General features: G+C 43.5%; 55 protein-coding genes, 1 tRNA gene, 2 rRNA genes and 1 pseudogene (1 of these 59 running past the window's edge). 10 read left to right on the top strand and 49 right to left on the bottom strand.

The features are described from left to right. The 20 genes and pseudogenes from glyS to K4I03_RS04960 form a co-directional block, all read right to left on the bottom strand. A protein-coding gene (gene glyS, locus K4I03_RS05055; protein ID WP_125357064.1) for a glycine--tRNA ligase subunit beta crosses the window boundary here: on the bottom strand, positions 1-349 show its start. It extends 1,691 nt beyond the left edge of the window; only the first 349 of its 2,040 coding nucleotides appear in the window; its start codon is at positions 347-349; its stop codon lies beyond the left edge, outside the window. A gap of 2 nt (positions 350-351) precedes the next feature. Then, complete coding sequence (glyQ, locus tag K4I03_RS05050) at positions 352-1,269, bottom strand: glycine--tRNA ligase subunit alpha (protein WP_227963927.1); 918 nt, start codon at positions 1,267-1,269, stop codon at positions 352-354. 194 nt (positions 1,270-1,463) lie between these two features. Further along, entirely contained in the window at positions 1,464-2,225 is a 762-nt protein-coding gene (locus K4I03_RS05045) for an elongation factor Tu (protein ID WP_227963926.1), read from the bottom strand. Positions 2,226-2,537: 312 nt separating this feature from the next. Beyond that, positions 2,538-7,058 carry a S8 family serine peptidase gene (locus tag K4I03_RS05040; RefSeq protein WP_227963925.1) on the bottom strand — a complete coding sequence of 1,507 codons (4,521 nt, stop codon included), beginning with the start codon at positions 7,056-7,058 and terminating at the stop codon, positions 2,538-2,540. Positions 7,059-7,362: 304 nt separating this feature from the next. After that, positions 7,363-7,602: a hypothetical protein gene (locus K4I03_RS05035; RefSeq protein ID WP_227963924.1), complete on the bottom strand. Its 240-nt coding sequence runs from the start codon at positions 7,600-7,602 to the stop codon at positions 7,363-7,365. A gap of 568 nt (positions 7,603-8,170) precedes the next feature. Further along, positions 8,171-8,923 (bottom strand): DUF6261 family protein, encoded by a 753-nt coding sequence (locus tag K4I03_RS05030; RefSeq protein ID WP_227963923.1) that lies wholly within the window; start codon positions 8,921-8,923, stop codon positions 8,171-8,173. A 652-nt stretch (positions 8,924-9,575) separates the two neighbouring features. Beyond that, a pseudogene (locus K4I03_RS05025) lies at positions 9,576-10,060 on the bottom strand (GNAT family N-acetyltransferase). Beyond that, complete coding sequence (locus K4I03_RS05020) at positions 10,061-10,906, bottom strand: aldo/keto reductase (protein ID WP_227963922.1); 846 nt, start codon at positions 10,904-10,906, stop codon at positions 10,061-10,063. 76 nt (positions 10,907-10,982) lie between these two features. After that, positions 10,983-11,177 carry a hypothetical protein gene (locus tag K4I03_RS05015; RefSeq protein ID WP_002893553.1) on the bottom strand — a complete coding sequence of 65 codons (195 nt, stop codon included), beginning with the start codon at positions 11,175-11,177 and terminating at the stop codon, positions 10,983-10,985. 157 nt (positions 11,178-11,334) lie between these two features. Further along, complete coding sequence (gene nagA, locus K4I03_RS05010; protein WP_227963921.1) at positions 11,335-12,486, bottom strand: N-acetylglucosamine-6-phosphate deacetylase; 1,152 nt, start codon at positions 12,484-12,486, stop codon at positions 11,335-11,337. Positions 12,487-12,725: 239 nt separating this feature from the next. Beyond that, positions 12,726-13,076 carry a 30S ribosome-binding factor RbfA gene (rbfA, locus tag K4I03_RS05005; RefSeq protein WP_002893555.1) on the bottom strand — a complete coding sequence of 117 codons (351 nt, stop codon included), beginning with the start codon at positions 13,074-13,076 and terminating at the stop codon, positions 12,726-12,728. 175 nt (positions 13,077-13,251) lie between these two features. After that, on the bottom strand, positions 13,252-16,044 hold the full coding sequence (gene infB / locus K4I03_RS05000) for a translation initiation factor IF-2 (RefSeq protein WP_227963920.1): 2,793 nt from the start codon (positions 16,042-16,044) through the stop codon (positions 13,252-13,254). A 19-nt stretch (positions 16,045-16,063) separates the two neighbouring features. Beyond that, complete coding sequence (locus K4I03_RS04995; RefSeq protein ID WP_002893557.1) at positions 16,064-16,360, bottom strand: YlxQ-related RNA-binding protein; 297 nt, start codon at positions 16,358-16,360, stop codon at positions 16,064-16,066. Next, a complete protein-coding gene (gene rnpM / locus K4I03_RS04990; protein WP_002893558.1) occupies positions 16,353-16,649 on the bottom strand; it encodes an RNase P modulator RnpM in 297 nt (98 codons plus the stop codon). Before rnpM ends, K4I03_RS04995 begins: the two co-directional genes overlap by 8 nt. A gap of 10 nt (positions 16,650-16,659) precedes the next feature. Further along, entirely contained in the window at positions 16,660-17,916 is a 1,257-nt protein-coding gene (nusA, locus tag K4I03_RS04985) for a transcription termination factor NusA (RefSeq protein WP_173332619.1), read from the bottom strand. Positions 17,917-17,975: 59 nt separating this feature from the next. After that, positions 17,976-18,464: a ribosome maturation factor RimP gene (rimP, locus tag K4I03_RS04980; RefSeq protein ID WP_321573154.1), complete on the bottom strand. Its 489-nt coding sequence runs from the start codon at positions 18,462-18,464 to the stop codon at positions 17,976-17,978. 199 nt (positions 18,465-18,663) lie between these two features. Next, the gene (gene trmB, locus K4I03_RS04975) at positions 18,664-19,302 is read right to left on the bottom strand and encodes a tRNA (guanosine(46)-N7)-methyltransferase TrmB (protein ID WP_002911262.1); all 639 of its coding nucleotides are present in this window, start codon (positions 19,300-19,302) and stop codon (positions 18,664-18,666) included. Continuing rightward, entirely contained in the window at positions 19,299-20,093 is a 795-nt protein-coding gene (gene ccrZ, locus K4I03_RS04970) for a cell cycle regulator CcrZ (RefSeq protein WP_227963918.1), read from the bottom strand. Before ccrZ ends, trmB begins: the two co-directional genes overlap by 4 nt. A 50-nt stretch (positions 20,094-20,143) precedes the next feature. Next, on the bottom strand, positions 20,144-21,190 hold the full coding sequence (locus tag K4I03_RS04965; RefSeq protein WP_227963917.1) for an ABC transporter permease: 1,047 nt from the start codon (positions 21,188-21,190) through the stop codon (positions 20,144-20,146). Beyond that, positions 21,187-21,918, bottom strand: a complete 732-nt coding sequence (locus tag K4I03_RS04960) for an ABC transporter ATP-binding protein (protein ID WP_227963916.1) — start codon at positions 21,916-21,918, stop codon at positions 21,187-21,189. The genes K4I03_RS04965 and K4I03_RS04960 overlap by 4 nt, the downstream gene beginning before the upstream one ends. A 68-nt stretch (positions 21,919-21,986) precedes the next feature. Here K4I03_RS04960 and K4I03_RS04955 point away from each other — a divergent pair, with 68 nt between their 5' ends. Further along, positions 21,987-22,397, top strand: a complete 411-nt coding sequence (locus K4I03_RS04955; RefSeq protein WP_002905249.1) for an HIT family protein — start codon at positions 21,987-21,989, stop codon at positions 22,395-22,397. A 9-nt stretch (positions 22,398-22,406) separates the two neighbouring features. Beyond that, on the top strand, positions 22,407-22,694 hold the full coding sequence (locus K4I03_RS04950; protein ID WP_002893567.1) for a hypothetical protein: 288 nt from the start codon (positions 22,407-22,409) through the stop codon (positions 22,692-22,694). A gap of 132 nt (positions 22,695-22,826) precedes the next feature. On the opposite strand, the gene K4I03_RS04945 is transcribed toward K4I03_RS04950, so the two are convergent. The 7 genes from K4I03_RS04945 to K4I03_RS04915 all read right to left on the bottom strand — a co-directional run bounded on the left by K4I03_RS04945 (position 22,827) and on the right by K4I03_RS04915 (position 32,128). Continuing rightward, on the bottom strand, positions 22,827-25,487 hold the full coding sequence (locus K4I03_RS04945; protein ID WP_227963915.1) for a J domain-containing protein: 2,661 nt from the start codon (positions 25,485-25,487) through the stop codon (positions 22,827-22,829). Between the two features lie 13 nt (positions 25,488-25,500). Continuing rightward, on the bottom strand, positions 25,501-27,165 hold the full coding sequence (locus K4I03_RS04940; protein WP_227963914.1) for a molecular chaperone HscC: 1,665 nt from the start codon (positions 27,163-27,165) through the stop codon (positions 25,501-25,503). 426 nt (positions 27,166-27,591) lie between these two features. Then, positions 27,592-28,830, bottom strand: coding sequence for a glycopolymer--peptidoglycan transferase LytR (gene lytR, locus K4I03_RS04935; RefSeq protein WP_227963913.1), 1,239 nt, complete (start codon positions 28,828-28,830; stop codon positions 27,592-27,594). 7 nt (positions 28,831-28,837) lie between these two features. Further along, a complete protein-coding gene (locus tag K4I03_RS04930) occupies positions 28,838-29,359 on the bottom strand; it encodes a GNAT family N-acetyltransferase (protein ID WP_002905251.1) in 522 nt (173 codons plus the stop codon). Beyond that, on the bottom strand, positions 29,352-29,792 hold the full coding sequence (gene tsaE / locus K4I03_RS04925; RefSeq protein WP_227963912.1) for a tRNA (adenosine(37)-N6)-threonylcarbamoyltransferase complex ATPase subunit type 1 TsaE: 441 nt from the start codon (positions 29,790-29,792) through the stop codon (positions 29,352-29,354). Before tsaE ends, K4I03_RS04930 begins: the two co-directional genes overlap by 8 nt. Positions 29,793-29,931: 139 nt before the next feature. Further along, the gene (locus K4I03_RS04920) at positions 29,932-31,353 is read right to left on the bottom strand and encodes an NCS2 family permease (protein WP_227963911.1); all 1,422 of its coding nucleotides are present in this window, start codon (positions 31,351-31,353) and stop codon (positions 29,932-29,934) included. Between the two features lie 145 nt (positions 31,354-31,498). After that, positions 31,499-32,128 carry a DUF1361 domain-containing protein gene (locus K4I03_RS04915; RefSeq protein WP_227963910.1) on the bottom strand — a complete coding sequence of 210 codons (630 nt, stop codon included), beginning with the start codon at positions 32,126-32,128 and terminating at the stop codon, positions 31,499-31,501. Between the two features lie 96 nt (positions 32,129-32,224). Between K4I03_RS04915 and K4I03_RS04910 the strand changes: the two genes are divergently transcribed. The 6 genes from K4I03_RS04910 to K4I03_RS04885 all read left to right on the top strand — a co-directional run bounded on the left by K4I03_RS04910 (position 32,225) and on the right by K4I03_RS04885 (position 37,982). Next, positions 32,225-33,037 (top strand): Cof-type HAD-IIB family hydrolase, encoded by an 813-nt coding sequence (locus K4I03_RS04910; protein ID WP_227963909.1) that lies wholly within the window; start codon positions 32,225-32,227, stop codon positions 33,035-33,037. A gap of 217 nt (positions 33,038-33,254) precedes the next feature. Then, entirely contained in the window at positions 33,255-34,274 is a 1,020-nt protein-coding gene (adhP, locus tag K4I03_RS04905; protein ID WP_049547928.1) for an alcohol dehydrogenase AdhP, read from the top strand. A 462-nt stretch (positions 34,275-34,736) separates the two neighbouring features. Then, positions 34,737-35,738, top strand: a complete 1,002-nt coding sequence (locus K4I03_RS04900; RefSeq protein WP_227963908.1) for a PTS sugar transporter subunit IIB — start codon at positions 34,737-34,739, stop codon at positions 35,736-35,738. Positions 35,739-35,782: 44 nt separating this feature from the next. Beyond that, positions 35,783-36,589 (top strand): PTS mannose/fructose/sorbose transporter subunit IIC, encoded by an 807-nt coding sequence (locus tag K4I03_RS04895; RefSeq protein ID WP_002893578.1) that lies wholly within the window; start codon positions 35,783-35,785, stop codon positions 36,587-36,589. Positions 36,590-36,607: 18 nt separating this feature from the next. Beyond that, entirely contained in the window at positions 36,608-37,549 is a 942-nt protein-coding gene (locus K4I03_RS04890; protein WP_002893579.1) for a PTS system mannose/fructose/sorbose family transporter subunit IID, read from the top strand. A 70-nt stretch (positions 37,550-37,619) separates the two neighbouring features. After that, positions 37,620-37,982, top strand: coding sequence for a DUF956 family protein (locus K4I03_RS04885; RefSeq protein ID WP_111675359.1), 363 nt, complete (start codon positions 37,620-37,622; stop codon positions 37,980-37,982). Between the two features lie 187 nt (positions 37,983-38,169). Here the strand turns inward: K4I03_RS04885 and K4I03_RS04880 are convergent, their stop codons facing one another. The 3 genes from K4I03_RS04880 to K4I03_RS04870 are packed head-to-tail and all read right to left on the bottom strand — an operon-like array spanning position 38,170 to position 39,944. Next, entirely contained in the window at positions 38,170-38,802 is a 633-nt protein-coding gene (locus K4I03_RS04880) for a GNAT family N-acetyltransferase (RefSeq protein WP_227963907.1), read from the bottom strand. A 13-nt stretch (positions 38,803-38,815) separates the two neighbouring features. Beyond that, positions 38,816-39,394 (bottom strand): NAD(P)H-dependent oxidoreductase, encoded by a 579-nt coding sequence (locus K4I03_RS04875; protein WP_227963906.1) that lies wholly within the window; start codon positions 39,392-39,394, stop codon positions 38,816-38,818. Beyond that, positions 39,387-39,944 (bottom strand): TetR/AcrR family transcriptional regulator, encoded by a 558-nt coding sequence (locus tag K4I03_RS04870; protein WP_223313480.1) that lies wholly within the window; start codon positions 39,942-39,944, stop codon positions 39,387-39,389. The genes K4I03_RS04875 and K4I03_RS04870 overlap by 8 nt, the downstream gene beginning before the upstream one ends. 309 nt (positions 39,945-40,253) lie before the next feature. Here K4I03_RS04870 and serS point away from each other — a divergent pair, with 309 nt between their 5' ends. Then, a complete protein-coding gene (gene serS / locus K4I03_RS04865; protein ID WP_227963905.1) occupies positions 40,254-41,531 on the top strand; it encodes a serine--tRNA ligase in 1,278 nt (425 codons plus the stop codon). Positions 41,532-41,651: 120 nt separating this feature from the next. On the opposite strand, the gene K4I03_RS04860 is transcribed toward serS, so the two are convergent. The 16 genes from K4I03_RS04860 to K4I03_RS04785 all read right to left on the bottom strand — a co-directional run bounded on the left by K4I03_RS04860 (position 41,652) and on the right by K4I03_RS04785 (position 55,193). Continuing rightward, complete coding sequence (locus K4I03_RS04860; protein WP_227963904.1) at positions 41,652-42,569, bottom strand: TDT family transporter; 918 nt, start codon at positions 42,567-42,569, stop codon at positions 41,652-41,654. 73 nt (positions 42,570-42,642) lie between these two features. Next, positions 42,643-43,707: an acyl-CoA dehydrogenase family protein gene (locus tag K4I03_RS04855; protein WP_227963903.1), complete on the bottom strand. Its 1,065-nt coding sequence runs from the start codon at positions 43,705-43,707 to the stop codon at positions 42,643-42,645. 18 nt (positions 43,708-43,725) lie between these two features. Further along, positions 43,726-44,274 carry a carboxymuconolactone decarboxylase family protein gene (locus tag K4I03_RS04850; protein WP_227963902.1) on the bottom strand — a complete coding sequence of 183 codons (549 nt, stop codon included), beginning with the start codon at positions 44,272-44,274 and terminating at the stop codon, positions 43,726-43,728. A gap of 199 nt (positions 44,275-44,473) precedes the next feature. Beyond that, the gene (locus K4I03_RS04845) at positions 44,474-45,244 is read right to left on the bottom strand and encodes an acetyl-CoA carboxylase carboxyl transferase subunit alpha (protein ID WP_227963901.1); all 771 of its coding nucleotides are present in this window, start codon (positions 45,242-45,244) and stop codon (positions 44,474-44,476) included. Continuing rightward, on the bottom strand, positions 45,241-46,104 hold the full coding sequence (gene accD, locus K4I03_RS04840) for an acetyl-CoA carboxylase, carboxyltransferase subunit beta (RefSeq protein ID WP_227963900.1): 864 nt from the start codon (positions 46,102-46,104) through the stop codon (positions 45,241-45,243). The genes K4I03_RS04845 and accD overlap by 4 nt, the downstream gene beginning before the upstream one ends. 99 nt (positions 46,105-46,203) lie before the next feature. Then, positions 46,204-47,571 carry an acetyl-CoA carboxylase biotin carboxylase subunit gene (locus K4I03_RS04835; RefSeq protein WP_002893598.1) on the bottom strand — a complete coding sequence of 456 codons (1,368 nt, stop codon included), beginning with the start codon at positions 47,569-47,571 and terminating at the stop codon, positions 46,204-46,206. An 18-nt stretch (positions 47,572-47,589) separates the two neighbouring features. Then, entirely contained in the window at positions 47,590-48,012 is a 423-nt protein-coding gene (gene fabZ, locus K4I03_RS04830; protein WP_002922202.1) for a 3-hydroxyacyl-ACP dehydratase FabZ, read from the bottom strand. Continuing rightward, entirely contained in the window at positions 48,009-48,497 is a 489-nt protein-coding gene (accB, locus tag K4I03_RS04825; RefSeq protein ID WP_227963899.1) for an acetyl-CoA carboxylase biotin carboxyl carrier protein, read from the bottom strand. The genes fabZ and accB overlap by 4 nt, the downstream gene beginning before the upstream one ends. Positions 48,498-48,503: 6 nt before the next feature. Continuing rightward, entirely contained in the window at positions 48,504-49,736 is a 1,233-nt protein-coding gene (gene fabF, locus K4I03_RS04820; protein ID WP_002922205.1) for a beta-ketoacyl-ACP synthase II, read from the bottom strand. A gap of 64 nt (positions 49,737-49,800) precedes the next feature. Further along, a complete protein-coding gene (gene fabG, locus K4I03_RS04815; protein ID WP_002893608.1) occupies positions 49,801-50,535 on the bottom strand; it encodes a 3-oxoacyl-[acyl-carrier-protein] reductase in 735 nt (244 codons plus the stop codon). A gap of 12 nt (positions 50,536-50,547) precedes the next feature. Beyond that, positions 50,548-51,468 carry an ACP S-malonyltransferase gene (fabD, locus tag K4I03_RS04810; protein WP_002908091.1) on the bottom strand — a complete coding sequence of 307 codons (921 nt, stop codon included), beginning with the start codon at positions 51,466-51,468 and terminating at the stop codon, positions 50,548-50,550. Continuing rightward, complete coding sequence (gene fabK, locus K4I03_RS04805) at positions 51,461-52,435, bottom strand: enoyl-[acyl-carrier-protein] reductase FabK (RefSeq protein WP_002902460.1); 975 nt, start codon at positions 52,433-52,435, stop codon at positions 51,461-51,463. The genes fabD and fabK overlap by 8 nt, the downstream gene beginning before the upstream one ends. A 136-nt stretch (positions 52,436-52,571) precedes the next feature. Next, positions 52,572-52,796, bottom strand: a complete 225-nt coding sequence (locus tag K4I03_RS04800) for an acyl carrier protein (protein WP_002893611.1) — start codon at positions 52,794-52,796, stop codon at positions 52,572-52,574. Positions 52,797-52,851: 55 nt separating this feature from the next. Next, entirely contained in the window at positions 52,852-53,826 is a 975-nt protein-coding gene (locus K4I03_RS04795) for a beta-ketoacyl-ACP synthase III (RefSeq protein ID WP_227963898.1), read from the bottom strand. Then, positions 53,826-54,260, bottom strand: a complete 435-nt coding sequence (gene fabT / locus K4I03_RS04790; RefSeq protein WP_002901186.1) for a fatty acid biosynthesis transcriptional regulator FabT — start codon at positions 54,258-54,260, stop codon at positions 53,826-53,828. The genes K4I03_RS04795 and fabT overlap by 1 nt, the downstream gene beginning before the upstream one ends. Before the next feature lie 141 nt (positions 54,261-54,401). Continuing rightward, complete coding sequence (locus tag K4I03_RS04785; RefSeq protein ID WP_002893616.1) at positions 54,402-55,193, bottom strand: enoyl-CoA hydratase; 792 nt, start codon at positions 55,191-55,193, stop codon at positions 54,402-54,404. A 250-nt stretch (positions 55,194-55,443) separates the two neighbouring features. On the opposite strand from K4I03_RS04785, the gene K4I03_RS04780 reads away from it, so the two are divergent. Beyond that, positions 55,444-56,808 carry an aspartate kinase gene (locus K4I03_RS04780; RefSeq protein ID WP_227963897.1) on the top strand — a complete coding sequence of 455 codons (1,365 nt, stop codon included), beginning with the start codon at positions 55,444-55,446 and terminating at the stop codon, positions 56,806-56,808. 229 nt (positions 56,809-57,037) lie between these two features. Here the strand turns inward: K4I03_RS04780 and K4I03_RS04775 are convergent. The 3 genes from K4I03_RS04775 to K4I03_RS04765 all read right to left on the bottom strand — a co-directional run. Further along, positions 57,038-57,111 (bottom strand) — tRNA-Asn (locus K4I03_RS04775). 5 nt (positions 57,112-57,116) lie between these two features. Beyond that, positions 57,117-57,232 (bottom strand): 5S ribosomal RNA (gene rrf, locus K4I03_RS04770). A gap of 116 nt (positions 57,233-57,348) precedes the next feature. Beyond that, positions 57,349-57,671 (bottom strand): 23S ribosomal RNA (locus tag K4I03_RS04765); the annotation flags it as partial.

Raw genomic sequence — 57,671 nt, 5'->3', positions numbered from 1 at the left:
CATAGACGTATTCCTCACCCTTGATTTCACGGAAAGTAATGTCCTCAACCGTCAAGCCCTTGCCACGGACAAAGCCTTCGGCAGCCTTGGTAAAGTTGCCATCTGCGTCCAGAGCAATTTTCTTAGAAGGACCTTTGAAATCTTCTGTCAGATCAGACTGCTTGTCCGCCAAGCCAACCACGCGCACCGCCAGACGACGAGGCGTGGAGAACATTTCAATTTTCTCAAAGGTCAGACGATGGTCTGTCAGAAAGGCTCCCATCTTGTCGCGCAGCTGCTTCATGCTCGGAGTTACGACATAGGCTGGCATTTCCTCCAAGCCTAATTCAACTAATAAATTTTTTACCATGATTATTCTCCCTCCTCTGCCAAGAGTTTCTCGCGAGTCTCAGCATCCAAAAGTGGGTAGCCCAGACGCTTGCGCTCAGCCACAAAGGTCTTAGCCACAACACGAGCCAGGTTACGAATACGGGCGATATAACCAGCCCGTTCTGTCACAGATACGGCTCCACGCGCATCCAAGAGGTTAAAGGTATGCGAGCATTTGAGAACATAGTCATAGGCCGGGTGCACCAGATGCTCGTCCAGACAGCGCTTGGCTTCTGCTTCAAACTTTTCAAAATTCCCCAGGAGCAAGTCTTGGTCGCTGACCTCAAAGCTGTACTTGGAATGTTCATACTCAGGATGCGTGAAAATTTCGCCGTACTTAACGCCATCAGCCCACTCAATATCATAGACAGAGTCCACTTCTTGGATATAAGAAGCCAAACGCTCCAGGCCATAAGTCACCTCAGCAGTCACCGGCTTAGTTGGTAGACCTCCGACCTGCTGGAAGTAAGTGAATTGAGTGATTTCCATACCATCCAGCCAGACTTCCCAGCCTAGACCAGCCGAGCCAGTTGACGGATTTTCCCAATTATCCTCAACAAAGCGGATGTCGTGCTCCAGCGGATTGATCCCCAAGAGCTCCAAAGACTGCAAGTAAAGTTCTTGGATATTACTTGGTGATGGCTTCATAACCACCTGAAATTGATGGTGCTGATAAAGGCGGTTAGGATTTTCCCCATAACGACCATCTGCCGGTCGGCGAGACGGCTCTACATAGGCCGCATTCCACGGCTCTGGCCCAATTGCCCGCAGGAAAGTATAGGGACTCATCGTTCCCGCCCCCTTCTCATTATCATAAGCCTGCATGAGCATACAACCCTGGTCATTCCAGAACTGCTGTAAAGTCAAAATAATTTCTTGAAAGGTAAGTTTCTTAGACATTAGTTACTCCTTTAGTTTCTTGAGATTCTTGCGAAGCGTTCAAAAGGGAACGATTATTTCCCTTTTGAAAAGCTAGTATATCGCCTAGACAAACCGCCCGTAGCGTTTGTCGTTAGTCAATCGAACCCTTAGGTTCGCAATTGACTTTGGCGAGGTGAAATGTTAACTTCTTAGACATTTTTAACTCCTTTTGTTTATATCTCTTTGTCTATTATTTTCTGCTGTATGAACCAATCCAACAAGGGAAGTGTTTTATCTGTGTTTGCCCACCGATGATAAGAATCAAAGACCGCTTGCACACTGCCTAGATTTTCTACTAGCTTGTCGACGGTCAAAAAACTGCGCCAGTATTCGTAAAAAATACTAGCATAATTCCCTTGATAAGTCGAAGTACCGAAATCATTCAATGAGTGCCAACCGTGCTTTTTCTGAAAGAGCTCAACAAGAGACTGATTACAAGCTTTTTCCACTCGAAATTCCTCATCTGTAAAGAAATACTTGCGACTAATATACTCAACCATCCCTTCTTCAAACCAGATATAGGCACCGTATCCATCAAAGTCATCTAAAAAATGCTCCGACCAATGAGCCAACTCATGGCCCACAATCTGCAAGAGGGATTTTTCAGACAAAGACTGATAGTGGTTGGCTATTGCTTGAGTTTGGTGAGAGGTCTCGTAATTCTCCAACTGAAGAAGATATAAATCTTTCCAAACCGTCAATTCGGGAGTCATAACCATCCGCCTATCATTTGTATAGGCTGGTACAGGAATTTCCCGAATGATCTGCGTAGCAGAATCAAAATCGGACCAAATGATGGCTTGCGGCAAGTCATAAACCGCAAACTCGTCTTTTAAAAATGTTAGATAAGCCTGCAACTTTGCGGAATTCTTTGCGACGAAATCTCGAAAAGCTGCTAATTGGTTCTCGTCTTTTACAAGATAAAGGTTCTCCACGAATCTCCTTTCTTTCGAACAATAGACTCAGTACGCAAAAGAACCACATCCGACAGTCCTAGGCTATTCACCTAGGGGCGTCAAGACGCGGTTCCACCCTAATTTATTACTTCATTACTTTTAAAATTATAACCGAAAGCGCCATCTGCACTGCTTCCCTATCCGGCTCACACTATCCCGAACTCGCTAAAAAGTAGACAATGAGAATTCTTTCTAAAAAAGATTATAGCAGAAAATAGACCTAATGTAAAATACTTATCGAAAAATCCCTCAAGTTTCAACTTAAGGGATTTTAACTGACTTGAAAACCAATTAGACTTGTTTAGGTTTTTTCGGTTTTACTACTCTTGGCTTTCTGCCATCAAGCTTTCTCTTGGCTGCTCTGAGATTGGCAATGGCTTCTTTGACATCTTCCTGGCTGGCACCTGGATTATCCAAAACTTCCTTAGCCTGTGCATAAGCTTCTAGATAAGCCGCCTTAACCGCGTCAGTCGCATAGATAAACTTATTGCTGATGGCTTGATAATGCACCTCATCATCGACTAGCTTCTTGAGATTGGTAAAGTTAGTCGCCTTACCATCCAGCTTCTTCTCTGCTGTAGTCAGCTGAGCTAGGGCTGTATCTATTTGCTCCTGGGTCACCTTGTCCTGCACCAAGAGCAGAGCAACTGCTTGGAATGCCTTGTCATATGCACGGCGAGTCCTATCCTTAGCATTGGCATAAGCCCCTGTCTTAGTAGTAGCTGCATAAGCCTCTACTGCCGCTTTAACCGCAGCAATATCAGAGTCCTTGCCGTCTAGATCAGCAGATGCTGTTTCTAGTTTTGCTCTTACGTCATCAACTTGCGCTTGGGTCAGTTTGCTTGTCAAAGCTTCCTTGGCTGCTTGATATGCTTGGTCGTAGGCTGTGCGCTTCGCTGCAGAAGCATTGTAATACTGAGCAGTGCCGACTAGACTAGACTGCTGATTGACAGCCGCCAGCAAGCCCGACTTGACAATAACTCCCAGCTTCAGCAGGTTATTCTTGCCTTCTTTGACCTCGACAGTCGGCTCATTTTCCCAGAGCTCATAACCAGTCGGCAGGTTGACAAAGACAGAGTAGAATCCAGCCGCTACGGATCTTCCGAAGGCATGCTTGCCAAACAGTTCTGCTGGAAGCGTATAGGCATCGCCATTATTATTCTTGAGAACCACTTGGGTATTCTTCGGAACAGCTTGATCAAAGGCAACGCTGACCGGTGCAAAAACCAGCTTCTTGACCAGAAACTCAATTGTCTTAAAACTATCCTGGGCTGTCAGCTCAAACTCCTGAGTCAGATCGCTGTAGAAACGAAGCCCATCCTTATCATAAGTAAAGATCTCTGCTGTATAGCGGCCAAATGGCAGAGCGTTGATTTTCTTGCCCTTGTCCAGTTCGACATACTTGCCCTTGCTATCCTTGATTCGATAGACAAAGGTCGACGATACATCTTGATGCGTATTAGCATCTACCAGAGCGACACGGATGCGCCCGTCATTTTCAGCACTGACTAGCTCTGATAGAGCTATGGCATCACGGTTGCCCGCATAGTCCTCTACCACATAGAAAATCTTAGACTTGTCCACTCCTTTTGGCAAGGTGTAGCTGCCATCTGCATTGGCTGAGATGTAAACTCGACGCTCGTAATCACGCTCAATGCCAAAATCATCCACGGCCTTATAGGTCTCTTTCCCTTTTTCATCTGCCTGCAGATAGAAGACCTGTTCTCTCAAAATACCGCCGTTGCCGACATCTTTTGGCTTGCGAGCCGTAAAGGTTTCCGCACCATCCTTGGTACTGATATAGCCTGAACTAATCAAAGGCTTCTGCGTATCAATCTGCAGGTTAAAAGTAATCTGCTGCTCTTTAGCACCTGGTACATCTGGCGTATAGCGAACCACATAGGTATAGAGGCCATCTTCCAGCTTATCACCCTTGCTGTCACGACCATCCCAGTATGTATCTTCTAGTAGGTAGGACTTAGGATTGTCTGACTGTCCACTATAATAGTTCTTGCGGCCTTCTCTAATCGTGCTGCTCTGCCAGATTGGGAAGCGATAGTCCTTATCATCTGCCGTATAGACACTAGCTGTCAGATTATTGATATTGCGATAGAGAACTGTCCGATACTGGATGCTGTCCTGATTACCATCACCATTAGGTGAGAAGGCCAGACGAATCTTACCATCCGCTCCCAGCTGCAGCACATGCTTACCATCCGCATTTTCTGCAGTTCCCAGTACAATTGAGCTGCGAGCAGCTGTTCGACCGGTAGAGTAGAGTGTATCACTTGACTCTGTCACAAGGGAAGAGACATTGTCATCAGATAGGATACTCTTGTCCTCTGGCACTGGGTAATAGAAGCCTGACTTGCCTTCTTGGACTAGATTATAGATTGGTCTTTCTACAGCTGGCAGATCTTGGAATTGCCCACGGAAGCCCATGAATGGCAGACTAACCACATCGCCATCATCTGCTGGATCGACAAAGCGGACAAAGCCTTCTAGGAAATAGCCATTTGGCATCTGCTTGATCAACTCTTCCGCAAACTTAGCAGTATTTACCTTGACCGTCACTTTCTGGCTGCTGTGAGCCTTGACAGTAACTTCTGGCCAGACCGTTTCAGTTAGTTTGCGAGGTGTCAGAGTAAAGTAGCCATCCTTGACCGCATCTGTGTTGGTATTGACAATCATCTTCAGCGTCCGGTCCTTATCCGTGATATTATGAACCGTAACATCAAAAGTGAAGCTGTCTTGAACATTGCCCAAGGAAACGCTAGGATATTGATTATCCCCTGTCACATAGAGGCCGGTAGAAATAGCCGCTGCCGTATCCACAATACCAGCACCCTGCTGACGTGGAGAGGTGTAGACGCCAGTTTCCTTGTTGACATGCAGCTTGGCTGTTGACATGATGAGGGCTTTGACTAAGTCTGCATTCTGGGCAGGTGTTAAGTCTGGATAGTGCTGAAGGAGATATTCCTTGACCAGAGCCGCCACACCAGCCACATGAGGCGTAGCCATACTGGTTCCCTTCATAGAGCCATAGGTATTATCATTAAGTGAAGAGTAGATATCGCCACCTGGTGCGGTCACATCTGGCTTGAGCAAACCATCTGTCGTCACACCCCAACTAGAGAAGTCAGACAGACTACCAGCTCCTGGATGCGGCCGATTGACCTTAAGACCATTAAAGACTACCTTGTAATTACCAGCTGCCAAAGCCTCTCCATATTCCTTACTAATAAAGGCTGACGGAACCTTTTTAGATTCACTGTCTAGGCTCATCGTTAGGTTAGCTCCGTCGACATTATTGTAGATCAGAGCACCAACAGCACCATGGCTGATAGCATTTCTAACCTTTTCAGCAAAGGTAAAGGAACCACGCTGGATAAGAGCCAGCTTCCCTGTCAGATCCTTACCAGCAAAGTCCTCTTCACGGCCAAGACCAACATGGACATACTCATATTCCTTGCCCTTTTCAAAGGTTGCATTTGTCTCACCCATGGAGTAGCTGAAATGACCGTTCAAAAGCTTATCGTTCTTTTCCAGACCACGCACTTCCATGACTTCCTCTGTCAGAACAGTGTTATTGACAGAAGCGACTGAGATAGAGCTTTCTACTGTTGAAGGACTGCCAACTAGACCATAGTCTGGATTTTCAACCAGAGGTTTAGAGTATTCACTTCCGAAGGTGTTGTCATTACCCGCTGCAATGATCACGCTCACCCCCTTGGCCCGAGCGCGCTCAATAGCGGCCTGCAGACTAGGGCTGACATCAACCGTTGAACCTGTTGCTGAACCTAGACTCATATTGATGGTATCAGCTCCCAAAGCTACTGCATCATCAATGGCTTTGATATAGATAGCGTCGCTAGTTGTGCGTTGACGGTCTGAGAAGACCCGCATAAACATAACTTGTGCTTCTGGCGCAACACCATAGACATACTCATCATTAGGAGCTTTCTTGTTGGGATTTCCCGCTGTAATCCCTGTTACGTGCATACCATGCGAGTAACTGTTCTTTTCCTTGATATTGTCATCACCATCGATATAGTTATAGGCATAGACAACCTTGCTGTTGTACCACTTCCCGTAGTCAATACCGGCCTTTTTCTTAGCCTCTTCCAGAGCTGCCTCTGTCTGATACTTGGCCTTTGACGGGTCAGAGATCTTCAGAACCTCATGGTGGACATCCAGACCTGAGTCGATAATGGCTACCACACGGCCTTGACCTTTATAACCTTGAGACCAGGTCTGAGGAACCTTGATAATCTCATTGGTACTGATGCTGCTTGGTTTAGCATCCCGAGAAGTTGGTGACTCTGCTACTGCATCAGGATTAGCAGCAGACTTGTCTGAGTTTGCGGCTTCCGGAGACTCTACATTCGGACTAGCTGGAGCTGTCGGCTTGGTCTCTGTAGTAGATGGTTGAGTTACCTTCTCAGCACTTGAAGAAGCCTCTTCCGATGAAGAAGTCGCTCCTTTCTCTACAGGAGTTGCAGATGCTTCCTTAGCCTCTGCCGTAGAAGGCTGGCTAGCATGCTCTGTACTTGAAGCAGCCGATTCAGAAGAAGCTGGCGTTGCTTTCTCCACAGTAGCTGAACTTGCTGGCTGACTCTCAGGTGTTGCTGCTTGAGAAGCAGACTCAGTCGCTGATACCACAGCAGCAGTCGGCTGACCTTGCCCTGACGAACTAGCTGTCGTCTGCTCATCCGCCTGAGCCTGTCCCGCACCAAAAACCAGAGCAGTTCCCAACAGAACAGAAGCCAAACCGAACTTGTATTTACGGAGTGAAAAACGTTGTCTTTGCATAGAAGTCTCCTTACTTTATTTATAAACCATATTATAATAAAAATTTTCTGACAATTCATACACTCCTAACAAATGTAACAAAAACGTAATAATGACGAACGTTATAGTCAAGAAAAGCTATATGATAAAGTTTCAATCATCTATTTATTTGAAATACAGAACAAATACATCTTAAAATCCGGAAATAAGAAAAACCAATCAAGACCCATTCTGAAAGAAGGGCTTGATTGGTTGACAACAGTAGAGTAACTCACAATGGTGTAGACACTCATAATTAAATTTACAGCGTTTCTATTCAAATAGACTATTGATATTCAATTTGGCCACTTCTAAATCCATACAAAACAATGCCTTTTAAATCAGGACGAGATTTTTTGGATATCAAATCTCTTTTCATTAAATAGTCTAATAACTCGATATTGAATTCACAACTAGATACCGTTGCTGACTGATTCCCATTGTGGCCAACATCTTCATTTTGATTCAATTTATTAAAGGCTTCAATCCACTCTGCATGTATATCAGAATCGCTCAATAAGTTCATTATCTCCCACAGTTCAAATAAATCTAAGTTATCCCCTAATAAATATAACCTATATTTTGACATTTCAGGATTCGATAATAAGTTATTTTTAAGTAAATTTTTACGTTCCGAATCATCAATATCGTCCAGACCTAATAACCATTCGCATAGGCTGATACTAATTTCACTATTATCTAGATTAATAAGTTTGTCCCAATGCTCTTTAGTTAGTTCTCTTATCTTATTTTTGATGGATTCATCAGCATTGTCATAATAATCAGAAGGCTTGTGATATGACTGGTTGTATTTCTACATCTTTATTCGATGTAAGTGAACGAAACTCATACTTTTTTTCCTTTTCCGTACTTTCGTCAATCATTTAAAAAATACCTCTCTAACAAGTTACTAAATACTTAAACATTACATCCTTTATCAATATACCCATACTATTATATCAACTATTCCTCATTCTATAAAGTATTTATGTAAAAATCCAATGTTTTTTATCGACTACCCTCCTCACATTTCCTGCCCAATGTCCATCAAACACCAAAAACCCCCTAGAATTTACAATTCTGAGGGATTTTTCTTATCCTGTTACTTCCGGAGGCTGTTCCGGTTTGTTTTTCTTATTTGGACTAGCCAGGCGGCGCTTGCTGTCTCGGATAGTGTTGAGATCCTTGAGGAGTTTGGCAAAGTGAGCTTTCTCTGGATAGGCTTCTGCGGAGGCTGCGGTATAGCGCATAAAGAGGTCATAAGTGCGGGAGATTTCTGTGCGCAGCTGTTTGGTCTTACCGACTTCCTTGCTGGACTTGGCTGCACGCGCTAAGGCTTCGGCCTTATCATAGTCTTCCTGAGCAGTCGTCACTGCGCTAATCACAGGTGAGAGTCCCAACGTAGTTACTGCCGCATTGTAGGGCTCTTCCTTGAGGGTTTTGAGAAGGCTCTTGATCTCAGCAGTGGCGACATCGTTATTATGCTTGGTGATGTCCTTGTACTTAGTCAGGACTGGAGCCAACGTCTCATGCGCTTCCTTGAACTTTGCTTCCTTTATCTTGGCAAATCCCCTATGCAGGGTAAAGAGCCCGACCAGAGCACTGTCTCGCTCCTTATCTACCTCTGCTAGACTCGTGGTTTGTTTCTTTTCCACGCTGGCTAGCTGTTTCTGGAACTCTTCTAGCTTGCTCGCAAAGGGCTCCAAGTGCTTGCTATACATATCTTCGTTCTCATTAGCCTTGACAAAGTCCGTGATGATTTGACGAGAATCCGTCATCAAACTTTCAAACTCACGGTGAGTAAAGTTGCTATAGGTCAAGGGGCGGATGGTGTAGTTAGTAGTCATAATAAAACCTCTCCAATAATTTGATGAACTAAGTATAGCACGTGGCAATAAATCTTTTGCAAGGCTGCCCTGAAATGTCATTTTTTATCCCTGTAATAACACTTTTTCAAAATCAAAGACATAAAATATCCCCACCTGATGATTTCTTCAACTTCAGATGGGGATTATTTCTTTTCAAAAATGGATTATCAGAGCATTTCACGCTTAGAATGCTTTAAAATTTTAACAAACACTAGTATTCGAACTTTAGAATGATTTAATATTTTGACAAACCACATCAAGTGATACTTAGAAAGCATGAATTTTTTTTACAAACAGGACTAATCGAAAACTTAATTGCTTAAAAACTTTAGTAAACACTCGTGTTCAGCTTTTAGACTGATTGGATATTTGGCCATAGATGACTCTTCGAGTTTTTAATGATTACCTTTCTCTCCTATCTCACCACTCTCAAGGGCTCGATACCTTTTTCAATCAGTTGGGTGTAACTTCCAATTCTTGGGTCTTCTTCATCTAACTCCCCTATCTTAGTGTTTCGTTGGATATCAGTCGTATTTTACACCTTTCATTATTGCACTGAAACATCTTCTTTTATAGTTTCTTCCAATGTTAGAGATAAAAATCCCCAGCTCTTTTCAAACTGGGGATACTTTTATATTTTTAATTCATACACTTCCTGCCAGCCGGCTGGTCCCTAATATGCGCTGGGGCTGTTTGCTAAAACCAGTCTCTCGGTAGAGGTAGGAAGCGACTTGATTTCTCTCATTGACGCCTAGGATAATACTTTTATACATGAGCAAATGCTCTCTTACAAAATCAGGCAAGAGCTTCAGCGTCTGACTACCGTACCCTCACATCCGAAAGTCTTCATCCGTTGAAAAGCTACGAAGTAACAGGCTATCTGGCTGACCTCCATAAGCAAACTTCTTTTCTCCAGCATCCAAGATAAGTAAACTTCTTTTCTCCAGCATCCAAGATCAGAAAGGTTACGATTTGATGTTCTACAAGGCCCAAGATAGCATAGCGATTTTCTAAGTCAGCAACAGCCTGACTAGGATGATTGGTAAATCTCAAGTCAGTTAAATGGTATGACTGCAAGGCTTCTCTATCTGAACTTCGATAGAATCTGATTTTCACCTAAAAATCCATCCCATCCGGATTTGGTGCGCCACCGGCCAAACCGCTGACATTTTTGAGCACTTCCAAGTCCGCAGCATCTAGCTCAATGTCAAAGCAGTCCAGATTGCTGGCAATCCGGCTCGGAGTGACCGACTTAGGCAGGGGCAGAAAGCCTTCCTGCAAGCTCCAAACTAGAGCGACTTGGGCAATAGTCTTGCCATACTTATCTGCCACAGCCTGTACGGCTGGATTTTGGAAGAGCTCACCTTGACCAAATGGTCCCCAAGCTTCCAGTAAAATCTCATGCTCACGACAGAAGTTCACCGCTTCTGTCTGATAGACACCTGGAGCCAGGCGGATTTGATTGACAGCAGGAGTCATGCGCGCTGTTTCAAGCAAGGCTTCTAAGTGATGAGGCAGGAAATTGCTGACGCCAATCGCTCGAATCTTTCCGAGATTATAAAGATCTTCCATAGCCCGCCAGACTTCGGCATTGCGCTTTTTCCAAGCATCGTTTTCCCTCAGGGGTTTGGGATTAGGCCAGTGGATGAGGTAGAGATCCAGATAGTCCAGTCCCAACCGCTCCATTGAGGCCGCAAAGGCCTCTTGAGTCTCCTCATAAGTATGGTTGTCATTCCAAAGCTTGGTCGTGATGAAGAGCTCCTCCCGAGGGATGCCGCTGTCCTTGATTGCCCTTCCGACACTCTCTTCGTTCTTATAGATGGCTGCCGTATCAATGTGACGATAGCCTGCCTTGAGAGCGGCTAATGTCGCTTGATAGGCTTCTTCACCATCCTGAGCCTTCCAAGTACCGAAGCCCAGTACCGGAATGCCAACACCATTGTTCAAAAGATATTCTCTCATCTCATGTCTCCTTTACAAGTTCCATCTACTGCCTTCAGCAAGGCAGCTGCTACAGTGATTACAAGAGCAGAACTGCTCACTTCTTTTCCTTTTTCTTCAGTATTGGCTTGGGTTTAAAGATATTTTCCTTGGTCGGCTCCATCCCTTTACTGAAAAAGCTATAGATAATGAAAGCTGCTCCTGCGACAAGGATCAAGATTCGTCCAAAGATCAGTCCCGCCAGCAGCAAAACAAGTCCCATTATCAAAAATTTCGCATCAATTCGTTTCATAGCCCACTCCTGATTACATTATAGTCTCATTATAACACGCCTAAGAAAGCAATTCAAATCTAGACGAAGGCTATCAAATAGCTTGACAAGCAAAAAGAACAGGTTGCCCTGCTCTTTCTGAAAAATATAAGGAGACTAATTAAAATACCTGCGGTTCTCATACATGGAAACGTTCTTGACCATCAAGATAAGTAGCTACCAGCTCTAAATCTTTATCTAAAACGATAAAGTCAGCATCGTAGCCTTCCTTGATCTGTCCGCAGACATCATCAATATGGACTGATTTTGCTGGAATCAGGCTAGCCATCATAACCGCCTGATGAGGATTGGCAATGCCCCATTTGACCACATTTTTCAATCCGTCCTTGAGCTTGAGGATAGAGCCAGCTAGATTGCCCGTTGACTTGAGCCGAGCTGTTCCATCCGCCACAACCACTGGAAATTCTCCCAACATGTAGTCACCATCTTCAAGGCCTCCTGCAGTCATACAGTCAGTAATGAGAGCAATATTTTCATGTCCCTTCTGCTTGAGCAAGATGTCACAGGCCTTAGGGTCCACATGGTAGCCGTCACAAATCAGCTCCGCATAGGTGTGGGGCAGCTCATACATGGCACCAACCATGCCTAACTCCCGGTGGGTCAAACCCCGCATACCGTTATAGGCATGCACCCAGACACTGGCACCTGCTTCGACCGCAGTTTTGGCTTCATCATAGGTTGCGTTAGAGTGCCCCAGAGCAACAGTCACGCCTTCATCAGTCAGCGTGCGGACAAATTCCTCTACGCCATCACGTTCTGGCGCGAGAGCAATCTTATTGAGCAAGCCTTTTGCGGCCTTCTGCCAAGCACGAAACTCATCCATGCTAGGATCTTTCATATAGGCAGGATTTTGAGCGCCCTTATACTTCTCGGTGAAGTAAGGCCCTTCAAAATAGAGACCGCGAATCTTGGCCCCACTGGCTTCTTGATAGCGTGCACCGATATTTTCAGTGACTGCTAAGAGCCGCTCATAGGACGAAGTCAGCGTTGTTGGTAAAAAGCTGGTCACACCGGTAGTCAAGAGACCCTCACTCATGGTATGAAGAGTTCCTTCGATGTTATTATCCATCACATCAACACCGCCGAAGCCGTGAATGTGAGTATCCACCAGACCTGGTGCAATCGAGTAGCCACTGTAGTCTATGACTTCTGCATCCTGCGGAACAGACTGCACCAGCTTGCCAAACTTGCCGTCAATCAGCTCTAAATAACCGCCCTGACGGATTCCCTGAGGATAGAAAAATTGATCTGCTTTGATATATGTAGGCATAAGACTGCCTCCCTTGTCTTGACTTCTGTATTCTCTGCCATTCAAAGCGGAATTCTGTGATAGAGCTAACATCTTTCTATAGCCACTTTCTAACTCCCGCTTTTGAATCTCTGAGTTTTCTTGACTATATTATAACTCTTTCTTTTTTATTTGTAAATGGTATATACCTATTTTTGCAAAAAATTGTTATATTAAATTTAAAAATAAGAAAACCCAGCCATGACAGCTGAGTTTCTACTTTATTTTTTCTCTAAATCGCGCAGCATCTGGTCGATTTTATTGCCATACTCAATGGATTCGTCCTTGACAAAGGTCAAATCTGGAATCTTGTACATTTTCAGATTGTGACCCAGCTCACGCTTAATGGTACCAGTCGCTTTTTCAAGACCAGTCTGAGCTTTTTGATTATCAGAGGCCAGATTGCTCATAATCGTGTAGTAGACCTTGGCCATGGATAGGTCGCCCAGCATTTGGACATCGGTAATGGTCACTCCCTGCACCCTCGGGTCACGAACTTTCTTCTGCAAGATTTCATTGACTTCGCGCTTGATTTCCATACCCACACGGTCTGTACGAAAATTATTTGCCATGAGATTTCCTTTCTAATTTTTCTCTTCTGCAATATAAGCTAGGCTAGGCCTAGCTTATATTTTAGTTTTAATGAATGAAATTCGATCTAAACTCTTTGTGAAAAAGATGTGGAACTAGAAGTATCAACTTCCACCAAATATGATTTCACTGCGAGTTTTTAACCTATTTCTTATCTTATTTCTTAATTTCTTCCATGATGTAGGCTTCGATCGTGTCATCTACTTGGATGTCATTATAGCCATCAATCATGAGTCCACCTTCACGGCCGTTAGTAATTTCCTTAACATCATCTTTGAAGTGCTTGAGGCTGGCAAGCTCCCCATCGTAAATCACGACGCCGTCACGGATAACGCGGACCTTGGAATCACGGGTAACTTTACCGTTGATAACCATAAATCCACCGATAGTACCAACCTTGGAAACCTTGAAGGTCTCGCGGATAAGAGCTTCCCCGATGATTTTTTCTTCGTATTCCGGATCCAGCATTCCCTTCATGGCATCTTCCATTTCTTCGATAACCTTGTAGATAATGCTGTGGAGACGGATTTCAACATCGTCAGCCTCTGCCTGCTGGCGAGCTTGAGATGTTGGACGAACGTTAAATCCGATGATGAAGGCATTTGAAGCTTCTGCCAGTGTCACATCAGATTCATTGATAGCACCAACAGCTGAGTGGACGATGGTAATCTTAACGCCTTCCACTTCAATCTTCTGCAGGGAAGCAGACAGGGCTTCTACTGAACCTTGCACATCAGCCTTGATGATAACATTGACAGACTTGACTTCACCAGCTTTGAGGGTATCAAAGAGATTTTCCAGACTGACGCGGTGAGTAGCTTGACGCTGTTTGAGAAGGGCACGTTTGGCACGTTCTTCACCGGCTGCACGCGCAGCTTTTTCATCTTCATAGACCACAAAGTGGTCACCAGCCATCGGAGTTTCATTGAGACCAGTGATAGAAACCGGTGTAGATGGTCCTGCCACCTTCACGCGACGGCCCAAGTCATTGGTCATAGCCCGAACCCGACCGAAGGTATTTCCAACAACGATTGGATCTTGCACATTCAGAGTTCCCTGCTGAACCAGAAGGGTTGCGACAGCACCTTTTCCTTTATCCAGACGGGCTTCAATGACTGTACCAATCGCTCGAACAGTCGGATCTGCCTTTAGCTCTTGGATTTCAGCTACCAAGAGGACTGTTTCCAGCAAGCTGTCGATATTTTGATTGAATTTCGCAGAGATTTCGACAAATTCAGAATCTCCGCCCCAAGCTGTTGACATGACACCGTGCTCAGCCAATTCACCAATCACGCGCTCAGGATTCGCTCCTGGCTTATCGATCTTGTTGATGGCTACGATGATTGGGACATCAGCCGCCTTGGAATGGTTGATAGCTTCGATCGTTTGCGGCATAACACCGTCATCAGCCGCCACCACCAGGATAGTGATATCCGTCACAGAGGCACCACGGGCCCGCATAGAAGTAAAGGCCGCGTGTCCAGGAGTATCCAAGAAAGTAATCTTCTTGCCGCTTTCCTCGATCTGGTAAGCACCGATGTGCTGAGTGATACCACCTGCTTCGCCTGTTGCTACGCGAGAGTTACGCAGGGTATCCAAGAGGGTTGTTTTACCATGGTCAACGTGTCCCATGATAGTGACAACTGGCGGACGCTCTACCAAGGCATCTTGGTTGATATAACCTTCTTCTACGAAGAAGCGCTCAATGTCAGCTGTGTCAACTTCCACCTTCTTCTTAGCTTCGATACCGTAGTCCACCATGAGGAGCTCAATAGTATCGCCGTCAAGAGATTGGTTTTGCGTTGCCATCACGCCCATCATAAAGAGCTTCTTAACAATTTCAGCTGGCTCGCGCTTGATCCGTTTTGCAATTTCTGCAACGGTCATTCCGTCTGTATATTCAAATTCAGTTGGCAACTCATGGAACTTACGTTCTGTAACAGGTTTTGGTGCCTGATTATTGTTGCCCTTTCCTTTTTTATTTTTCTTGTTTTTATTCCAATTACTATTTCTTTGATTTCTCACTTGATTTTGACTGCTTCGATTCTTTTGTTGTTTTCTTGGACCTTCTTCTTCGCGATCAAAATCATCGCGCTTCTTATCTGGTCGAGCTTGCTTCTTACGACGCGTATCCACAGCAGCTGGCGCTGGGCTTGGATTCGCTGCTGGAGCAGATGGAGCCGGTGCAGGCTGAACTGGTGCACTTGCTTCTGCCTTAGGCTGCTCCTTGCGGCGGTTTTGCCGTTCCATAACTTCTTTTGCTTCCTGAGCTTGTTTAAAGCGTTCCTCGCTGGAGCGAGCGTATTCAGCATTCTGCTCTGCTTTCAAAGCTGCTGCCCGGGCCTTAAAGTCAATCTTTGGTCCTTGAGGCTGTTGGCGGTTTTGACCGTTAAATCCTTGATGATTCTGACCATTTCTGCGGCCATCTTGACCACGATTATCGCGACGGTCATTTGGACGATTGCCCCTATCTCGGTCATTGCGGTTTCCACGATTCTTATTTCGATTATCGCGGTCCTCACGCTTGCCTTGCTCTTTATTTTGTGGTTTGCGGTTGCCTTGCTGCTTCCGACGTTCTGCCTCTTCCTTGGCTCTCGCTTCACGCTCTGCCTTAAAGTTCCGGCTTTGCGGGCGCTTGACTGGCGCAGCTGTTTCTACTTTCGCTTCTGGCTTAGCAGCTGCTTTTGCTTCTGTCTGTTCTGCCTTGACTGGTGCCGCCTCTTTGGTAGGAGTTTTTTGCGGTGATGGCTGAGCTGCTGCAGGTTTTTCTGCAGGAGCTTGAGGTGCGGCTGCTTTCGTAAAGCTGGATTTGATTCGTTCACCAGCGTCAGCTTCTACGCTGGATGAATGACTCTTGACATCCAATCCCAGCTCCTTCGCACGAGCCACTACCTCCTTGCTTTCTTTTCCCAGTTCTTTGGCGATTTCATACAATCTTACTTTAGACAAATCTTGTCCTCCTCTTCTATTACATAAGAGACCTCATTTTCTTTGTAAAACCAGCATCTGTCACGGCAAGCACTTTTCTGGCCTTGCCAATGGCAGAGCTTAATTCCAGTGTTGAAAACACGGTTGATACTTCTACTTGGTAGTAACGACTTTTATCAGTGATTTTCTTGCTGAGATTAGGAGCTGCATCCTGGGCCAAAAAGACCAGATGTGCTTTTCCCTCCTGGATAGCTTTGACGGTCAGCTCCTCACCAGAAATGATGCGGCCAGCCCGCTGAGCCAGTCCCAGCAAATTTGCAAGTTTCTCTTTATTCAAGACCTAACTCTCTTCTTTTGACCTTATGATCGACATAAGCGATTAACTCATCATAGAAAGCCTCATCCACTTCCATACTGAAGCTGCGGTTAAAGACCCGCTTCTTCTTAGCTTGAAGAGCTTCTTGATTGTCCAGCTTGATATAGGCTCCACGGCCGTTGGCCTTGCCTGTCGGATCGATAAAGACTTGACCTTCCTTGTTCTTGACAATCCGCAGCAAATCACGCTTGTCAATCACTTCGTTGGACACCACTGATTTTCTTAAAGGGATTTTTCTTGTTTTTGCCATTCCAGCCCCCTTAATCTAGTTCTTCAGCTTCGCTTTCTAAACCAGCTGTTTCTAGTACAGTTTCCTCTGCTACTGCGTCAAAGTCTGTTGCTTCTGCTGCTGAAACTTCTGTCTCTAGAACATCTGCATCCGCAAGAATTTCTTCTGCTTCCTGAGCAAATCCGCCCAGTTCATTGGCTGCTTCCATTTCTTCAAACTCTGTGGCAGACTTGATATCGATTCTAAAGCCTGTCAAATGAGCTGCCAAGCGTACGTTCTGTCCACGACGGCCGATAGCCAGAGAAAGCTTGTTGTCCGGTACGACAACCAAGGCCCGCTTGTTATCTTCTTGGTTAAAGATAACTTGGTCAACCTCTGCAGGAGCAATAGCGTTGTAGATAAATTCAGCTGGATCTGCTACCCACTCGATGACGTCGATATTTTCTTCAGTCGGCACCATACGCCCGCTCTTCGGATCGTATTTGGCAGGATGGAACTTGCTCGTAATTTTCTTGATATTAGCTCCACCGCGTCCAACTATTGTACCGATGGCATCCACATTAGGGTTGTGGCTGCGAACCGCTACCTTGGTCCGATCGCCAGCTTCCCGCGATACGCTCATGATTTCCACAGTTCCGTCATAGACTTCTGGGATTTCTTGCTCCATCAAGCGCTTGATCATTTCTGGATGGCTGCGACTGACAAAGACATTGACTCCGCGAGGATTGTCTTCTACCTTGTAAACAAAGACTTCGATACGGTCGTGAGAGGCAAAGACCTCACCAGGAATCTGGTCTTGCTTCGATAATTGTGCTTCAATGCTGCCAAGATTGACATAGATAAAGCGATTATCAAAGCGCTCCACCGTCCCGCTCATGATTTCATTTTCATGCTCTTTATAGGTATTGTAGGTGATTGCTCGGGTCTGCTTGCGCATCTTTTCCATGATAGTTTGCTTGGCAGACTGAGCAGCGACCCGGCCAAATTCAGCTGGTGCTTCTTCAAACTTGATCTTATCTCCTAATTCATAGGCTGAACTGATAGCCAAGGCATCTTTGAGACTGATTTCCAAACGGCTGTCAAAGACCTCGTCCACGACTTCGCGAACAGTATAGACACGGAAATCTCCTGACTTTTCGTCAAACTCAATAGCTGCGCTGTCTGCCTGACCATAGCGACGACGATAGGCTGAGCGGAGTGACTCAGTCACTGCGTCAATGATATCTTCTTTCTTGATTCCTTTGTCTTCTTCCAAAATGCGGAAGGCCTCTAGCATTTCTTTACTCATTTTCATGTAACTTTTGCCGAAACAAAAGTGTTCCTTTCTTTTCTATATTGCTTCTGCGGCTAAAACTTAACGGCTAATCTGGCTTTGGAAACCAGACTGTAGGGAATTTCGACTTCTTTTCTGCGAGTCTTGTCCAGATATTCCATGTGCAGAACATCCTCTTCAAAGCTCAGCAAGGTGCCTTCAAAGACTTTCTGCTTGTCAACAGCCTTATAGAGACTGACATGGATATAACTGCCGACTGCATCGGATAGCTGTTCCTTGGTCTTGAGCGGACGCTCCAAGCCCGGACTGGTCACTTCCAGAAAATACTGTTCTGGGAAGGGATCTGGCTTGATTTGATCCAAGAGCGGACTGATAATATCCGTCAAATCCGCTGTATCATTGACCGTAATGCCCTCAGGCTTATCTACAAAAACACTGAGAACGTAGTCTCCGCCCATCTTTCCGTACTCAATATCGACTAATTCATAGGGGGGCAAAATGGCTGGTTCAATAACCTCCCTCACCAATTCAACAATCGTTGCGATATGACGACACCTCCTCACAGATAAGAGGCGAAGATACTTCCTCGCCTCTCTTTCCTTATTCATTACTAGTATTATAGCACGACAAGTCCCAGAATGCAAGGGAAATGTGCCATGTAAGCTTGTTAAGACGGAATTTCACTTAAAACGTTCTTATTTTTAAGCAAAATTCTTTCCCAATAATAAAGTCTTCAAGGAGTATTTCCTCGAAGACTCTTTCTTATTCAAACGCTGCTTCCACCCGATAGATGACTTGTCCCTTGTTAGCAAATTTCTGCTCATACTCAGTCAGGACATTATCCTCGAAGTCGCTGGCATGCAAATCTAACCACACACCCTTTAACTTCATACCATACTGTGAAAAGCTTACTAGGCTATACTCAAAAAGACCTCGGTTGTCCGTTTTGAAGTGGATTTCTCCATTTTCCGGCAAAATCTGCTGATAGGTCGCCAGAAAGGACTGATAGGTCAGACGGCGCTTTTCATGGCGTTTCTTGGGCCAAGGATCCGAGAAGTTCAGATAGAGGCGGTCAATCTCGCCATCTTCAAAATAATCAGTCAGATCCGAACCGTCCACCCAGAGAAGCTTGATATTGGGCACATCCGTTGCCAGCACCTTGTCCAAGGCATAGCTGAGGACCGATTTTTGAATATCAATCCCAATATAGTTGATATCCGGATTGGCCTTGGCCATACCGGACACAAAAGCTCCTTTGCCGCTGCCAACCTCTACATGAATGGGGTGATCATTGCCAAAAATCTCCTGCCATCTGCCCTTGGCGTCTGCCGGATTCAAAATAACATACTGGGGATGCGCCTCCAGCAGTTCCGTCGCTCCCTTACGATTCCTTACTCTCATTGTCCTCTTCCGTATTTAGAACGGAAGTTTCGTAATGCGTAAATCTCCCGGTTCACATTTTCTAAATCATTGTTTTCATAGTATTTGGCAATCTGCATCAGATAAGAATACTGACCAAACCAGTATAGCTTATTGAAAACAGTCTGATTATACTTATAGCCATAAGCACTCAGCCACTCTTGCCAGCCTGAATCAGGCACATAATGGCTCAGAATATGAGCTACATCCATCATCCTGTCTGTCAGGCGCACAGAATCCCAATCCACTAAGTAAATAAGCCCACTATCGGTCTCTACCCAGTTGCTGTGGCGCACATCTCCGTGAACAATGGTCGCATAATCCTCACGAAAGGCCGGCACAGTCTGGCGTAGGTTGCGGATAACAGATTGAAGATATTGATTATTTCTCAAAGCAAGCGGCACTTGATTGAGCCAAGCATTCAGCAAATCAGTTGGCGTTTCCAAAGTATAGCCCAGCTTGGTCAGCTGCGTCATCAATGGGCGCGAGCGATGCAGCCGAGTCAAAATATTGATTACTTGCTTTTTGGACATATCATTTGGGGTCAGAATAGTGCCTGAAAGCCATTCCTGCCCGCTCATTACGTTGCCGTCCGGCATCCGGCGGCTCCACAAAAGCTGCGGTGCGATTTGTTCTCGAGCTAAGCCTGCTAAGATAGGGGTTGTATTCATCTTGACGAAAACGCGCCCCCCGTCCGGATAAGTCCCCATATAGGCCTTTCCGCTCTTACCAGCTATCGGTGTCAGGGTCAGCTCGTTATCAACCAAGTCCATATTTCCCCTCCGTAAAAAGTTTCTTTATCATTTTACTAGTTTTACCTCTTTTAGTCAACCAATCTCCGTAACTTAAACGGTAGATAGAACAGATAGAGTAGGGCAGTCGCTCCTAGCATGGCCAGCACTGCTGTCTTGTCTTGGAAAAATAGCAGAGCAGTCAGCACTTCAGTCAAGAGAACACTGCTGCCAATAGATGTGATAATTTGTCTTGCTCCCTTCAGCTTTTCCCCTCTTTCTATCGGAAAAAGCTGGGTCAAAAACTGATAGTCAAAAGCTTCATACAAGGCCGTCAGCTGGAAGAGCAAGAGGTAATTGAACAAGACCGCAAAAGCTGCAGCAATCCAAGCTTGACTGACAAAAATCAAGGCCAAAAGAGCTAGAAAGAGCAGTCTTAAGGTCAGAGCAAAAAAGTCTCCATTTCGCAAGTAAGAGCGCAAAAAGAGATTCTGCCAGGTCTTGCTATGCTGCTTGCCCACAAGTCTCGTCAAACCATCCAGATAGGCCCGGCGCTTGACACTGTTTGAAATGCCTTTAACATTGGTAAAGAGAGCAAAGAAGCGCAGAATCGTCTGCTTTCGAGCTGCTTCATAAGCCACCAGAGCCTGCCAATCTAGGCCATTTTCAGTAAAGAACTTCTTGGCCTTAGCCTGAAACAAAAACCATTTCAAGACTAGCATAAGGAGGCAGTAGAGCCCGAAGCTCCAAACAGGCAATCCCAGAGCCAGAAAAAGCGGAGCTAACAGTAGCAATAGCCCAGTCTGTAAGACTACGTACAAGAGATAGGAACGCCGAATCTGTCCTTTGATGAAAGACTTGACTTCTGCTTCTCTGACCAAGAGAAAAAGAGCATCCGGCTTTTCCAGATAGGTCGCAATCCGTCCAAAAGGCAAGATAAAGACCGATAGAATAACCAGACTGACAATAATAGGTAGGTGATTGGTCGGAAAATGTCGCAAAAGCTGACTGTACTGAACACCTAAAAATCCCATAAAAATCAACAGAAAGAGTACGAAATGATCATTAAAAACATAGCGCAGGTACTTTAAACACTGCTGACGAAAATCCTGTTTTCGTTTGGCAAATAATTCTTTCATAGCGTCGCCTCTTCTGTCAGGGCTAGATAGATGTCATTCAGACTAGCATCCGACATTTGAAATTGGGCACGCAACTCAGTCAAGCTACCCTTGGCCCGCACTTGACCCTTGTGCAAGATTACAAAACTATCGCACATCTTCTCAGCAGAGTCCAGAACATGGGTGCTCATCAGAATGGACTTGCCCTTCTTCTTTTCCTCATCTAAGAGTTGGATAAGGTCTGCAATAGCTACCGGATCCAGACCCAGAAAAGGCTCATCCACAATAAAAAGGCTGGGATCAACTACAAAAGCACAGATAATCATCACTTTTTGCTTCATCCCTTTTGAAAAGTGAACAGGGAACCAATCTAATTTTTCCTTGAGTCGGAACATTTCCAGCAACTTATCCACACGCTCAAAAGCTGTCTCCTGCTCAATGTCGTAAGCCATAGCTACCGTCTCAATGTGCTCGCGCAGGGTCAATTCTTCGTAGAGACTAGGCGTTTCCGGAATAAAACCGATTTTCTTGCGGTAATCGCTGGGATTGGTCCGCAGCTCCAACCCATCAATTTGAATCTGCCCCTTATAAGGCGTCAGAAGACCGATAATCTCACTGATAGTCGTGGACTTACCCGCACCGTTGAGACCAATCAGACCAACCAGCTGGCCATTGCCCACTTCAAAGCTGACATCCTTTAAAACCGGGATATTAACATAGCCGCCCGTAAGCTCTTTGATTTCTAACATATTTTCTCCGAATTCTGGTATAATGGTTCTTATATTATAACAAAATCTAGCGAATAGAGGTACCATTTATGGCTGATTGTATTTTTTGTAAAATTATTGCCGGAGAAATCCCTTCTTCTAAAGTCTACGAAGACGAGAAAGTCCTTGCTTTTCTAGATATTTCCCAGGTAACACCAGGTCATACCTTGGTTGTCCCTAAAGAGCATTTCCGAAATGTGCTGGATATGGATGCCGACAGCACCAGTCAGCTCTTTGCTCGCGTACCTGACATTGCTCGAAAGGTGATGAAAGCCACAGGTGCAGCTGGTATGAATATCATCAACAACAACGAAGAAATTGCTGGACAGACTGTCTTTCATACCCATGTGCATTTGGCACCGCGCTACAGTGATGCAGATGACCTCAAGATTACTTTCGCAGCCCACGAACCAGACTTTCCAGCTCTGGCCGAATTAGCTGAGAAGATTACACAAGCTTAAGGAGGGAATATGAAACTTTCAAATATTTTCCTATTTATCGGTGCCGCAGCAGCCAGCTACAAGCTGGTTGAAAACCGTCAAAAAATTCAAGAAGAAATCATTGAAACAACAGATAGTCTAGACAAAGTAAAGGACAGTCTAGCAAATATTCAACGAAATATTGCCATCATTCAAGAGCAAAGAGAGCAAGTCAAAGACATCGCTCAAGATCTTACTTATAAATATAAAGTCCTTGAAAACCAAGCTCAAGTGCAGATCCAGCAAGTCAAAGACATCTGGGAAAAGTACGAGTCGTGATAGAGAAAAACTCCAGCTAAAAACTGGAGTTTTTCTCTATCAAAAGGTGCTGTTTTTGAAATACGAAGTGGTTCTCTGAAAATTTTTTCTACATCTATTTATCGCAACTTATTATTCCTAATAAAACAGAGATTATTTTCCTTTACGGATATTTCGAAAAAGGAGGATTAGCATAAGGACAAATAGTCCTTCTAGAAAGAAGAAAGCAACCTCACTATTCATTATAAGGGAGTCAACTTCAATACTATATCGGCGTAACCCTGCTATATTGAAAAATAGAATCCTAAGAAATCGTCGAAGAAAGATAAACAGCTGCAAACTATAAATTATGAAGACCTTTTTAACTCCAATTATTAAACGTTGTTCTTTTGTAAAATAAGACATAGCAACAGCATTTAATAGCAGAATGACTGTTAAGCTAAGGGTATCTTGCCGAAGAATCATAGGATCAAAGTAACTAAGTCTAAAGTGAATGAGAGGAGAAAATTGAAAAAGAAGAATCCCTATTAAACTTGGAAAGAAAATTTTCTTAAGCGAAGGCGGAAAGTCTAGACTCAATCTCGTAAAGGACAAAATAATGAGCAGGATAATCAGAATAATGCTATAGAATATGACAACACCTGAAACCAATTGGCTTCTTTTGGCCAAAGCAGAAAGAAAACCAGCAGAAAGAAAAATACCAACAGGAGTAAGCCAATCTAGTGAATAATTCCATTTTGGACCCTTATTAACCTTAAATCCATCAATAAAGCAGAAAAATGTTATAAAAGAGAGTCCAACGATAAGTCCAAGAGGTAAAAACGGAATAGCTAAGAAAAGTAATAAAATTCCCATAACCCACATATTGAGATTGTAGTAAAGTTTGGGCTTCATACCTCGAGCAAAATCCCCTTCTTCCATGGGTGTTTGTCGCATTCTCAATATATAATAGTAAAAAAGAGATACCATTCCTACATAAACCCAAGAATTTAATCCAAGACGTTGCTCTTGGATACTTTGTATGAGGCTAAATACAGTCAAAACAGCAAATACAAACTGCAGAAATTTATTGGTGAATATCTGTCTTTTTTTCCAAGATGAATAGGATAGTTTCGACTTCGGATAACTGAGCTCATAGGCATAGGCTGTCATCTCTTCAAGTTTCTTGTCCGTCTCCTCTGTCATCATATGTGGAGCAATTTTAGAAGTAGTAAATCTTCCAAGAACAAATCTCAAGACTTCTCCATCTGTGAAGCGTCGATACTCCTTGTATATCTGTTCAAACAAGACAGTTAGAATACGAGGCTTTTCTTTAAAATATTGCTTCCACTCATCCCAATCATTGATGAGTTCATCACTTTTCGTTAGTTTTTCAACATAAAGATAGCCTTCGTAATACCAATATTCAAAATTCTCCTTATTATCTAGTTCAAACTCTTTTACAACAGAAGGATAGGACTGAACAATATTCCAGAATTGTAGCTTTTTCAGATAGGGATTTGACTCCTCGTTACTTGAACGCTCTACAAATTGGAGTATCAGGGTTAAAACCTTTTTATTCTTTAAAGGATAGACATCCACTTTTTCTAACAAAGATAGTAAAAGTGATTGATCCTTAACCCTTTCAAAAAGAAATTGCCAATCACGCAATAGACTATAGTCGTCTTCATAATGAGCGTTTAGCAGTTCATAAAAAACTACCTCAACCTCATCAGGGTTATCTAAAGAGTATTGATTAAAGTCAACATTTTCACCAAGTTTTACCTTTAATTTCTTTAAGTACTCAGCTAGGTCATCAAACTGTTCACGATCCTCTTCAAACATTACTTGTCGCACCTTTTCAAGGATATAAGTTAAAGTAGGGACACTCTTAATTATGTGACGCTTCTGACTCACTTGAAACAGCACGACAAAAGCAAGATGCGGGTGCTTAAAAAAATCTATCCAAGATGTTAGTTGATTTGCTTTTTTAGAATCTTTGAGAATTTCTTGGCATAAAAGATATGAAGCGTAAAATTGCTCAGTCTCTTCTTTTGCACTTGCAATAGATTTCTGTTGTTCTACTGCCTCTGCCCTTTTGATTTCCCAATGATTCAGTTTGTAATAGTAACTCCAGTTGCGAAAATCAGGGACATAGTCCTTCAGTAAAGGTATGATGATAGAGAATTGTTCAGACTTGTTAAAAATATAAACATCCATTTCCTCTAGGACAGTTTGAACAGCACTCATGTCATATCTATACTGACTAAAGAACTGGCTCCAAAGATTTTCTTGCTCTTCAAAGCTATAATCAGCATTGCCGATTATGCTTTCAATCGAATTCCGAATTATATACGAAGTTTCATTATAGCCGCTAAAATCCAGGGTAGACTTTGCGGTTTCTTCTTGTAACTGCGCTTCCTCCACCTTCAACGTTTCAAAGTTTAGAGAAGTCTCTGGTTCTTCATAGTTTCCGATTGAAGCAGTTGAGCTTTTATAGTCACTAAAGTCAAGTAGAGACTTTGCACCTTCCTCTTGCGACTGCTCCTCTTCTATATGTAAAGTATCAAAATCAAGGGAACTTGAAGCAGAGTCTTGGGTTTCCTCACCTGTCTGACTTTCTTGCTGATGGGAAATCGGTTTTCTTAGACCAGTCTCTGAGCTAGCATTGATTGATCTTGCATAATCTAAGGCTACTTGATAGGCTTCAACAATTTGCTGATAGATTTCTGGTTGGTCTTCAGGATGATAATGTCGAACCAGCTCAGCATAACGTCTCCGAATTGCTTTGACATCATGAGTTGGCTCAATACCTAAAGTTTCCCATATACTCATATTTTCTCCTCTCTTACAACCCTCGTTCTAGATAATCTAAGTAACGAGAAAATGACTGGTAAACCTTAGGTAATTGATAGACAGACGCCTGTTTGACCTCTTCCTCAAATCTCTTTGTTTCCTCCATCAGATTATCTCTTCTCCTGCCGAGCAGCATACTATAGACGCGATTGGCCTTCTCAATCAAGAAGCGGTAGACCTCTGTCTCCTGTGCATTAATCTTATAGCGAGATAATTCAGATTGTTTGACCTTGATTTCCTTTTCTGTCAGCGTAATACTATCTTGCAAGATGACATGGCTAAAGATTTCTTGAGTCGAGTCAATTTTCACTTCCACATCCAATATTCCATTAAGATCATAGGTGAATCGGACTGTAAAACCTTCATTAGCTCGATAATTTACAGGAACTGGAACTTCCAGTTCTCCTAAGAATAAGTTTTGGGTCGCCTTCATCATCTCGCCTTGGTAGACCTTTATCTTCACCTGGCTCTGTCCCACTTCAGCAGTATAGTAATGCTCCAACCGCGAAGCAGGGAGGGTGGAATTTCGCTCTATTATTGGTGAAAAATGATCACCGACTACCTTAATACCGAGTGTGAACGGGCAGATATCAGAAAGCAACAGGTCTCGTATCTCTCCTTGACGTTGCTTGATTCCTGCAAGGAGCGCACATCCTCTTGCAATCATCAGATCGGGATTATCAGATACTTGCACCTTTTGATCAATACAGTAAGATAGAAAATCCTGAACCAATCTCAATTTTGAAGTTCCCCCAACTAGGACAAAATTATCAGAGCTTACATAGCTAAAACGTGCATCCATCAAAGCGCGGTCTAAAACTGACTTAACACGGGCTAACAGAGGTTGACAAAGCTCATAAAAACGCTGGTAGGTCAAATTTAAAGAATATCTCTGTTCCTGGTCAAGTACTGACATTTTCACTTCTTCTTTGTCATTCAAGTCCAACTTAGTTTTCTCAGCTTGCACCAAAATTTTGCTATAGAATTCGCGCGAAATGGAGTCCTTGGTCAATTGATTGAAGACTAAAAATTCCTCAGCAATAGCTGCAGTGAAATCCTCTCCTCCCAAACGATTGTCACCTGCTATAGACACAATCTCAACAATATTATCAAACAACTCTACAACGGAGATATCCAGAGTACCTCCACCAAAATCGACTACAATGAAAGATTGATCCTCTTGATGACTCACGGATCTTTTAGCAAGGGCAGCTGCAGAAGGTTCATTGATAATACGATCAATCTTAACCCCTGCAAATTTTCCTGCTATTTTTGTCGCATAGCGCTGAGCATCATTGAAATAGGCTGGTACACTAACGATAACTTCATCAACTTTCTCTCCAAGATAAGTTTCTGCATCATCTACCAACTTTCGAATCACAAAAGAGCTTAATTCTTCAGCCTTATAAGTTCTATTTCCTAGTCTTAAGTCGTGCTTAGTTCCCATAAAGCGTTTAAATTGAGAAACAGTCTTGTCAGAATGAGTGACCAAGCGCTCCTTAGCGATTTTCCCAACTATGATTTCGTCATTATCGTCTAAGGCCACAACAGAAGGAGTCAAAAACTCTCCAAAAGCATTTGGGATCAGCTTAACCTGACCGTCTTGATAAACTCCAACCAAAGAATTTGTTGTTCCTAAATCAATACCTACAATCATACTTCTTCTAACTCCAAATTTTTATACATATTCCCATTATACAGGAAATATTCTATTTTTTTAAGAAAAATCTGCTAGTCATACAACACAGGCACGAAAAAATGTATGCAACTTTTTCTAGCTACATACATTTTTCAAGATATTTTTGTTTTTACATTCAAACTTGTTCATTTTTACTATTTCGGTTTGATTATACTATGAAACTTTCGAATAATATTATAGGAAAAAACTACTGTCAGAAAACATTATTTCTTCATATGCTTGTAGTGCATCACTTGCTAGATTCAATTCAATAATAACAAGAGAAGTTTGATATAATTGACAAATGTTTTAAAAAGAGAGAATCAATAACAACTTCACTTGATGTTACTTTTTGTCACCAACTACAATTTACAAAGAGCTGGCCTCTTTTTATATTTAACTTTTTTACTCTGTAGCTGCATTAACTACTGGCTGACTTTGTGGGGTGCTGACACTGACATCTGCAGCTGGGGCAGAGGAAGCCGCTGGAGCAACCGGAGTCGTATTCGTAGTTCCAACTGTTGTATCTGTCGTCGGATAAGAATAATTCTCATAACCATTATTATAAGTAGGCTGACTATAAGAATTCTGGTAACTGCTATAGCTTTCTGTGCTACTAGATGTACTACTGCTATTGCTGCTTCTTAGACTGTTGCCGCCCATAATATCTTCATAGAGAACAGCATTGGTCTTCAGACTCTTAACTGTGTCCAAGCCCAGAGACTTTCGGATTAGATTCTGCATGCTCAGCAAATGCTCTGACGTCACCAGCTGATAGCTTCCACCATCAGGCAAGGTCGCATCTTCTCCACGCAGCTGTTCAGACTTGATGTTTTTAAAGGCATCCTGATAGCCTAGCAGTTGAGGAATGCTTTTTGAATCAAGCGCGATATTGGTCTGCATGTTGCTGCTGACAGCTTTTAAAATAGCCTGATAATGGCTGACACTGTTGAGACTGAGAACTTTTTCAACCACTTTCTTAATTACTTCACGTTGACGCTTTTGGCGGCCATAGTCACCCTCTGGATCCTGATAGCGCATACGAGCATAGACCAGTGCCTGATCACCATTGATGGTTTGCTTGCCTGGCTCAACCTTGGCAGTATACTCAGGCTCATTATCCTCAATAGAAATTGGGAAGTCAAAGGTATTATTGACCTCAATACCACCTACTGCGTCTACTAACTGAACCAAGCCCTGCATATTGATCATCACATAGCGGTCGATGTGGATATTCATCAAGCCCTCAATAGTCGAAATGGCTAACTCTGCTCCGCCATTCGCATAGGCTGCATTCAGCTTGGCTTCAAATGTCTGACCGTTCTCATCAATCTGAGTCAGAATATCTCTCTCCAAACTCATCATGACTGTTTTCTTGGTCTTTGGATTGACACTCAGGAGAATCATGGTATCGCTGTTCCCGACCCAAGTATCCTCGCGGGATCCGCTCCCTGTATCTACACCCATCAGCAAGATAGTCATAGGCTTAGTCGCAGAAATGACATCCGTCTCATTTCCCAAACCCTTATAAGTCTTGGACAGTTCATCTGTTGACTGACCATAGATCGTCCAAGCATAAGTACCGATACCAGCTGTCGTTACGACAAGGAGGCTGAGAAACATCATTATAATCTTTTTAAACATATCTTTTTTAGTCTATCAGTTTACCCATCAGGTAAACATCAAGAAATATCCCTTCTTTTAAATAGGCTCCTCTTTTTTGTAAGCCTTCAATTTCAAATCCTAAATCTTTATAGAGGTGAACCGCTCGTTCATTTCTAACCTGAACGCTCAATTCCAAACGTCTAATATCCTGAGAATCTTCTGCCCAAGCCAGTGCCTCTTCTAGCAATATGCGTCCCAGTCCTTGGTTCCAGAAAGCTTTCTTCACCACGACAAAGACTTGACCAATATGGCGAATTCGCTCATGGAAATCAGCTGTGATGCTGACAAGACCGGCAATCTCACCATTTAAAAGAGCCAACAAGTAAAGCTGATTACTGGAAGCAGCCTGATGCTCAATGAATGAAGCCATCTCCTCTTGATTCATCAAAATTCCAGCTTCATCCAGCGTCATATAATCTGACTCAGACCCGACCTGATTGAGGAAGGCAATCAGCTCAGCAGCATCTGTTTTTTCCGCTTCACGCAAGCACAATTCATATTCAGTCATTCTGCAGTCCCTCAAGTAGCTCTTGGGCTCGCTTTCCTTTGGCTTCAAAAACCAATTCACGACCGTCTTCCTTTTTCAAGAGGTTTAATTTTAAATAGTTATCAGGCAGATTTTCTCCCAGCAGCTCCCCCCATTCAATGACCGTCACACCCTCCCCGAAGAGAAAGTCATCCAAATCAATGGAATCTGGATCGTCTCCGATGCGGTAGACATCCAGATGATAGAGCGGCAAGCGCCCCTCGTATTCCCGAACAATGGTATAGGTTGGACTTTTAATCATCTGACTGATGCCTAAACCTAGAGCCAGACCCTTAGTAAAGGTTGTCTTCCCTGCTCCTAAATCTCCCGTTAAAACCAGTACATCCCCTGCCCGAAGCAATTTGCCCAGACGCTGACCCCACTGGATTAATTCTTCCTCATTATGACTAAACATTCTCTTATTATACCAGAAAAAATTTTTTTCTGCTTAATTTTGCAAAAGAAAAATCAGCCGCAAAAAGCTGATTTTTTATAACAAAAACATAACCTATCCAAACTGTACTAAACTCAGGGAAATCCAGCAATGTTTAGACCTAATTTAAAGCCAGATTTACAAAATTCAAAATAAAGAGAAGATCCAAAATCCAAATCATAGAATGCACATCCTTAGCTTGACCTTTGAAGATTTTGACCAAGGTGTAGGTGATAAATCCAGCTGCTATCCCGTGAGTGATAGAATAGGCAAATCCCATAAAAATAGAAGTAAAGAAAGCTGGAATGGCTTCTGTCATATCATCCCAATGGATATTTTTTAAGCTAGCCAGCATCATAATCCCCACGATAATGAGAATCGGTGCTGTTGCAGCATTAGGAACAATGGCTAAAAGCGGACTAAAGAAGCTTGATACTGCAAAGCAGATGGCTACAACCAAGGCGGTCAGACCTGTTCGGCCTCCAGCTCCGATACCAGCTGCAGACTCCACATAAGTCGTCACGTTAGAGGTTCCAGCAATTGCGCCAATAGAGGTTCCGATGAGGTCCGAGTAAAGCGCCTTATCCAGACCTTCTGATTCATGGTTTTCCCCAGAAGTCGCCACAATCCCGACCTTTTCACCTGTCCCAATCAAGGTACCAATGGTATCAAAAATATCTGTCAAGGAGAAAGCCAGAATAGCCATACATGTCTGGGGCCAGCGAGCTGAATCTGCTAAAAGGGCACCCAGACCTTTCGGACCTACTGCCACCCCAAAAATCTGCCCCAGTTCATTAACAGCAGTACCAATGTTATTCTGCCCAAAGTCAATAGCTGATAAATCAACCAAGCCAACCAGAATAGCCACAACTGTCGTGACTAGGATGGATAGGATAACACCACCCTTGATGCTTTTCACAATAAAGAAAATTGTGATGGCCAATCCGACCAGGGCTACTAGGACCGCTGGATTGTTAAAGTCTACCAGACCAGGTGTCGCTGCTGAATTAGCCGTAATAGCCGCTGCAGCCTTATCTGCTCCCTTGCCAGCTACTGTATAATTGCCCGGATCGATTGAAAACTTGAGCAAGCCAGCATTTTTAATACCTACATAAGCCAGAAAGACTCCGATCCCAGCTGAAATAGCTGCGCGCAAGGAGCCTGGAATTGACTCAATGATCATCTTACGCACCTTGGTCAAAGTGATAATGAGCGAAATAATCCCGCAGATAAAGACCATAGCCAAGGCTTCCTGCCAAGTGTAGCCCAAGGCAAAGACGACCGTAAAAGTGAAAAAGGCATTCAGACCCATGCCTGGTGCCTGCGCATAAGGCAAGTTGGCGAAGAAGGCCATCATTAAGGTGCCCGCAACAGCCCCGATAATCGTAGCTAGGAAAACACCCTGCTTGGGCATACCTGTCTGAGCCAGCATAGCCGGATTGACGAATAAAATGTAGGACATGGCAAAGAAAGTCGTCAGACCTGCCAAAACCTCTGTCCGGACATCTGTCCCTTTTTCGGTCAGTTTGAAAAATTTATCCATTTTTCAATAAATCTCCTTTTGAGTAAAATTTCTAATATCTAGTTCAATAACAAAGAAAAACAGATTGGATTTCGTTTATTTGCGAACGATAATTTAAATTATAATAAAAAACATTCACTTTTTCAAGATGAATGTCTCGCTTTTCTTATTTTTTATTATCTCTCATCAGAAATACTAAACTCATAAACTGCAAAAAAGTAAAACCAAGAATGAAAGGCAGACGATCAGGCTGCAAAGTTTGCAAAAGCTTCTGTAGAACCAGCTGAGGATGAAGCAATAAATCCCAGCTATTGAGACGATCATAACGTCCTATATAGATAGCCAGACTGGACACAACAGACAGAGCTGCCGTTAGCAACAGGTCCAAATACCAGTTAAGCTTCCAACGCTCCTTAATGACATACCAGCTCTCCATACCACAGAAAATCCCGAATAAAATACTGGAAACAAAAGCTAAAAAGAGCAGGAAAACACTTGGCTTACTCAGAACATCTGCCACCCAAGTCATATGAATCAAATCAGTAATCATATAGAAAGTGTTGGGGAAGAAAAGCAACCACAGCAGGAAAAGAAGAGGATATACCCACTTCTGCTTCTTGAATAAAAGCGTCAAGACAGCTGCATCATAGCTGATTAAGGCCAAGGTCATATTCCAGATGAGATAGGTCGGACCGCCATTTAGAGATTGGATATAGATAAAAAAGGCAATCATCAGAAAAAGAGCATGAATCATGATTGGTTTACGCATGCGAAAAGCTCCTCCTTGGTGTGTCATAATTGTGACTGATTAGAGCACCATTATAACATATGTCGTGTTATTTACACTGAATTCTGTTATAATAGTCTGTATTATCACTGAAAAGAGACTCACATGACAAAAAAAGTAATCGCTGTGGACTTGGACGGAACCTTGCTGGATTCGAATAGTAATCTGTCTGACTTCACCAAAGAAACCATCAAAAAAATTTCCCAAAAGGGCCACAAGGTCATTATCACAACAGGCCGGCCCTACCGCATGGCTTTGAAATATTATAAAGAATTAGAGCTCAATACGCCCATGATCAACTTCAATGGCTCTTTGACTCACATTCCAGAAAAGAAATGGGACTTTGAAAAATCGCTGACGCTGGATAAGTCCTTTCTGCTGGATATGGTTAAGCGCAGGGATGAGATTGAAGCAGATTTCATTGCTGGCGAATACCGCAATAAATTCTATATCACCAATCCCAATGAAGAAATTGCTGATCCCAAGCTCTTTGGCATCGATGCTTTCAAGCCAGAAAACCAGTTTCAAGCTAATCTGGTAACGGAGAATCCTAACGCCATTCTCTTGCAGACGCGAGCAGCTGACAAATATGCTCTTGCAGAGGAAATGAATGCTTTTTACCAGCATGAACTTGCCATCAACTCTTGGGGCGGACCGCTCAACATTCTCGAGTGTGCTCCCAAAGGGGTCAACAAAGCCTTCGCCCTTCAGTACCTGCTTAATGTTCTCAATATGGATCGTAAAAATCTGATTGCCTTTGGCGATGAGCAAAATGATACTGAGATGCTGTCCTTTGCTGGCACTGGCTATGCCATGAAAAATGCCAATACTGATCTGCTACCCTACGCCGACCAGCAATTATCTCTGACTAACGACCAAGATGGCGTCGCCCACGAACTCAACAAACTCTTTTTATAAAAGTAGACAATTAAGCAAACTCTGTTCGAGAGTTTGTCTTTTCTTTTTTGTCTCCTCTCGACCTCAATCATGCTCAAAAGCTTTAAAAATAGGAGCTTATCCGCAGTACCATAGTTTTAAAGGTTACTTCTGCTTGAAATTGTAAGCGTTTGCCATTTGTTTGAGTTTGTGATATAATTAACATAATCAAAAACTAAATAACAGGAGGAAACTACTTATGAAAGCAGTTGTTGTAAATCCAGAGGGAACTAATGTCCAACTCGTTGAAAATAAAGAAATGCGTCCTCTTGAAACAGGGGAAGCTCTCGTTGATATCGAATACTGCGGTGTCTGCCATACTGATCTGCACGTCGCGCATGGTGACTTTGGCAAGGTGCCAGGTCGCGTTCTTGGGCATGAAGGTATCGGTATTGTCAAAGAAATCGCTCCAGATGTAAAAAGTCTCAAGGTCGGAGACCGCATCAGTGTCGCTTGGTTCTTTGAAGGCTGCGGCGCTTGTGAATACTGTACAACTGGTCGCGAAACCCTTTGCCGTACAGTAAAAAATGCTGGCTATTCTGTTGACGGTGGGATGGCAGAGCAATGTATCGTAACAGCCGACTATGCTGTCAAAGTCCCTGAAGGACTGGATCCTGCACAAGCTTCTTCTATCACTTGTGCCGGCGTGACTACCTACAAGGCTATCAAAGAAGCTCAGCTCCAACCAGGCCAATGGACAGTTATCTTTGGAGCAGGTGGATTGGGTAACCTAGCGGTTCAATATGCCAAGAAAGTCTTTAATGCCCATGTTGTCGCTGTTGATATCAACAATGACAAGCTCGCTCTGGCCAAAGAAGTTGGTGCTGACATCGTCATCAACGGCCATGAAGTTGAAGATGTCGCTGCTCTTATCCAAGAAAAAACTGGCGGTGCTCATTCTGCCGTAGTAACAGCCGTTTCTAAAGTTGCCTTCAACCAAGCTGTTGACTCTGTTCGTGCTGGCGGTCGTGTAGTTGCCGTTGGATTGCCATCTGAAATGATGGACCTCAGCATTGTCAAAACCGTTTTAGATGGTATCCAAGTCATCGGTTCCCTCGTTGGAACACGCAAGGACTTGGAAGAAGCCTTCCAGTTTGGCGCTGAAGGATTGGTGGTTCCTGTCGTTCAAAAACGCCCTGTTTCAGATGCAGTTGATGTCTTTGACGAAATGGAAGCGGGTACCATTCAGGGACGTATGGTACTTGACTTCACACACTAATACTTTAAAACATGTCAATCCCAACATTTACCAAACTTTTGGAAACTTATGATAGACAGACTTGATACTATTTAGAAACTTTTGCCATTAATAGAGGGAGACTAAAGACATTAGATGCGATTTTTTGTCTTTGGTCCTCCTCTTTCTTTTTTGAAAAATAAACACTTTCTCAAACACGATTCTTTTCTTTCATTTCAAAAGTCTCTTTCATATTATTTCACACTTTTTTCATATGTTAATCTGTTGTATTTTCCGTTTTCCTAATTTATTAAAACATTTCTATAGCTATGGTTTGCTTATACCTATATTTATCAGGCATTCAGTGAATACTGACATTTTTGAAAGAAAAAGTCGTTTTTAGGAACAAACGCTTGCATTTTTCATGAAAACGTTTTATAATAAACTTGCCTTAAAGTTTTCTTAAAACTTAAGTCAAACATTTTATAAGGAGGAATGTCAATAATGAGTATCGGAATCATTATTGCTAGCCACGGTGAATTTGCTGCTGGTATTCATCAATCAGGTTCTATGATTTTCGGTGAGCAGGAAAAAGTACAAGTTGTTACTTTTATGCCCAACGAAGGACCAGATGATCTCTATGCAAAGTTCAATGACGCTGTGGCTTCGTTTGATGCGGACGATGAAGTGTTGGTCTTGGCTGACCTTTGGAGTGGCTCTCCATTCAACCAAGCTAGCCGTGTCATGGGTGAAAATCCAGACCGCAAGTTCGCTATCATTACAGGCTTGAACCTGCCTATGCTGATTCAAGCTTATACAGAAAGGATGATGGATGCCAATGCCGGCGTTGAGGCTGTAGTGGCCAATATCATCAAAGAAGCCAAGGAAGGAGTCAAAGCTCTGCCTGAAGAGCTGAACCCTGCTGTTGAAGAAGCAAATGCTCCTGCTCCTGCTGCAGCTGCTCCAGTTGCCCAAGCAGCGATCCCTGAAGGGACTGTAATCGGTGACGGCAAGCTCAAAATCAACCTTGCCCGGATCGACACACGTTTGCTGCACGGTCAGGTAGCAACAGCTTGGACACCAGATTCAAAAGCAGATCGTATTATCGTTGCCTCTGACTCAGTAGCTCAAGATGAACTTCGTAAAGAGTTGATTAAACAAGCTGCACCAGGTAATGTCAAAGCCAATGTTGTCCCAATCGACAAATTGATTGCTGTTTCAAAAGATCCTCGCTTTGGCAACACACATGCCTTGATTCTGTTTGAAACTCCTCAAGATGCCCTTCGTGCTGTTGAAGGCGGTGTGCCAATCAAGACCCTCAACGTTGGTTCTATGGCTCACTCAACTGGTAAAACGATGGTCAACAACGTACTTTCAATGGACAAGGAAGACGTTGCCACTTATGAAAAGCTGCGTGACCTTGGCGTTGAATTCGACGTACGTAAAGTACCAAATGACTCTAAAAAAGATTTGTTTGATTTGATTAAGAAAGCCAACGTGCAGTAGAATCAAACGTTTTGCTTTTATTAATTTACGAAAGGATTTAGAACATGTCTATTATTTCTATGGTTTTAGTAGTCTTTGTTGCCTTCTTAGCTGGTCTAGAAGGTATCTTGGACCAATTCCAATTCCACCAACCGCTGGTTGCTTGTACCTTGATTGGACTGGTAACTGGTAATTTGGCTGCCGGTGTTATGCTGGGTGGCTCTCTCCAGCTGATCGCTCTTGGCTGGGCTAATATCGGAGCTGCTGTAGCACCTGATGCCGCCCTCGCTTCTGTTGCCGCTGCCATCATCATGGTACTGGGCGGAGACTTCTCAAGCAAAGGAATCGCTGTAGCACAAGGTGTTGCTATTCCACTTGCTGTTGCTGGTCTCTTCTTGACTATGATTGTCCGTACTTTGTCAGTCGGTTTGGTTCACGGTGCAGATGCTGCTGCGAAAAAAGGAGACATTAAAGGAGTTGAACGCGCTCACTTTATCGCTCTTTTCATGCAAGGAGCACGTATTGCTATCCCTGCAGCACTTCTTTTAATGATTCCTGCTGAGTCTGTTAAATCTGCTCTTGAAGCTATGCCAGCTTGGCTATCAGAAGGTATGCAAATCGGTGGTGGTATGGTCGTAGCCGTTGGTTATGCCATGGTTATCAACATGATGGCAACTCGTGAAGTATGGCCATTCTTCGCTATTGGTTTCGCTTTGGCTGCTGTCAGCGAACTCACTCTGATTGCCCTCGGTGCAATTGGTGTCGCTATTGCCCTCATCTATCTTGCCTTGTCTAAAAAAGGCGGAAATGGTGGCGGTGGAGCAACAGCTTCATCTAACGATCCAATCGGCGACATCCTAGAAGACTACTAAGAAAGGGGACACACTATCATGACAGAATTAAATACTGTAAAACCTGATGAGTCAGGAAAATTGACTCTTTCAAAGGCTGACCGTCAAAAAGTTTGGTGGCGTTCTACTTTCTTGCAAGGCTCTTGGAACTACGAACGTATGCAAAACTTGGGCTGGGCTTATTCACTGATCCCAGCTATTAAGAAGCTTTATACTAAAAAAGAAGATCAAGCTGCTGCTCTTGAGCGTCACTTGGAATTCTTCAACACTCACCCATATGTTGCAGCTCCAATCATCGGAGTTACACTTGCGCTTGAAGAAGAAAAAGCAAATGGTGCAGCAATTGATGATGCGGCTATCCAAGGGGTTAAAATCGGTATGATGGGACCTCTGGCTGGTATCGGAGACCCTGTCTTCTGGTTCACAGTTCGTCCTATCCTTGGAGCACTTGGGGCATCTCTTGCTTTGACTGGAAATATCATTGGTCCACTTATCTTCTTTTTAGCTTGGAATGCTATCCGGATGGCTTTCCTCTGGTACACACAAGAATTGGGCTACAAGGCTGGTTCTGAAATCACTAAAGACATGTCTGGTGGTATCCTCCAAGACATTACCAAAGGTGCTTCAATCCTAGGTATGTTTATCTTGGCTGTTCTGGTTGAGCGCTGGGTATCTATTAAGTTTGTCTTTAATGTTTCATCTGTTAAGCTAGATGATAAAGCATATATCCATTGGGACAAATTGTCTAGTGGTTATAAGGGTATCCAAGAAGCCTTTGCCCAAGTAGGTCAAGGACTATCTCAAACCCCTGAAAAAGTTACAACTTTCCAACAAAACTTGGATTCCTTGATTCCTGGTTTGATGGGACTGCTTCTAACTTTCGCTTGTATGTGGTTGCTTAAGAAGAAAGTGTCCCCTATCACGATCATCATCGCCCTCTTCGTAGTTGGTGTACTAGCTCACGTTGCTGGTTTGATGTAATCAAAAAGAAGGTTTCGGCCTTCTTTTTATTGTGGTATAATAGCTATATTATTTAAAAGGGAGTTACTCTATGGCACAGTCACAAAACAAAACAGTTGAGTTTAATACCACTGGCGTATCCTATCTTGGATTAGGCGGAAAGGTTGGGAAATTTCTAATCGGCGAGACAGCTCTGGAGTTTTATGCTGATGCCAATGTAGAAGATTATATTCAGCTGCCTTGGTCTAGCATCACTACTATCGGTGCTAATGTTTCTGGCAAAAAAGTCAGCCGCCATTTTGAAATCTGGACTGACAAGGGAAAGTTTCTCTTTGCCTCCAAAGACTCTGGCAAGATTCTCAAAATTGCGCGAGAGCATATTGGCAACGACAAAGTCGTTAGATTGCCGACTCTGTTACAAAAAATTGCTGGAATCTTTAAGAAGAAAAAATAGGGTTGAAAAAGTTTCAACCTTATTTTTTATATTTTCGACTAAGACAAAAGCTGCTTGTATCAGCAAAATGGAGCTAGCACAAAAAATTGAAAAGTGAAACAGGTTTGAGAATGCACTATTTCAGCCTCTTGAAATGATAGGGTGGGCTAAGCTGACATTATCAATGCAAGACCGCATCATTAGATTTTCAAAAAGGATAAACATCAGCTAAATTTTTCTCGAAAGTCCATGTCTTGACACCTTCAACATCACGGACATCTAGTTGTTTAAATCCGTTCTTTTTGTAAAAACGACAGTTGCTTTCTGTATGAGTAATCAAAGTAAGCCGCTGGCATTTCTCTTCTTTGGCAAGCAACTCAAGTCCTTTTGAGATAAAAAGACCACCAACTCCCTGCCCTTGATAATCAGGCAGCACACCCAGTAGTTCAAGATAAAGAGTTGAAACACTCCTTTTCTTAGCTTCTTTACTGCCCTCCCCAAAGACTTTTTGAAAGGCTAAAAGCTGGGGAATATATTGCCACATCCTCCATGCTCCTGCCCGCAAAAAGGAAAGTATACCGACAGGATGGTTACCGAGCTTATGAATAGTAGCGACCGCCATAAGACGCCCGTCCACTTCAGCAAGCAGACAAATATGATGACGCATCGCCGCCTTAACCATAACTGCATGCAATCTATTTAGAAAATCAATATAAGACTGGCTGCTGCCAAAGAGAGGGCGGAATTTTTCTCTATAGACCTCATGCTCAGCAAAAGCAGCAGTTAAAACTGAGACCGCAGCAGCAAGATCCCTTTCATCTGCTCTTCTAAAACGAATCATGATAGCCACCTCTTCAAATCTTTTCCGATAGTTTTTCTAAAAAAGCCTGCCGTTTTTCAGCTGTAGACTGAGAAATATTCCCGAAATTCAACCAACGGCGCTGTTTAGCACCGATAGACTTAAAGGTATGTCCCAACATGGCTTTCTTGACGACATCACCACAGAAATACTTAAGATAGAAGGTCGGTGCTGCAGAGGTAGTAATAGCCAATACCTCTTTAATATTGGTCAGACGACCAACTAACTGGCGAGTTTTGCTCTCCTCGTAAATCTTATTTTTCAAAAAGACCTTATCTTCAAAGCCCTTGACAATAGCTGGCATATCCGCCCACCAGATAGGAAAAATCATGATAAGGCGGTCACAGGACGCAAGAGCTTCCTGATATTTTAAAACCAGTGGGTCTAGTGCCTGCCCTTTATTAAAAAGCGCTAGTTCTTCCTTGGTATAGACTGGATTAAAACCATCCTCATAGAGATCAATCAGTTCATAGGTCTGATCTTTCTTCTCCAACAAGTCCAGAACCCGCTCTAAAATAGCATGGTTAAAGCTTTTATCATAGGGATGTGCATAAACAATGAGATTTTTACTCATATTTGTAACCTCCTAGTAAATCATTGAACATTGAGCGATAGACTTCCTCATCAAAAGGCTCCAAGCCTTTGGCAATAAAATGGCCATAGCCTGTGATGAAAGTGTCCAGCTTGAGCAAGAGAATCTTTTTTTCTTTCTGACTCTCAATAGGCAGCTGATCCAGATAAACCACTGTCTTGTTCCCGATTTCCAGAAGCTTACCTTTCCGGTAAGCCTCTGTCGCCACAGGGCTGAAAAAGAGAAAATCCATCATCTGACTGTTGGTCTCATATTCCGATAAAAGAAAGAGTCCTATCTGCCAAATGCAATCCAGAGGATCAGAGACTCCATCTAAATACTGTTCCTCTAAACGTTTAATCTGCCTCTGGTTTTCCAAAAGACAGACCTGATAGTAAAGTTCCTCCTTGTTCTCAAAAGCCTTGTAAAAAGCACCAGTCGTAACCCCCAGCAGAGATGCCAGTTTCCTTAGGGGGATATTCTGATAGCCATACTCTCTGATAAGCTGGCTTGCCTTCTCAATCATACGGTCGCGCGTTGTTTGTTTTACCATAAGAACTCCTTTGGATAACTAAGTTACCTTTATTTAAAGATAACATAGTTATCTTTTTCTGTCAAGATTTTTCCTATCCTGGGATTTACATTTTCCGGAAAATCCTGTATAATAGTCGAAACGGATAAGTACTATTGGGCACTTTTCAGAAAGTCTGCGGTGGCTGTGAGCAGATAAGGAGAAAATAGGAAATTCTACCGTTAGTTTAAAAATGAATAATTAAGCAAGTGCACTTTTGTGAAGTTGGATGGAACCGCGGCTCTGCCGCTCCAACAGTTTCATAAAGTGCTTTTATTTTTGGAGGTACCTATGTTAGATTTAAAACGCATCCGTACGGACTTTGATTCTGTCGCTGAAAAATTAGCTACACGAGGTGTTGACGCAGCTACCCTTAACCAAATGAAAACCATCGATAAAGAACGTCGGGATTTATTGGTCAAGGTCGAAGAACTCAAGGCTGAGCGCAATACTGTTTCTGCTGAAATTGCTCAAGCTAAACGCAACAAAGAAAATGCAGATGACAAGATTGCTGCCATGCAAAAACTTTCTGCTGAGGTCAAGAACTTAGACGCAACCTTGGCTGAGCTGGATACTAAGTTGACTGAATTCACTACTACTCTGCCTAATATTCCACATGATAGTGTTCCTGTGGGAGCAGATGAGGACGAAAACATTGAAGTTCGTCGCTGGGGTACACCTCGCCAATTTGACTTTGAAGCTAAGGCTCACTGGGATTTAGGTGAAGAACTGGATATCTTAGACTGGGAACGTGGAGCAAAAGTTACTGGTGCTCGCTTCCTCTTCTATAAGGGCTTGGGAGCTCGATTAGAGCGCGCTATCTACAACTTCATGCTGGACGAGCATGGCAAAGAAGGCTACACCGAAGTCATCACTCCTTACATGGTCAACCACGATTCTATGTTTGGGACTGGGCAATATCCTAAGTTCAAAGAAGATACCTTTGAGCTAAGCGATACCAACTTCGTTCTGATTCCGACTGCTGAAGTTCCACTGACCAACTATTATCGAGATGAAATTTTGGACGGAAAAGAATTGCCAATCTACTTCACAGCTATGAGCCCATCATTCCGCTCTGAAGCGGGCTCTGCTGGCCGTGACACGCGCGGTCTCATCCGTCTGCACCAATTCCACAAGGTTGAAATGGTAAAATTTGCCAAGCCAGAAGAATCATATGAAGAGCTAGAAAAGATGACTGCCAACGCTGAAAACATCCTGCAAAAGCTTAATCTGCCTTACCGAGTTGTAGCACTCTGTACTGGAGATATGGGCTTCTCAGCAGCTAAGACTTACGACTTGGAAGTTTGGATTCCGGCTCAGAACACCTACCGTGAAATCTCTAGTTGCTCTAACACAGAAGATTTCCAAGCTCGTCGAGCTCAAATCCGCTACCGTGACGAAGCAGATGGTAAGGTCAAACTCCTTCATACTCTCAACGGTTCTGGACTGGCCGTCGGACGCACAGTGGCAGCTATCTTAGAAAATTACCAAAACGAAGATGGCTCTGTGACTATTCCAGAGGTTCTTCGTCCGTACATGGGGGGATTAGAAGTTATAGCGCCAAAATAAAAATCAGATCATCCTGATAATTTGCCTGTATCATTAGGTCTAAGTTCAGACTTATTTTGCTAAAATTAAAAAAATCCGAGTTCAACTCAGAGAAAATCAAAAACAGATTTTCAAAAAGTATCATCTCGGATTTTTTGTTATCTTTCTGGCTCGCAATGAGACTGTATAGTAAAAACAAACATAGAGGACAATTACGACGGCTAGCAGAGCTTCTGCATGACTTAGCCAAACAAGCCAAGCCCAACCTAGATAATCAAGTCCCAGTTTCAGGGCAAAAGCTGTATTGACAAGAGGAAAGGTCAAGGCTGACCAGCTAAGCTGAGGTCCCAGTCGGAAAATACGAGGTAAGAGGCATAGGACCAAGAGATAAAAGGCCTGCGATAAGAGGAGCAGCAAGGCAACAAACCAACCTTCAGCATCAGAACCAGCCAGACGGATATAACTTCCCAGTAGGAGCGAAAAAGGTGCACAGTAAATGGCCCACTGCGGCTTTAAAACATCAGGCAGCCTTTGTGACCACCTAGCCCTGTAAAATAAGGGATAGAGAATCAAACTCAGTAGCAGAGCAAAAAACCAAGCTAAATAGCCTAAAAACGGCTGATGAACTACACCCTGAGTCAAGCTTGCCATGGCTAATCCAACATATAGAACCGTCCAGCTCGGGGTCAAAGATAATCCCTCGGCCTTAAATACATACTTCCAAGTAAAGATAGCTATTAGAAAAATATGCAGCAGCAAGGCCAAGTACCAAAGCAACTGGCTCATCCAAAATAAGCCAAGCTTGCTTAGGTAAGAAGCTAAGAGCATACTAGCCATTGGATAAGTCGAAAAACTCGATAAGAAAGGAGCCTTTTGCAAATCCTGCCAATAGTCCGAAAATGACAGTACTAAAGCCAGTGTCAGATAAAGCCAAAGTATCAATGCCAGACCGTTCAAGAAGTGAAAAAAGATAGAATGGTAGTTCAGTAACAGATTGGCTAAGCCAAATAGGCCAAGAATCAACCCAGATAAGAGAACGGGCGGTCGTTTACTGTTCACGAAGCAACTCCTGTTATAGTAATGTCTTAAAACCCCTTTTCAATGATAATCAAACGTTTGTTTGTTATCATTTCTATGAAACTTCTAAAATATGCCGCAGCTGGACTGCACTCGGTGAGACAATGGGGAGAAAAGCTCCTTCGTTCCAACGGCGGATAAAGCCTGAAGTCGAATTACTCAAGTATCCTCTGCCTCCACTAGCCTGCAGCTCCAAGAGCAGACTTTGGGCTACCACATCAACTATATCAATTCGCAGCTGGAAGAGCTCCTTAGGACGCTCAACAAAATAACTAGGCTGGAGAAGACCTCTATAGAGATGATCCTGGATTTCAGTCAGAACAGCCACTTGCTCCTCCCACTCCTCTCTCAAAATAGAGCGGACTGACAGATTAGCTTCGACCTCCGCCAGAGACTTCTCTGCTAAGCCAAGAGCCAAACCAAACTGATAACCTAGAAAAGCTGGGCGATTTTCTGCCAAAAAGGCCTGGGCATCTTGTGCAAGAATCCATTCCTCTTGTAAAGGCACATGATTAAAGGTCAGGGCAGCTGTATTTCCCCCTTGCAAAGATACAAACTCTAGATCCGCTGAACGGGAGAAATTCTCCGCGTCAGACGGCACAGCCAGAACCAGCGGCTGGCGGCTCCCATCTTCGAAACCAGCAACAAATATGCTGAGGAAGCGATCCGCGCGAGCATTGGTTACCCAAGGCAGACGTCCCTTGAGATAAAGCTGTCCGTCTTCCTCCACAATAGACACATTTAACTCTTCTAAGTCCGACAGGAATTTGACAGCATTGGACAGGGCTGTCGCACCTGCATATTCTCCTGACAGGAGCCCTTCCAAATAGTGGTCTCTAAAGTAGGGACTAGGAGATTTTAAAATGTTATCAATAAAGGTCCTTTGCCCCCAAGAGATAAAGGAAGCGGTCAAGGAATGGTGAGCCAGCTCCTTAAGCACTTCAATCACATCGGTATCATTGCCACCTCGGCCTCCCAGCTCTTCTGGAACGCCAACCCTAAAGGCTCCTTCAGCGGCGATACGCTCAATCAGTTGGTTACCCGCTGCACAGGATTCTTTGTCAATTTGGTCAGCGTGATCATCCAACCAGTTGATAAACTCTTCTGAAAAAAATGTCATTTGCCACCTCCTCAAAGACTAGGCATAAGGCTGCAATTCTGGATTAATTGGTGTATTGGCCAGATTATTGGCATAATTGCAAAGAGTCGCAAGGCTGACACCCAGAACTACATCCAGAGCATTCTCATACGTATAGCCCGCTTCTAGGAAGTCTGCCAAGGCTTCATCTCCGACCCGTCCCTTAGTATTAATGACAGCAATAGTAAATTTAGCAAGCGTATCTAACTTCGGATCTGTATCAATCGGAGTACGATTGCGCAGAGCCTCCAAAAGATCATCATTCATTTGAATCTGCTTGATTGAAAAAGCTGTATGGCCCGCCACACAGAAAGCACAGCCATTGGTAACTGCAGCCGTAATCTGCACTACTTCACGCTCAGTTGGTGTCAGGCTGTTACGGCGATTGATAGCTCCAACCGTCCGATATGTTTCCAAAGCCGTTGGCGCATTGGCCAAAAGACCGATAAGATTAGGGATGTAGCCACCGTTATCTTTTTGAACAGTTTCCAGGACTTCTTTTACCTCGGTTGGTGCGGACTCAATCGTGTGGATAGTAAATTCTGACATATGAAACCTCATTTCTTTTAATTAGAAACTATCTTAACATAGGACGAGTGGCTTGTATAATATATATTTTATATAAGTCCTATAAAGAGAATATAATGCGATTTTTCAAACCAAAATATATTACCCTTGTAAGATGGCTCCACATCAATTTCAAACAAGAATCCGAAACGAGAAAAAGAAGCCTTTTGGCTTCGATTTTTTAATATTTCCTGAATCGCTGATAGCGATTTTCCAGTAATTGTTCCAAGGGAAGCTGAGACAGATTATCCAACTCAGCAGCGATTTCTTCTTTCACTGCAGCCAGTAATTCATGGTTGTTAAAGCCTCTTTCAGGAATAACCTTATCCACCACTTCCATCTGCAAGAGCTCGTGTGAAGTAATTTTCATCAGTTCTGCCGCTTCCATAGCGCGGCTGCCGTCTTTCCAGAGGATAGAAGCAAAACCTTCCGGGCTGAGAACTGCATACATAGAGTTTTCCAGCATCCAGACCTTGTCTGCTACAGCCAAAGCCAAGGCTCCGCCTGAGCCACCTTCACCAATGATGATGGCAATAATCGGTACTTTGAGATTGCTCATTTCCATCAAGTTACGGGCAATAGCCTCCCCTTGACCACGCTCCTCAGCACCGACACCAGGATAAGCACCTGCCGTATTGATAAAGGTTACCACAGGACGGCCAAATTTTTCCGCCTGCTTCATGAGACGCAGAGCCTTGCGGTAGCCTTCCGGATGCGGCTGTCCAAAGTTTCGGCGCAGATTGTCTTGCAAATTGCGACCCTTTTGAATACCGACCACCGTTACAGGCTGACCCTTTAGCATCCCAATACCGCCAATCACCGCACCATCATCTCGAAAAGAGCGATCCCCATGCAACTCGACGAAGTTATCAAAAATTCCTTGTGCAAAATCCAGCGCAGTCAAACGAGCCTGATCACGCGCTTCTTTAATAATCCGAGTGATTTTTGTCATGCTTGACCTCCATGGAATGCTAATAAGGTAGCAAGTGTATCTCTCATATCACTACGCTTGACGATGGCATCCACAAAACCATGCTCCATGAGAAATTCAGCCTTTTGAAAATCATCTGGCAGCTTCTCACGAACAGTGGATTCAATAACCCGACGCCCGGCAAATCCAACCAGAGCCTGAGTTTCAGCCAGAATAATATCACCTTCCATAGCGAAAGAGGCTGTGACACCGCCAGTTGTCGGATCTGTCAAGACGGTCAGATAGAAGAGACCTGCTTCAGAATGTCGTTGCACCGCCGCAGAGACCTTAGCCATCTGCATCAAACTCATAATGCCCTCCTGCATACGGGCACCGCCAGAAGCCGTAAACAGAACGACTGGCAATTTATGCTCTGTCGCATACTCAAAGAGACGGGTAATCTTTTCACCCACAACTGTCCCCATAGAAGCCATGATAAAGTTTGAATCCATGATTCCAAGAGCCGTTTTATGCCCCTTGATACTAGCTGTTCCAGTCAGAACCGCCTCATCTAAGCCTGTCTTCTCACGGGTAAGAGCCAATTTTTCTTGATAATTAGGGAAGTTCAGAGGATCCTTGGTTTCAATTCCAGTGAACATCTCCTTAAAACTGTTCTCATCCACAGTTAGATTTAAGCGCTCATGGGCAGAAATACGGAAATTATAGCCACAGTTAGGACACACACTGTCATTTCCAAGATCTTTTTGGTAAATGGTATGCTTACAGCCTGGGCATTTCGAAAAGAGTTCGTCTGGTACCTCAGGCTTTGCTTGAGGCTTTTCCCGACTCGCTCGATTAGGATTGATACGGATATATTTATCCTTCTTTGAAAACAAAGCCATCGTTTACGTCTTCTCCTTTTCAAGATTTTATACTCAGGCACATCAAACAGCAAGAGCCACTGCCTTTCGAGTTTACAGAGCAGCTCTTACACATCTCATCTATTGTTTCTCTTGATAAGCCGGAAGGAACTTCTCCATGAGAAAGGCTGTGTCATAATCACCAGCAATTACATTGGGATCTGAGATTAAGTCCAATTGGAAGCCGCTATTGGTCACAACACCGTCAATTTCTAATTCATAGAGTGCACGTTGCATCTTCATCAGAGCATCAAAGCGATTTTCCCCATGAACAATTATCTTCGCAATCATGCTATCGTAATAAGGCGGGATGGTATAGCCAGGATAGACGGCTGAATCCACGCGTAGCCCCACTCCACCGCTTGGAAGATAAACATTTGAAATCTTACCAGGACTCGGCGCAAAGTTAAAGGCTGGATTTTCAGCATTGATTCGACACTCAATTGCATGCCCTCGGATTTCAACATCATCCTGACTGAAGGACAGCTCTTGACCGTTTGCAATCTTAATCTGCTCTTTTACAATATCCACACCGGTAACAAACTCGGTGACTGGATGCTCGACTTGCACCCGAGTGTTCATTTCCATAAAGTAGAATTCACCCTTGGCCTCATCGAGAAGAAACTCAATTGTACCAGCATTTTCATAGCCGACAGACTGAGCAGCCCGAACAGCTGCTTCACCAATCTGCTGACGCAAGGTTTTCCCAATCGCCACAGATGGACTTTCTTCCAGTACTTTCTGATTATTACGCTGCAAAGAGCAATCCCGCTCGCCCAAGTGAACCACATGCCCCTGCTGATCTGCCAAGATCTGCACTTCAATATGGCGCGCTGGATAGATGACTCGCTCCATATACATAGCACCATTACCAAAGGCTGCTTTGGCTTCGCTAGACGCAGACTCAAAGGCCGCTACTAAATCCTCAGCCTTTTCAACCTTACGAATGCCTTTGCCGCCGCCGCCAGCAGAAGCTTTAAGCATGACTGGATAACCAATCTTTTCGGCAACTTCCAAGGCTTCTTCAGAGGTATGAACTTCTCCATCAGAACCTGGGATAACCGGTACTTTCGCCTTAATCATCTGAGCCCGAGCATTAATCTTGTCCCCCATCATGTCCATAACAGCACCTGAAGGCCCAATAAACTTAATGCCGACCTCTTCGCACATAGTCGCAAATTTGGAGTTTTCACTCAAAAAACCAAAACCAGGATGAATGGCTTCTGCACCTGTCAGAACAGCGGCAGACAGGACTGCGTTCATATTCAGATAAGAATCTGTGGACTTGGCTGGACCGATACAGACTGCCTCATCAGCCAATAGGGTATGGAGTGCTTCCTTGTCAGCCGTTGAATAAACAGCTACCGTATCAATTCCCAACTCGCGAGCTGCACGAATAATTCTGACCGCAATTTCCCCACGGTTAGCAATTAAAATTTTACGAAACATGGTGAAAGCTCCTTTTATCTACTGGCCAATCGCAAAGGTCAAAGTACCGCTGGCTGCAAGTTTTCCATCAACTTCTGCTTTCGCCTCTACAACCGCAATCGTTCCGCGGCGCTTAACAAACTTAGCTGTCATAATCAACTGATCACCTGGTACAACTTGCTTCTTGAACTTAACCTTGTCCATGCCAGCGTAGAAGACCAGTTTGCCCTTATTTTCTTCTTTGGACAATTCCAGTACGCCGGCCGTTTGAGCCAGAGCTTCCATGATTAAGACACCTGGCATAACCGGATATTGAGGAAAATGTCCGTTAAAGAAAGGCTCATTGACTGTCACATTTTTCAGAGCAACAATCTCATCTTCGCTAACTTCCAAAACACGATCCACCAAAAGCATTGGGTAGCGGTGCGGAAGTGCTTCTTTTATTGAATTAATATCAATCATTTGATGCGTACCAGCCCTTTCCCAAATTCAACCATTTCTTCATTCTGAACCAGAATTTCTGTAACCAGACCATCTTTCGGTGCTGGAACTTCATTCATGACCTTCATTGCTTCAATAATCATCAGGGTTTGACCTTTTTTAACTTGGTCTCCAACTGATACAAATGGCGGCTTGTCTGGACCAGCTGCTAAGTAAGCCACACCAACCAAAGGACTTTCCACAACATCACCTTCAGCAGCAGGTGCCGGAGCTTCTGAAGCTGTTTCTGGCTCTGCAGACGGAGCTGCTTGAGGAGTTGGCTCAATCACAGGTGCACTCGCAGCCTGCAAAGGTGCAGCAATTGGAGCAGCGCTGGCTGTTGGAACTGCAGCCTGACCTTCATTCTTACTAAAAGTCAGCTCATCACTCTGATTTTTGTAAGAAAACTCACGCAGACTAGACTTGTCAAACTGCGCCATTAAATCTTTAATTTCGTTGATATTCATAGGTTTTTAAGCCTCCCAGCGTTTAAAGGCAAGAACTGCATTGTGGCCGCCAAAGCCAAATGTATTGGAAATCGCATAAGGGATTTCCTGTTCCTTACCTTGACCGTAAATAACGTTGGCTTCAATATAGTCTGGCAGCTCTGTTGTACCAGCTGTTTTTGGCACATAGCTATGACGCATTGCTTCAATCGTCGCAATAGCCTCAACCGCGCCCGCTGCACCGAGCAGATGTCCTGTAAAGGATTTAGTAGAAGACACCGCTACATCTTTACCAAAGACAGAAACAATGGCTCCGCTTTCGCCTTTTTCGTTAGCAGGGGTTGATGTACCGTGAGCATTGACATAAGCTACATCTTTCGGCTCAATTTCAGCTTCTTCAACCGCCTGTTTGATAGCCTTGATAGCCCCCAAACCTTCTGGATGCGGTGAGGTCATATGGTAAGCGTCACAAGTGTGGCCGTATCCTACCACCTCAGCCAAGATAGTTGCTCCACGCTTCTCAGCATGTTCCAGACTTTCCAGAACTAGCATACCAGAACCTTCGCCCATGACAAAGCCATTGCGGTCCTTGTCAAAAGGAATAGAAGCACGCTTAGGATCTTCTGTCGTAGAAAGAGCAGTCAGAGCCTGGAAACCAGCAATCGCAAATGGTGTAATAGAAGCTTCTGAGCCACCAACCAGCATCACATCTTGATAACCGAACTTAATTGAGCGGAAAGCTTCACCAATCGCATCGTTAGCTGAGGCACAAGCTGTATTGACAGACTTACAGATACCATTGGCTCCAAAGCGCATCGCAACATTTCCTGCCCCCATATTTGGCAGGGCTTTTGGCAAGGTCAAAGGTTTGATACGTTTAGGACCTTTTTCATGCAAGCGAACAACCTGCTCTTCAATTTCCTGAATCCCACCGATACCTGAAGCCACAATGACACCAAAGCGATCCTTATCCAACGCATCTACATCTAAGTGAGCATTGTTGACCGCTTCCTGGGAAGCATAAATTGCATAAAGTGTGTAATTATCATAACGATTGGTATCCTTTTTGACAAAGTATTTATCAAATGGAAAATCCTTAATTTCCGCCGCATTGTGAACACTGTATTCACTATGATCAAATTTAGTAATTGGACCGATTCCAATATTGCCTTCTTTTAAATTATTCCAGAATTCTTCTGGAGTATTCCCGATAGGTGAAGTTAAACCGTATCCTGTTACAACAACTCGATTAAGTTTCATATTGAGCTCCTTTATTTAGATGAATCAACTGATTTTCTACTCGTTAATATTCAAAAACTATGACTTACTGCATAGTAAAGCCGCCATCAATCGTGATCACTTGACCCGTCAGATATTCTTGACCTGCCAAGAAGAGAGCAACATCTGCTACTTCTTCTGGAGTACCAAAACGCTTCATCGGAATGAGTGCCAGAGACGCTTCCTTAATTTTTTCTGGGAGCACATCTGTCATATCAGATGCGATAAAGCCAGGGGCAATGCAGTTCACACGGATATTACGCGCTGCCACTTCACGGGCTACTGACTTAGAAAAACCAATCAGACCGGCCTTGGAAGCTGCATAGTTTGCCTGACCGATATTTCCAGCCAAACCAACGACACTCGATAGGTTGATAATAGCACCCTGACGAGCTTTTGTCATCGGTTTCAGGACTGATTGTGTCATATTGAATGTTCCAGTCAAGTTCACTTTCAGCACCTGCTCAAAATCTTCTTCCGTCATTTTCAGCATGAGCTTATCACGTGTAATACCAGCGTTATTGACCAATACATCTACAGACCCCAGAGCCGCAACAGCTTCTTCCACTATCCGCTGAGCATCCGCAGATTTAGACACATCCCCAATAACAGCTACGACTTTACCAGAATAGCCGGCAAATTCAGCCAAAATATCATCAGAAATCCCGCTTAGTCCGTTTAAAATAACATTGGCTCCGACACTGGCAAATTTATGCGCAATTGCCAGCCCAATCCCACGAGCGGACCCTGTAATTAACACATTCTTGTTTTGTAATTCCATGATGATTCCTCATTATTTTTCTAGAAGAGCATTCAAACTTTCTACATCTTCAACTTGGCGTACATCCGCAGATTTATCAATTTTCTTAATAAAACCAGATAGGACTTTGCCAGGACCGATTTCGATAAATTCAGTCACACCTGCTTCCTGCATTTTAGCAATGCTGTCATAAAAGCGTACTGGCTCCATTACCTGACGAGTCAAAAGCTCTTTGACTCTTTCTTTTTCCATCACAGTTGCTTCAGTATTTCCGACTAATGGCCGCACAAAATCTGAAAACTCAACTGTTTCCAATACTTCTGCCAATCGTTCGCTGGCTGGCTTTAAAAGCGCTGTATGGAAAGGTCCAGATACATTGAGCGGGATTAAGCGCTTGACACCGGCATCTTTCAAAAGCTCCACAGCCTTATCTACCGCTGCGACTTCACCGCCAATAACAATCTGACTAGGCGTATTATAGTTGGCTGGTGAGACTACACCAATAGCGCTTGCTTCCTGACAGACTGCTTCAATGAGAGAAACCTCTGCATTTAAAACAGCGACCATTTTCCCAGAGCCAGCTGGAGCAGCCTCTTCCATGAAGCTACCGCGCTTAGCAACCAAGGCCACTGCAGTCTTAAAATCAAGGGCGCCCGCAGCTACCAAGGCAGAATATTCTCCAAGCGAGAGACCTGCTACCATATCAGGCTCGATTCCCTTATCAGCCAATAGCCGATAAATAGCTACTGAAGTTGTTAAAATAGCCGGTTGCGTGTAGCGAGTTTGATTGAGCTTTTCTTCATCTTGATCGATCAAAGCTCGGACATCATAGCCTAGAACTTGGCTAGCTTCATCAAAAGTTGACCGCACAAGCTCATACTGATCATAAAGCTCGCGCCCCATTCCAAGGTACTGCGCTCCCTGACCGGCAAAGAGAAAGGCTCTTTTAGTCATTTCTAGTTACTCCTGCCCAACGTTTTGCTTCCTGCTGAATCTTCTCAGCAGCACCATAGTAGATATCTTTGAGGATTTCTTCGACTGTTTCTTCCTTACTGATTAAACCAGCAATTTGACCAGACATGACGGAACCATTTTCCACATCTCCGCGAACAACCGCATTGGCCAAAGCACCAGCTCCAAGATTTTCAAAAACAGTCAAATCTGGATTTTCTTGCTTGAAGGCTTCTTTTTCCGCCTTTTCGAAATCACGCGTTAGCTTATTCTTGATAGCACGAACCGCATGACCAAAATGCTGGGCAGAGATAGTCGTATCAATATCGCGAGCCTTCAAAATCATATTCTTGTAGTTTTGATGGGCATTGGATTCCTTAGCAACAACAAAGCGAGTTCCGACTTGAACAGCCTCCGCTCCCAGCATAAATCCAGCCGCAGCTCCAGCACCATCTGCAATACCACCGGCGGCAATAACCGGAATGCTGACTGCTTCTGCAACCTGACGAACCAAGGACATGGTAGTCAATTTTCCGATATGACCGCCGGCTTCCATACCTTCTGCAATGACCGCATCCGCACCGATTTTTTCCATCCGCTTAGCCAAGGCCACACTTGGCACAACAGGGATAACTGTAATCCCCGCTTCATGGAAACGAGCCATGTGCTTGCTTGGGTTCCCCGCACCAGTTGTTACTACTTTTACTCCCTCTTCAATGACGAGATCCACAATGTCGTCTGCAAAAGGAGAAAGGAGCATGATGTTAACTCCGAAAGGACGGTCCGTCAAAGACTTAATCTTGTCAATATTAGCCTTTACCACTTCCTTAGGTGCATTTCCGCCACCGATGATACCAAGACCGCCAGCTTTTGAAACCGCGCCAGCCAAGTCACCGTCAGCAACCCAAGCCATTCCGCCTTGGAAAATAGGGTAATCAATGTTCAATAATTCTGTAATACGTGTTTGCATAATACCTTCCTTTTATCATTGCTTAAGTAATAGCTTGATTTCAAACTACCACACGCTAGATGTATTTTCTTTACTTTGACAGTCAAACTATTACCTAAACAAGAGAGAATATCTTTCGATACTCTCAGTTACTTGCTTATTTAGTTTTTTCTTCTACATAAGCAACCAAATCACCAACTGTGTTCAAACCTTCTTCAGTTTCGATTTGGATGTCAAATGCATCTTCAATTTCTGAAATCACTTGGAACAAGTCCAATGAATCTGCTTCAAGATCATCGAAAGTTGACTCAAGAGTAACTTCTGACGGCTCTTTGCCAAGTTCTTCAACGATAATTTCTTGTACTTTTTCAAATACTGCCATGGATAGACTCCTTTAAAAATAAAATATTTTTTATCATGTGTTTCCACTTGATTAACTAAATTGTAACAATAAGCGTGCCCCATGTCAAACCTCCACCAAAACCTGACATCAAAATTGTCTGATTTCCGTTCAGTTTGATCAGTCCTTGCTCCACACACTCAGATAATAAAATCGGGATGCTAGCAGCGCTAGTATTGCCATATTCCATCATATTGGCTGGAAGTTTCTCCCGCGCAACAACAAGCTTCTTAGCCATTTTATCCAAAATACGGATATTGGCCTGATGCAGCAACAGAAAATCCAAATCTTCCGCTGAAAGCTGACTGCTTTCAATGGTTTCTTTGATAGAACGAGCAACATCACGAATAGCAAAGTCGAAAATAGCTCTACCGTCCATTGTCAGATAAGGCTGATTCTCACCTTTTTCAGAAAAAGGTGAAGACAAACCGATTTTTCCACAGGTCAGACTATCTCCGCGAGATCCGTCTGTAAACTGACTTTCTGCCAAAAAATGCTGTTCTGAAGCACTTTCCAACAGGACACCGCCAGCACCATCTCCAAAGAGAACCGCTGTTGAACGATCCGACCAATCTACCGTCTTAGAGAGAGTTTCACTTCCTATGACTAGACCCTTTTGATAACGACCTGAAGAAATAAACTTTTCCCCAGTAGATAGGGCAAAGATAAAGCCACTGCAAGCTGCCGTCAAATCAAAGGCAAAGGCATTCTTAGCACCGATGTTTGCCTGTACTCTCGCAGCCGTTGAAGGCATTAAAGAATCCGGCGTAATGGTAGCAACAATGATAAAGTCCAGATCTTGAGCAGAAATTCCCGACTTTTGCAGCAAATTCTCTGCTACTTTTGTCGCTAAATCACTGGTCGTTTCATCTGACGATAAATGGCGTTTTTTAATCCCAGTTCGACTTGAAATCCACTCATCACTGGTATCCATAATCTCTGCTAGATCATCATTACTGACAACCTGACGGGGAGCATAATGAGCCGCTTGGCTAATCTTAGCATAGTTCATTATTTCAAATCCTCTAGGAAACTATATAAATTTTGCAGGCCTTTTTGCATCACTTGTCTCTCTTCTGGACTCATCCCATCCACTACCTGCATGACCATGCGGTTGTGGAATCGCTTGTGAAGACGATACAAAAGCCGCCCATTCTTTGTCAAATTCAGATGCACCACACGACGATCAACTTCCGACCGACGCCGCTCAATATACCCCTTACGCTCCAGATTATTCAAACTAGTCGTAACAGTTCCTAAAGTAACCATCAATTCTCGTGATATATCACTTGGAGTAGCATTTGGGGTTGTACCGATGACATCTATCGTATGCATTTCCTTAATGGAGACGTCGTTGAAGCGACTGCTTCTTAGGCTCGATTCTTCAATAACCAAGACATTATTGAAAATAGACGTTAAGTAATCATTTACTAACTGAAAATTCAAAACCAACCCTCCTTAAGAAAATACTTTGACAATCAAATTTTATCAGATAGAAAAGTAATTTGCAAGCTTTTTTGAAAATTAATTTGATTTTCAAATATTTTTGTAAACAACTTGCAAAATAAGCAACCTTGAACCGATACATTATTTACCAGTGAAGTTTGGACGACGCTTCTCAGAGTAAGCCCGAACTCCCTCTTTGAAATCTTCTGTGAAAGCCAGCGATTTCTGCAGTTCCAACTCTAGCTCTGCATACTCAGACCAGCCGCTGAACAAACTCTTCCAGACCATTTCTTTCATAGCTCTGTAAGAATTTAGAGAGCCACGTTTCAGCTTCTTCAGCAACTGTTCCGTTGTTTTTTCCAATTTCTCTGTTTCACAGACTTTATAAAGCAAGCCGTAATCCAGAGCTTTCTCTGCAGTCAGAGCTTCCCCAGTCATAACCAGATGGGTCGCCCGAGTTACCCCGATAGCACGAGTCAGTAAGAAAAGACCACCAGCATCTGGCGCCAGACCAACACCGACAAAGGCCTGAATGAAACGGGATTTTTCAGTGGCAATACAGAAATCTGCTGCAACGACCATATTAGCAGCCGCACCAGCAACAGGGCCATCAACACTCATGATAACCGGCTTAGGCAGACGCTTCATAGCAAAAGAAATATCATTTACCAATTCAGCTATTTTCACCAAGGATTGGACATCATCATCACTGACAGCTCTCTGCATCTCAGCCAAATCCCCACCCACTGAAAAAACCTTACCATTCGCATTGATAACTAAAAATTTGACGGACTCATCCTTAGCAGCAAGTTCAATAGCCTCTAAAATTTCCTCACACATAGGAATATTAAAGCCATTTGAAACTTCAGGACGATTAAAAGTAATCGTTGCTACCTCATCTGCTACGTGATAGAGAATTCCATTAAATGTCATTTCAGCTCCATTCCCGACCCGATTTCAAATCAGCCGTTTTGTTTTATTCTTAAATAATTTGATATTCAAATTATACACAACTTATATTTTATCATAAAATATAAAAGAAAGGAAATAAAAAATGGGAAAAATTAGATGGTCTTCAAATTTGAAGTGTAAAAGCAATATTATGGATAAAAATAGTATAAAAACAGTGTTTGAATAATTTTCAGAATTTTGTTATAATTTTTAAAATAAGATAGGAGAACCTATGAAAGTTGTAAAATTTGGCGGAAGTTCACTGGCTTCTGCGACTCAATTAGAAAAAGTTTTGAACATTGTCAAATCTGATCCTGAACGTCGATTTGTTGTAGTATCAGCGCCAGGAAAACGCCACGATGACGATATCAAAGTAACCGATGCCCTGATTAAATATTACCGAGAGTATATTGCAGGAAATGATGTCACACCTAACCAACAGTGGATTATCAATCGCTATGCAGATATGGTGGCAGAACTTGGTTTGAAACCAAAAGTTCTGGAGAAAATTTCCAAAAGCATCACAAGCCTTGCAACTTTGCCAATTGAAGATAATGCATTTCTTTATGATACTTTTCTTGCTGCAGGAGAAAACAACAATGCCAAATTAATTGCAGCTTATTTCAGTCAAAATGGCGTTCCAGCTAGCTACGTACATCCAAGTGAAGCAGGACTCGTCGTTTCCAGTGAGCCAGGTAATGCTCGAATTCTCCCTTCCAGCTATGATAAGATTGAAGAACTCAACAATTCTGATGAAGTTCTAGTTATTCCTGGTTTCTTTGGTGTAACTCAAGATGGACAAATCTGCACTTTCTCTCGCGGGGGTTCTGATATTACGGGCTCTATCATTGCTGCGGGAGTCAAAGCAGATGTTTATGAAAACTTTACTGATGTTGACGGAATCTTTGCTGCCCATCCCGGCATTGTACACAAACCGCATTCCATTCCCGAGCTAACCTATCGGGAAATGCGTGAATTGGCCTACGCTGGCTTTACAGTTCTCCATGATGAAGCTCTGCTTCCAGCTTACCGCGGCAAAATCCCGCTGGTTATTAAAAATACCAACAATCCAGAACATCCAGGTACTCAAATTGTCCATAAACACAGCAAGGACCATCTACCAGTCGTTGGAATTGCTGGAGATGCAGGCTTTGTCAGCATTAACATGTCCAAGTACCTGATGAATAGAGAAATCGGCTTTGGTAGACGCGTCCTTCAAATTCTAGAAGATTTGAATATTGGTTGGGAGCACATGCCTACAGGAATCGACGACCTCTCTATTATCTTACGTGAGCGCGAATTAACTCCTATCAAAGAGGAAGAGATCCTTCGACAACTTGTCCAAAAAGCAGAGGTTGATCATGCAGAAATCGAACACGACCTTTCCATTATCATGATTGTCGGCGAAAAAATGAAAAGCCATATCGGGGTTACTGCCACTGCAACTAAAGCTCTTTCAGAAAATAACATCAACATTCAAATGATGTCCCAAGGCTCAAGCGAAGTATCCATCATGTTTGTTGTTGAAAAAAATCAAGAAAAAGCTGCTATTCGTGCACTTTACCGAGCTTTCTTTGAACCCCAAACTCTAAAGTAAGTCCAGATTTAGAAACCATTTTTATCAAACAAACTCTGATCAAAAAAGCAGAAACTAGTCACTGACTAACTTCTGCTTTTTTCATTCAACTATAAAGAATACAAAGTCAAACTTTAGAATACACTAAGAACTAATAGAAGTTTCATAGCTCATCAATAAGACTATAGAATACCTTGTCTCCAGTATATTCTATCACTAAAAATAAAAAGAGGTAAAAACCTCTTTGAAACTCCGCCAGTAGGACTCGAACCTACGACATCATGATTAACAGTCATGCGCTACTACCAACTGAGCTATGGCGGATAACTGCTAAGCGACTACCATATCTCACAGGGGGCAACCCCCAACTACTTCCGGCGTTCTAGGGCTTAACTGCTGTGTTCGGCATGGGTACAGGTGTATCTCCTAGGCTATCGTCACTTAACTATTGAATTAACTGTCCTGCCCTCTCAGACAAGCCTTGCCAACTCAAAATTGAATACAATATCAAATCTCACATTTCTCTAAACCATTCGCTGCACTCTGATGAATTTCTTATTCTAGGATAAGTCCTCGAGCGATTAGTATTGGTCCGCTCCATGTGTCACCACACTTCCACTCCTAACCTATCAACCTGATCTTCTCTCAGGGCTCTTACTAACTTGCGTTATGGGAAATCTCATCTTGAGGTGGGTTTCACACTTAGATGCTTTCAGCGTTTATCCCTTCCCTACATAGCTACCCAGCGATGCTCTTGGCAGAACAACTGGTACACCAGCGGTAAGTCCACTCTGGTCCTCTCGTACTAGGAGCAGATCCTCTCAAATTTCCTACGCCCGCGACGGATAGGGACCGAACTGTCTCACGACGTTCTGAACCCAGCT

This window comes from Streptococcus sanguinis (genome assembly GCF_020729725.1).
Taxonomy (GTDB): domain Bacteria; phylum Bacillota; class Bacilli; order Lactobacillales; family Streptococcaceae; genus Streptococcus; species Streptococcus sanguinis_V.
This window is presented reverse-complemented; position numbering and strand designations above follow the sequence as displayed.

Excerpts from the sequence above, each read along its gene's own strand:
- K4I03_RS04965 (WP_227963917.1), bottom strand. The coding sequence starts at position 21,190 with ATGAAAGAATTATTTGCCAAACGAAAACAGGATTTTCGTCAGCAGTGT.
- K4I03_RS04890 (WP_002893579.1), top strand. The coding sequence starts at position 36,608 with ATGACAGAATTAAATACTGTAAAACCTGATGAGTCAGGAAAATTGACT.
- K4I03_RS04875 (WP_227963906.1), bottom strand. The coding sequence starts at position 39,394 with ATGAGTAAAAATCTCATTGTTTATGCACATCCCTATGATAAAAGCTTT.
- nagA (WP_227963921.1), bottom strand. The coding sequence starts at position 12,486 with ATGCCTACATATATCAAAGCAGATCAATTTTTCTATCCTCAGGGAATC.
- ccrZ (WP_227963918.1), bottom strand. The coding sequence starts at position 20,093 with ATGGACTTGGTTGATAACGAGCTGACCCTGACACCGATAGCTGGTAAG.
- fabD (WP_002908091.1), bottom strand. The coding sequence starts at position 51,468 with ATGACTAAAAGAGCCTTTCTCTTTGCCGGTCAGGGAGCGCAGTACCTT.
- tsaE (WP_227963912.1), bottom strand. The coding sequence starts at position 29,792 with ATGTTTAGTCATAATGAGGAAGAATTAATCCAGTGGGGTCAGCGTCTG.
- K4I03_RS04910 (WP_227963909.1), top strand. The coding sequence starts at position 32,225 with ATGACAAAAAAAGTAATCGCTGTGGACTTGGACGGAACCTTGCTGGAT.
- K4I03_RS04930 (WP_002905251.1), bottom strand. The coding sequence starts at position 29,359 with ATGACTGAATATGAATTGTGCTTGCGTGAAGCGGAAAAAACAGATGCT.
- K4I03_RS05040 (WP_227963925.1), bottom strand. The coding sequence starts at position 7,058 with ATGCAAAGACAACGTTTTTCACTCCGTAAATACAAGTTCGGTTTGGCT.
- K4I03_RS04885 (WP_111675359.1), top strand. The coding sequence starts at position 37,620 with ATGGCACAGTCACAAAACAAAACAGTTGAGTTTAATACCACTGGCGTA.
- K4I03_RS04795 (WP_227963898.1), bottom strand. The coding sequence starts at position 53,826 with ATGAACTATGCTAAGATTAGCCAAGCGGCTCATTATGCTCCCCGTCAG.
- serS (WP_227963905.1), top strand. The coding sequence starts at position 40,254 with ATGTTAGATTTAAAACGCATCCGTACGGACTTTGATTCTGTCGCTGAA.
- adhP (WP_049547928.1), top strand. The coding sequence starts at position 33,255 with ATGAAAGCAGTTGTTGTAAATCCAGAGGGAACTAATGTCCAACTCGTT.
- nusA (WP_173332619.1), bottom strand. The coding sequence starts at position 17,916 with ATGAGTAAAGAAATGCTAGAGGCCTTCCGCATTTTGGAAGAAGACAAA.
- glyQ (WP_227963927.1), bottom strand. The coding sequence starts at position 1,269 with ATGTCTAAGAAACTTACCTTTCAAGAAATTATTTTGACTTTACAGCAG.
- K4I03_RS05015 (WP_002893553.1), bottom strand. The coding sequence starts at position 11,177 with ATGAAACGAATTGATGCGAAATTTTTGATAATGGGACTTGTTTTGCTG.
- accB (WP_227963899.1), bottom strand. The coding sequence starts at position 48,497 with ATGAATATCAACGAAATTAAAGATTTAATGGCGCAGTTTGACAAGTCT.
- K4I03_RS04945 (WP_227963915.1), bottom strand. The coding sequence starts at position 25,487 with ATGAGTATATGGGAAACTTTAGGTATTGAGCCAACTCATGATGTCAAA.
- fabK (WP_002902460.1), bottom strand. The coding sequence starts at position 52,435 with ATGCAAACACGTATTACAGAATTATTGAACATTGATTACCCTATTTTC.
- K4I03_RS04955 (WP_002905249.1), top strand. The coding sequence starts at position 21,987 with ATGGCTGATTGTATTTTTTGTAAAATTATTGCCGGAGAAATCCCTTCT.
- K4I03_RS04895 (WP_002893578.1), top strand. The coding sequence starts at position 35,783 with ATGTCTATTATTTCTATGGTTTTAGTAGTCTTTGTTGCCTTCTTAGCT.
- fabF (WP_002922205.1), bottom strand. The coding sequence starts at position 49,736 with ATGAAACTTAATCGAGTTGTTGTAACAGGATACGGTTTAACTTCACCT.
- K4I03_RS04845 (WP_227963901.1), bottom strand. The coding sequence starts at position 45,244 with ATGACAAAAATCACTCGGATTATTAAAGAAGCGCGTGATCAGGCTCGT.
- K4I03_RS04870 (WP_223313480.1), bottom strand. The coding sequence starts at position 39,944 with ATGGTAAAACAAACAACGCGCGACCGTATGATTGAGAAGGCAAGCCAG.
- fabZ (WP_002922202.1), bottom strand. The coding sequence starts at position 48,012 with ATGATTGATATTAATTCAATAAAAGAAGCACTTCCGCACCGCTACCCA.
- K4I03_RS04850 (WP_227963902.1), bottom strand. The coding sequence starts at position 44,274 with ATGTCAGAATTTACTATCCACACGATTGAGTCCGCACCAACCGAGGTA.
- K4I03_RS05020 (WP_227963922.1), bottom strand. The coding sequence starts at position 10,906 with ATGAGAGAATATCTTTTGAACAATGGTGTTGGCATTCCGGTACTGGGC.
- K4I03_RS05030 (WP_227963923.1), bottom strand. The coding sequence starts at position 8,923 with ATGACTACTAACTACACCATCCGCCCCTTGACCTATAGCAACTTTACT.
- fabG (WP_002893608.1), bottom strand. The coding sequence starts at position 50,535 with ATGGAATTACAAAACAAGAATGTGTTAATTACAGGGTCCGCTCGTGGG.
- trmB (WP_002911262.1), bottom strand. The coding sequence starts at position 19,302 with ATGAGAGTAAGGAATCGTAAGGGAGCGACGGAACTGCTGGAGGCGCAT.
- rnpM (WP_002893558.1), bottom strand. The coding sequence starts at position 16,649 with ATGGCAAAAACAAGAAAAATCCCTTTAAGAAAATCAGTGGTGTCCAAC.
- K4I03_RS04780 (WP_227963897.1), top strand. The coding sequence starts at position 55,444 with ATGAAAGTTGTAAAATTTGGCGGAAGTTCACTGGCTTCTGCGACTCAA.
- K4I03_RS04855 (WP_227963903.1), bottom strand. The coding sequence starts at position 43,707 with ATGACATTTTTTTCAGAAGAGTTTATCAACTGGTTGGATGATCACGCT.
- K4I03_RS04950 (WP_002893567.1), top strand. The coding sequence starts at position 22,407 with ATGAAACTTTCAAATATTTTCCTATTTATCGGTGCCGCAGCAGCCAGC.
- K4I03_RS04920 (WP_227963911.1), bottom strand. The coding sequence starts at position 31,353 with ATGGATAAATTTTTCAAACTGACCGAAAAAGGGACAGATGTCCGGACA.
- K4I03_RS04785 (WP_002893616.1), bottom strand. The coding sequence starts at position 55,193 with ATGACATTTAATGGAATTCTCTATCACGTAGCAGATGAGGTAGCAACG.
- rbfA (WP_002893555.1), bottom strand. The coding sequence starts at position 13,076 with ATGGCAAATAATTTTCGTACAGACCGTGTGGGTATGGAAATCAAGCGC.
- K4I03_RS04835 (WP_002893598.1), bottom strand. The coding sequence starts at position 47,571 with ATGTTTCGTAAAATTTTAATTGCTAACCGTGGGGAAATTGCGGTCAGA.
- K4I03_RS04900 (WP_227963908.1), top strand. The coding sequence starts at position 34,737 with ATGAGTATCGGAATCATTATTGCTAGCCACGGTGAATTTGCTGCTGGT.
- K4I03_RS04940 (WP_227963914.1), bottom strand. The coding sequence starts at position 27,165 with ATGATTGTAGGTATTGATTTAGGAACAACAAATTCTTTGGTTGGAGTT.
- lytR (WP_227963913.1), bottom strand. The coding sequence starts at position 28,830 with ATGTTTAAAAAGATTATAATGATGTTTCTCAGCCTCCTTGTCGTAACG.
- K4I03_RS04960 (WP_227963916.1), bottom strand. The coding sequence starts at position 21,918 with ATGTTAGAAATCAAAGAGCTTACGGGCGGCTATGTTAATATCCCGGTT.
- K4I03_RS05035 (WP_227963924.1), bottom strand. The coding sequence starts at position 7,602 with ATGAACTTATTGAGCGATTCTGATATACATGCAGAGTGGATTGAAGCC.
- K4I03_RS04800 (WP_002893611.1), bottom strand. The coding sequence starts at position 52,796 with ATGGCAGTATTTGAAAAAGTACAAGAAATTATCGTTGAAGAACTTGGC.
- K4I03_RS04880 (WP_227963907.1), bottom strand. The coding sequence starts at position 38,802 with ATGATTCGTTTTAGAAGAGCAGATGAAAGGGATCTTGCTGCTGCGGTC.
- K4I03_RS04915 (WP_227963910.1), bottom strand. The coding sequence starts at position 32,128 with ATGACACACCAAGGAGGAGCTTTTCGCATGCGTAAACCAATCATGATT.
- accD (WP_227963900.1), bottom strand. The coding sequence starts at position 46,104 with ATGGCTTTGTTTTCAAAGAAGGATAAATATATCCGTATCAATCCTAAT.